Genomic DNA, 57,671 nt, shown 5'->3' with positions numbered 1-57,671 from the left:
CGCTAATGCTACCACTATCAGCGTAACGCCTTACTGATATGGCTCACGATGTTGGAAGTGGGGAAAGCCGAACGGGTTAACCACAACCTCCTGTTGGAAAAACCCGTTCAGACTTAACAACGATCAATCTATTGAAACAGCGTCCTTTTGCGTAGTGGCAAACGCCAGGCCTTCGTCCTCCCAGCCCTTAATACCACCAATCATTATTTTCACCGGTCGACCTAGCTGCGCCAACTTCAGCGCCGCGCGATCGGCCCCGTTACAGTGTGGGCCAGCGCAATAGACGACAAACAGTGTGTCCTGTGGCCATTTTTTCAAGGATTCCGTATTTATCAGTCGATGGGGAAGATGAATCGCGCCAGGGATATGACAACGGGAAAAACTCTCTGCACTCCCCACTACATGTAAAAGCACAAAATCTTTGTCGTCAGCAGCAATCGCGGAATGAACGTCAGAACAATCCGTCTCCATATTCAGATGTTGCTGGAAATGGGCGATAGCTTGTGCAGATGAAGCGGCTGGAATATCAGTTACGGTACTCATATTGTTGTTTTCTCTTGTGGTGAAATCAGCTGTTGTGTTACCTCTTATCTCATCAAAAAATTAACCTTGAAACACCCTCTGACCATGACAGATTCCGCCAGGATCATGACAACATCTTCTCGCCCGTTGGTCGTTGCACTCGCTTATGACGGGCTATGTACTTTCGAGTTTGGCGTCGCAGTGGAAGTTTTTGGGCTTCCGCGACCTGAACTGGGAGAGGGCTGGTATCGTTTTGCCGTGGCTTCGGTTGATCAAGGTGAATTAAGGGCAACTGGCGGGGTTCGTATCGTTGTGGACGGTGGATATGAATTGCTGCAAGAAGCAGACACTATTGTCATTCCTGGCTGGCGTGACGTGAGCTCACCGGTCCCGGAAGCATTATGCGATGCGCTTCGTGAAGCACATCAACGCGGTTGTCGAGTCATCTCTATCTGTTCTGGTGTATTTGTTCTGGCTGCGGCAGGTTTGCTGGATGAGCGTAAGGCGACGACGCACTGGCGTTACGTCAGTGAACTCCAGCGACGCTTTCCCGCCATCAACGTTGTGGAAGATGTCCTGTATGTCGGTGACCACGACGTGCTCACTTCGGCAGGTAGTGCGGCAGGGATTGATTTATGTTTGCATGTGGTGCGCACTGATTTTGGACTTGAGATTGCCAATAACGTGGCCCGTCGCCTGGTGCTGCAGCCCCACAGGGATGGCAGCCAGACTCAGCAGCAACTGCGTCCTGTTGCCCGCAGTCGGGAAAGCCAGCGTTTTGGTCTTTTGCTTGACTGGTTACATAACAATATCGCGCAGAAGCATACCCTTGACGCTCTGGCCAGCCAGGTCGGTATGAGTCCCCGAACGTTGATGCGGCGATTTCAGGAGTCAACGGGGCTTACTCCCGCACGTTGGCTGATGAATGAACGGCTAAACCGTGCGCAGCAGGCGCTCAATACATCCCATATCAGTATTGAGCAGATCGCGCAGCAAACCGGGTTCGGCAGCGCAAACTCTTTGCGTTACCACTTTCAAAAACGATTTGGTATCAGCCCGCAGGCATTACGTAATCAGATGCGATAGCACATTTTCACGCTCTGCTTTTTTATCCCCCGCAAGGTAGGGTATATTTCGCTGTCAAAGGAGAAATTATGCTGCCCGACTCATCCATCCGATTAAATAAATACATCAGTGAAAGCGGAATCTGCTCGCGCCGCGAGGCGGATCGCTTTATCGAACAAGGGAATGTTTTCCTGAATGGTAAACGCGCCACCATTGGCGATCAGGTGATGCCTGGCGACGTCGTAAAAGTGAATGGTCGGTTGATTGAGCCGCGTGAAGCGGAAGATCTGGTTTTTATCGCGCTGAACAAGCCGGTAGGGATTGTCAGCACCACTGAAGACAGCGAACGCGACAACATTGTTGATTTCGTTAACCACAGCAAGCGCGTGTTCCCAATCGGTCGTCTGGACAAAGATTCCCAGGGACTTATCTTTCTGACCAACCACGGCGACCTGGTGAATAAAATCCTGCGTGCCGGTAACGATCACGAAAAAGAGTATCTGGTGACGGTAGATAAGCCGGTCACTGATGACTTTATCCGTGGGATGAGTGCCGGTGTGCCAATCCTTGGCACCGTTACCAAGAAATGTAAGGTCAAGAAAGAAGCGCCGTTTGTGTTTCGCATCACGCTGATTCAGGGGCTGAACCGCCAGATCCGTCGTATGTGCGAGCACTTTGGCTATGAAGTTACTAAGCTTGAGCGTACACGTATCATGAACGTTGGTCTGTCCGGCCTGCCGCTGGGTGAATGGCGCGACCTGACGGATGACGAACTGATCGACCTGTTCAAGCTGATTGAGAACTCGTCCTCAGAAGCCAAACCGAAGGCGAAAGCGAAGCCAAAAACAGCAGGCATTAAGCGCCCGGTGGTGAAAATCGAAAAATCGGCTGAGAAAGAGAAATCGCGCCCGGCGGCAAACGGGAAGCGTTTTACCTCGCCGGGGCGTAAGAAGAAAGGGCGTTAACGTCTGCCGCGCGTTGGTGTATTCGCTGACCAGGAAAATGATGCTTCCGCATCCGGTTTATAAGCCTGCTTTTTCTTCAACTGGCGGGCTTTTTTAGCTTCTGCTTCGCGCAAGGCCATCAGTTTATCGATGTACTCTTTCTTGATGCTGTTGGTCTCAGCGTTGGTCAGCAGTCGACCATGCGCAATGCGCGCGCGGTCGAGCAGCGTTTTCAGTTCACGCTGTTCGCGCTCGGTCATCTCTTTTTGGGTAATGCGGGGGAGTGCCATAAGGGTGCCCTCTGTTAGCCGATATTCGCAGTGTACGGCAAAGTGCAGAGGCTGGGTAGGCCGGATAAGGTGTTAGCCGCTATCCGGCCTGCCGCCGCCAATTAGCGGCGTTCTTTTTCTTCAATCGGTTTACCGGACCAGTAACCTGCCAGCAGCGAACCGGAAAGGTTATGCCAGACGGAGAACAACGCGCCGGGCAGCGCCGCAAGCGGGCCAAAGTAGATTTTGCCCAGCGCAGCGGCAAGCCCTGAATTCTGCATGCCCACTTCAATAGCCAACGTACGACAGGTTGACTCGTCGAAACCAAACAGTTTTCCGCCCCAGTAGCCGCCGAGCAAGCCAATGGTGTTATGCAGGATCACGGCGATAATCACCACAAAGCCGACAGACGCAATGTGCGAGGCGGAACCCGCCACGACGGCGCTGATGATCGCCAGGATGCACACCATAGAAAACGCCGGCAGATACGGTTCCACGGCTTTTACGACGCGTGGGAACAGATGGTGAATGACCAGTCCCAAAGCAATCGGAATGACCACGATCTGCAGAATACTCAGCAGCATACCCATCACATCCACCTGGATATGCGCGTCGACATACAGCCGTGTCAGCAGCGGCGTGGCGACAACGCCGACCAGCGTTGAAACCGATGAAATAGTCACGGAGAGCGCCACATCACCTTTTGCCAGATAGATCATGACGTTCGATGCCGTTCCGCTGGCGACGCTACCGACCAGCACCATCCCTGCCGACAGTTCCGGCGGCATATTAAATGCCAGCGCCAAAATCCATGCGGCGAGCGGCATCACCAGATAGTGCAGGAAAATACCCGCTGCGACCGGTGCGGGGCGTGAAAGTACGCGTTTAAAGTCGTCCACCTTCAGGTGAACGCCCATGCCGAACATGATCAGCATCAGCAACGACGGCACGAATGGCCCGACAGGCGTAAAGGTGGAGGGGGTGTAATACGCAATAACAGAGAGCAGCAGCGCCCATAACGGGAACAGCCGCGTGAGAGTAGCGAGCATGTTATCTTCCTTGCGATTGAAATGTGTTGTGTTGTTATAAAAAAGCCGGGTTCGAGCCCGGCTATAGTTATTGTTTATCGCGTGATGAAATATTATTCAAACAAATTATGATGCAGCTTCTGTACCACCTGTTCGGCTTCGCTACCGGGCACCAGGAAGCACAGGTTATGGCTGGACGCGCCGTAGCAAATCATGCGGATGTTGAACGGCTCCAGTACACCAAACACCTCTTTACCCACGCCGCAGGCTTTGGACAGGTCGTTGCCAATCAACGCCACCAGCGCCAGGCCTTCTTCGACTTCAACCCGGCACAGGGCAGACAGTTCCATCAGCAGAGACTGCGTTAACAGCGTATCGCCGGTGGAGGTTGAACCGGTGGTATCCAGCGTCAGCGCTACGCTGACTTCAGATGTGGTAATTAAATCTACCGAGATATTGTGGCGTGCAAGGATGCCGAACACTTCTGCTAAAAAGCCGCGAGAGTGCAGCATATTCAGGCTATGCAGCGTCAGCAGCGTCTGCTTACGGCGTAGCGCCAGCGCACGGAACAGCGGTGGATTCGCGGTTTTATTGCAGACCAGCGTACCGCCTGCTTTTGGATCCTTGCTGGAGCCAACAAATACCGGGATATCGCTACGTACGGCCGGCAACAGGGTTGCCGGGTGCAGCACTTTCGCGCCAAAGGTCGCCATTTCCGCGGCCTCTTCAAAGGCGATTTCATCAATACGCTGCGCTGCAGGAACAACGCGCGGATCGGTAGTGTAAATGCCAGGAACATCGGTCCAGATATCGACGCGCGTTGCGTGCAGCGCTTCGGCCAGCAGGGCGGCTGTATAATCGCTACCGCCGCGCCCCAACGTGGTGGTGCGGCCTTTGCCTTCGCTGCCGATAAAACCCTGAGTGATTACCAGACCTTCGCTCAGACGCGGGGCCAACTGAAGCGTTGCCAGTTCAGCCAGCGCCGCGACGTCGGGTTCTGCGCGACCAAAACGATCGTTGGTGCGCATCACTTTACGCACGTCAAACCACTGTGCTTGCACGTTGCGTTCACGCAGGATTTCGACGAACAACAGGGTAGACATCAGTTCACCGTGGCTGACCAGTTCGTCGGTCAGGGCGGTTGAGGTCGCCAGTGACGCCGCTTCTGCCAGCGTGGTGATGTTTTCCAGCAGACGTTCAATCTCTTCACGAATTACGTTTGGATAACGCAGGCGTTCCAGAATATTGAACTGAATTTGACGAATGGCGTCGAGTTTTTCGAAGCGCTCGGTTGGCTCCAGCCCTTCAGCCAGTGCGACCAGCAGGTTGGTAATTCCAGCGGAAGCGGAAAGTACCACTACACGGACGTTAGCATCAGAAAGTACCACATCAGCGCTGCGATTCATGGCATCAAAATCCGCCACGCTGGTACCGCCAAACTTGGAGACAACTACATCAGTCATAACTACCTCGTGTCAGGGAATGAATAGAGCGACCATGGCACATAAGGCAGAACGAAAACCGGTGCAGGCGCAAATGCAAATACCGTATTTATAAATAAAATGTGTAGCTTGCACTGTCAACGCTGGGATTATGCGGATTTTTCATGCTGCGTTTCCGTTCAGTAACAGCGCTTATAACATCTATACTTTTTACCCCGGTTCGATGGATACAAGGGCGATGGCATTAAAACAATCACACTTTTCTGTGACTGGCGTTACAATCGATCTCAGTCACAATTCTCAAAATCAGAAGAGTATTGCTAATGAAAAACATCAATCCAACGCAGACCTCAGCCTGGCAGGCACTACAAAAACACTTTGAAGAGATGAAAGACGTTACTATCGCGGATCTGTTCGCGAAAGATGGCGATCGTTTCGCTAAATTTTCCGCGACGTTTGACGATCTGATGCTGGTGGATTTCTCCAAAAACCGCATCACTGAAGAGACGCTGGCTAAACTGCAGGATCTGGCGAAAGAGACCGATTTGGCAGGCGCCATCAAGTCCATGTTCTCCGGTGAGAAAATTAACCGCACTGAAGATCGTGCCGTGCTGCACGTGGCGCTGCGCAACCGTAGCAACACTCCAATCATCGTTGACGGCAAAGATGTGATGCCGGAAGTGAATGCGGTGCTGGAGAAGATGAAATCCTTCTCTGAAGCGATTATCTCCGGAAGCTGGAAAGGCTATACCGGTAAAGCCATTACTGATGTCGTGAACATCGGTATCGGCGGTTCTGACCTCGGCCCGTTCATGGTGACCGAAGCGCTGCGCCCGTACAAAAATCACCTGAACATGCACTTTGTGTCTAACGTCGATGGTACGCACATTGCCGAAGTGCTGAAGAAAGTGAATCCGGAGACTACGCTGTTCCTGGTCGCTTCCAAAACCTTCACCACTCAGGAAACCATGACTAACGCCCACAGCGCGCGCGACTGGTTCCTGGCGACCGCTGGCGACAACAAGCACGTTGCCAAACACTTCGCAGCGCTCTCCACTAACGGTAAAGCGGTTGGCGAGTTCGGTATTGATACCGCCAATATGTTCGAGTTCTGGGACTGGGTTGGCGGTCGTTACTCCCTGTGGTCTGCAATCGGTCTGTCCATCATCCTTTCTGTGGGCTTCGACAACTTTGTTGAGCTGCTTTCTGGCGCGCACGCCATGGACAAACACTTCTCCACCACTCCGGCGGAGAAAAACCTGCCGGTGCTGCTGGCGCTGATCGGTATCTGGTACAACAATTTCTTCGGTGCTGAAACCGAAGCGATTCTGCCGTACGACCAGTATATGCACCGTTTCGCGGCCTACTTCCAGCAGGGCAATATGGAATCCAACGGTAAATACGTTGACCGTAACGGCAATGCGGTGGATTACCAGACAGGCCCAATCATCTGGGGTGAGCCGGGTACTAACGGTCAGCATGCGTTCTACCAGCTGATTCACCAGGGTACCAAAATGGTGCCGTGCGATTTCATCGCTCCGGCAATCACCCACAACCCGCTGTCGGATCACCATCCGAAACTGCTGTCTAACTTCTTCGCCCAGACCGAAGCGCTGGCTTTTGGTAAATCTCGTGAAGTGGTTGAGCAGGAATACCGCGACCAGGGTAAAGATCCGGCAACGCTTGACCACGTTGTGCCGTTCAAAGTGTTCGAAGGTAACCGTCCAACTAACTCCATCCTGCTGCGCGAAATCACACCGTTCAGCCTGGGTGCGCTGATTGCGCTGTACGAGCACAAAATCTTCACTCAGGGCGCGATTCTGAATATCTTCACCTTTGACCAGTGGGGCGTTGAGCTGGGCAAACAGCTGGCGAATCGCATTCTGCCAGAGCTGAATGATGATAAAGAAATCACCAGCCATGATTGCTCAACTAACGGTTTGATTAACCGTTATAAGTCCTGGCGTTAATCTGCTTCTTCCTTCGAGCCGCAGCGGTGTTGGCTGCGTTCGTTAACCCCGGTAACATAGCTATCTATGCTCCCGGGGATTAACGATCTTGCCGCCTTGCTGCAATTCGAATGAATTTGCAGATTACTTATAAAAAAAGCCGATATTAATATCGGCTTTTTTTATAATCTGGCGCCCGAATATCTACGTTTTTGCTTTACACCTTTATTGAGCTTAATCCTAAAATAATTCATTCAACGTTATCGTGTTTCTGGTTTTTTCAGAATTACCGGATGTTGTGTTTTTGTTTTTATATTTTAACTTTTTGATTGTATTGATTTAATTATCTATCGTTAATCATTTTATTTCTTGCTATCTAATTATCCTAAATTCCCGCCTGGCGTAATTTGCACACTTTGGCTTGTGTATACTCGATCTCGCCCGAAATTCTTTTGGGTAAATCTCCATTCATACAATGAAGGGAATTTGTGATGAAAAAAGTTCTGTATGGCCTTTGGGCTATATCTGCGCTTGCGGCGACTTCTGTCTATGCTGCCCCCGTTCAGGTGGGTGAGGCTGCAGGGTCGGCTGCCGCGTCGGTTTCGGCAGGAAGTTCCTCCGCAACCAGCGCGAGCACCGTAAGTTCTGCGGTGGGGGTTGCCCTTGCGGCAACCGGTGGCGGCGATGGTTCTAACACCGGAACCACAACCACCACAACTACCAGTACCCAGTAATACCGGTACGTTTAATTCTAACCACACTTCGGTGTGGTTATTTTGCCGCTGCGGAGAAATGTCGTGAAGCGACCAGCGCTGATAATGGTTTGCCTGTTATTACAGGCGTGCTCAGCCACCACCGAAGGGCTGGGTCATTCGCTATGGGATAGCGTGTTTGGTACTCCCGGCGTACAGATGACGGACGATGAAATCAAAAACATGCCCTACGCCAGCCAGTACATGCAGCTCAACGGCGGCCCACAACTGTTTGTGGTACTCGCGTTCGCGGAAAACGGACAGCAGAAATGGGTGACTCAGGATCGGGCCATTCTCGTCACGCAGTCTGGGCGCATGGTGAAAACGCATCTCGGCGGGGATAACCTGATCGAGGTGAATAATCTCGCGGCAGATCCGCTCATCAAACCAAACCAGATAGTCGATGGGGCAACGTGGACCCGCACGATGGGCTGGACCGAACATCAGCAGGTGCGCTATGCCACCGCCCACTCGGTTTTCGAATGGGATGGCACTGACACCATTAAGGTTGGTAGCGAAGATACGCCAGTACGAATCCTTGACGAAGAAGTCACCACCGATCAAACGCGCTGGCATAACCGCTACTGGATCGACAGCGAAGGGCAGATTCGCCAATCGGAACAGTATCTTGGCGCACGTTACTTCCCGGTGAAAACCACGCTGATTAAGGCGGCAAAATCATGATGAAACGAGCCGTTGTGGCGCTGCTATTGAGCCTGAGCGCAGCGTCAGTTTTTGCTGCGGGTAGCGTTAAGGTCTTTACCTCCGCCAGCGAAGAGCCAAAGACGTTGACCGGGGCCGAACATCTGCTCGACCTGGTTGGGCAGCCGCGGTTGAGTAATAGCTGGTGGCCAGGAGCGGTTATCAGCGAAGAGCGGACAACGACGGAAGCAGAACGTCAGCAGCAGGCATTACTGGCTCGTCTGGCGATGCTCAGCGCTGAAGAAAGCGGTGACGATGCCGCGGCTATCAACGCATTGCGCCAGCAAATTCAGGCGCTGAAGGTGACCGGCAGACAGAAGATTAATCTCGACCCGGATGTTGTGCGCGTCAGTGAGCGAGGCAACCCGCCGTTGCAGGGCAATTACATGCTGTGGGTCGGACCGCAGCCAACGGATATAACGCTGTTTGGCCTGCTAAGTCATCCGGGTAAACAACCGTTTATGCCCGGGCGCGATATCGCCAGCTATCTCGATGGGCAACGTCGGCTCAGCGGCGCAGATCGTAGCTATGCCTGGGTCATCTATCCCGACGGACGCACGCAAAAAGTCCCGGTCGCCTACTGGAACAAACGTCACGTTGAGCCGATGCCCGGCAGCATCATTTTTGTCGGACTCTCTGATGCTGTCTGGCGCAGCACCCCGGATGAAATCAATGCCGACATTCTTCGCACCCTGACCCAGCGGATACCCGAATAATGAGAAAAACTTATCTGCTCAGCTTACTGGCGCTGGGCGTAAGCGTTGCCTGCCACGGTGAAACCTGGCCCGCGCCCATTGGACCTTCCCAGTCCGATTTTGGCGGCGTGGGACTGCTGCAAACCCCAACCGCACGCATGGCGCGTGAAGGCGAAATGAGCCTTAACTACCGCGATAACGATCAATACCGTTACTACTCTGCGTCGGTACAACTCTTCCCCTGGCTGGAAACCACCCTGCGCTATACCGATGTGCGTACCAAAAAATACAGCGGCGTGGAGTCGTTTTCTGGCGATCAGACTTATAAAGATAAGGCTTTTGATCTCAAACTTCGCCTGTGGGAAGAGAGCTACTGGATGCCGCAGGTGGCGGTTGGCGCGCGGGATATCGGTGGTACCGGCCTGTTTGATGCGGAGTATGTGGTGGCGAACAAAGCCTGGGGCCCGTTTGATTTCTCTCTCGGCCTTGGCTGGGGATATCTCGGGACCAGCGGCAACGTTAGCAATCCGTTTTGCTCATACAGTGATAAATTCTGCCATCGCGATAACAGCTACAAGCAGGCCGGTTCTATTGACGGTAGCCAGATGTTCCACGGCCCGGCGTCGCTGTTTGGCGGCGTAGAGTATCAGACTCCCTGGCAGCCGCTGCGCCTGAAACTGGAGTATGAAGGTAATAATTACCAGCAGGATTTTGCCGGCAAGTTGGATCAGAAGAGCAAGTTTAACGTCGGCGCTATTTATCGCGTCACCGATTGGGCCGACGTTAACCTCAGCTATGAGCGCGGGAACACCTTGATGTTTGGGGTCACGCTGCGGACTAACTTTAACGATCTGCGACCAAACTATAACGACAATACCCGCCCGAAATATCAACCACAGCCGCAGGATGCCATCCTGCAACATTCGGTGGTGGCGAATCAGTTAACGCTGCTGAAATATAATGCCGGGCTGGCGGATCCTAAAATTCAGGTGCAGGGCGATACGCTGTATGTGACGGGTGAACAGGTGAAATACCGTGATTCGCGCGAAGGGATCGAGCGTGCTAACCGGATCGTGATGAACGATCTTCCCGATGGGATCCGCACGATCCGCATTACGGAAAACCGCCTTAACTTGCCGCAGGTGACGACCGAAACGGAGGTTTCCAGCCTCAAGCGCCATCTGGAAGGCGAGCCGTTGGGCCATGAAACTCAACTGGCACAAAAACGCGTCGAGCCCGTGGTACCGAAAACGACCGAGCAGGGCTGGTATATTGATAAGTCACGCTTCAATTTCCATATCGATCCGGTGCTAAATCAGTCGGTGGGCGGCCCGGAAAACTTCTATATGTATCAGTTGGGCGTGATGGGAACGGCAGATTTGTGGGTTACCGATCATCTGCTGACCACCGGGAGTTTGTTCGCCAACCTCGCCAATAACTATGACAAGTTTAACTACACCAACCCGCCGCAGGATTCGCATTTACCACGCGTGCGTACCCATGTGCGTGAGTATGTGCAAAACGATGTCTACGTGAATAACCTGCAGGCCAACTACTTCCAGTCACTCGGAAACGGGTTCTACGGACAGGTTTACGGGGGCTATCTGGAAACTATGTACGGCGGAGCGGGGGCAGAAGTGCTGTATCGCCCGCTGGACAGCAACTGGGCGTTTGGTGTTGACGCCAACTACGTGAAACAGCGTGACTGGCGCAGCGCGCAGGACATGATGAAGTTCACCGACTACAGCGTGAAGACCGGGCATTTGACGGCTTACTGGAATCCTTCGTTCGCCCAGGATGTACTGGTGAAAGCCAGCGTGGGGCAATATCTGGCGGGGGATAAGGGCGGAACGCTGGAAGTGGCGAAACGCTTTGACAGCGGCGTAGTGGTGGGCGGCTATGCGACTATCACCGACGCCTCGCCGGATGAGTACGGAGAGGGTGATTTTACCAAAGGGGTGTACGTTTCTGTGCCGCTGGATCTGTTCTCGTCAGGCCCAACCCGCAGTCGTGCGGCGATTGGCTGGACGCCGTTAACACGCGATGGCGGCCAGCAGCTTGGACGTAAGTTTGGTCTGTACGACATGACCAGCGACAGGAGTGAAAACTTCCGCTGATAGATGGCCGGATGGGACCTGCGCTTATCCGGCTCTATAAACGACGTAATAATTGTGCCGGATTTCCCGCATACACGCCTTTCTCGGTGATCGATTTGGTCACCACGCTTCCCGCGCCGACGACCGCGCCATCGCAGATAGTGACCGCCAGAATGGTCGCTCCGCTGCCGATCGAGACATCGTCGCCAATCGTAATACGTCCCCAACTATTGCGGTCGGCATTGGGTTTTCCTTCGCGAAACATATCGTTGGCGAACATCACGCCGTGACCGATAAAACAGCGAGCGCCGAGGGTGACATATTCGCAGATGAAGGTGTGCGACTGAATTTTGCTGTCTGCGCCAATCTGCGTATTACCCTGGATTTCAACAAATGGTCCGACAAAAACGTTGTCCCCTAATGTGCAGTCGTAGAGATTTGCGGGTTCATAAATTACCACGTTCTCACCGCAGGTAACGTTGCGAACAGCGGATTGTCTGAGCTGCATAATTCATCCTGTGAAATGTGTCGTGACACTCATCATTCCCTGCTGACCTTTCTTGCACAAAATATAAACAAAAAATGTAGATCTCTGTCACATTTTTGCGTTATACAGGAACCTCGCCACTGAGTAAGAGGTGCTGTTATGACGTCGCTATCTCGTCCGCGCGTGGAGTTTATCTCCACTATTTTACAGACCGTGTTGAATCTGGGGTTGCTGAGTCTGGGCCTGATCCTGGTCGTATTCCTCGGGAAAGAAACGTTGCATCTGGCGGATGTGCTGTTCGCGCCGGAACAAACCAGCAAGTATGAACTGGTGGAAGGGCTGGTGGTTTACTTTCTCTACTTTGAATTTATCGCGCTGATTGTGAAGTACTTTCAGTCAGGTTTTCACTTTCCGCTGCGCTACTTTGTCTATATCGGGATCACTGCGATTGTGCGGCTGATCATTGTCGATCATAAAGCGCCGATGGATGTGCTGATCTATTCTGCGGCGATCCTGCTGCTGGTGATCACCCTGTGGCTGTGTAATTCCAAACGGCTGAAGCGAGAGTAAAAGACAACACGCCGCAATTGGGCTGCGGCGTGTTTTGGGTAAAAATTACTGCGCAGAGGCCGGCTGGGTTTTCTCCGCCGCGGGTTCCCACAGTTCTTCAAATTTATCCACCGTCATGATCGCCAATACGGTAAAGCTAAGGTTGATCACGCCGATGGCGATAACGCCTGCGCCAAACTAATTCTGTTTAATTTGTCGAGTTTCAGGCGAAAAATTGATTTGCAGTGATGGGGGGCACGAAAGGAAATAATCGTAAGCGTAATGCAAAATAACATAAAAAAAGGGCGCTCCGTAGAGCGCCGAATAACAGTCACAGGTTGGGATAACATAAGTTGAGGGTTGCAGTGGCATTGCCCGTTGCCGGGCAGTTACTTCGGTAAAACTTAACCTTTCACACCACCCGCCGTCAGTCCGTTGACCAGCCAGCGCTGTGCCAGCAGGAACACCAGAGTGATCGGAATGGCTGAAAGTACAGCTGCGGCGGCAAAGTCGCCCCACAAATAGTTCTGTGGATTGAGGTACTGCTGCATACCTACCGCAAGGGTATAGCTGTTCACATCACGCAGCAGCAGTGATGCGACCGGTACTTCGGTAATCGCGGCAATGAAAGACAGAATAAACACGACCGCCAGAATCGGAACGGAAAGCGGCAGCAACACCAGGCGGAATGCCTGCCACGGCGTTGCGCCATCCAGCGCGGCCGCTTCTTCCAGCGAACCGTCGATGGTTTCGAAATAGCCCTTAATCGTCCATACATGCAGCGCAATACCGCCGAGATAGGCGAAGATCACGCCACCGTGAGTGTTCAGACCAATAAACGGAATGTACTGGCCCAGGCGGTCAAACAAAGCATACAACGCGACCAGAGACAGCACCGCCGGGAACATCTGGAATATCAGCATCCCTTTCAGCAGGGTTGCTTTGCCCGGGAAACGCATACGGGCAAAGGCGTAAGCGCAGGTGGTGGAAAGCGTCACGATACCGATCGCGGTAATGGTGGCTACTTTCACCGAGTTCCACAGCCATAACAGCACCGGGAACGGCGGCGGCGTCACGCGGCCATCCACATGCTCAACGCTAAAGCCCAGCGCCAGTTTCCAGTGTTCCCAGGAGATGTTTTCCGGGATCAGGCTGCCGGTGGCAAAGTTACCTTCACGCAGCGAGATAGCGATAACCATCAGCAGCGGGAACATGATCGCTGCAATGAAAATCAGCAGCAGCAAGTGCGTTGTTAAGAGACGCAGTTTCTGAGATTTGGGTTGTACCATAGCCATGTTCGTTGTCTCCCTTAATCAAACTTCATACGCGTGGCTTTCAGGTTCACGATGGCCAGCGCACCGACCAGCAGGAAGATCAGCGTGGCAATCGCCGCCGCCAGACCGAAGTCCTGACCACCGCCGCCTTCGAAGGCGATACGGTAGGTGTAGCTCACGAGCAGGTCGGTATAGCCTGCTGGCGTGGTGGTACCAAGACGGTCTGGACCACCGTTGGTCAACAGTTGAATCAGCACGAAGTTGTTAAAGTTAAAGGCGAAGCTGGCGATCATCAGCGGCGTCAGCGGCTTAATCAGCAGTGGCAACGTAATCTTAAAGAAGTTCTGGAACGGACCTGCACCATCCATCGCCGACGCTTCATACAGGTCGTCAGGGATCGCTTTAAGCAGACCCATGCACAGGATCATCATGTACGGGTAACCAAGCCAGGTGTTGACGATAATAATCATCGAACGCGCGGTGGTTGGGTCGCTGAACCAGGCCGGTTTGATGCCAAACAGTGCGCTCAGCATCATGTTGATTTCACCGAAGCTCTGGTTGAACAGCCCTTTGAAAATCAGAATCGAAATAAACGACGGTACGGCATACGGCAGAATCAGCAGGACACGGTAAATCGCTTTGCCTTTGAGAGACTCCCACTGTACGAGACAGGCTAGTACCATCCCCACGGCCACGGTGAGGATCACGGTCAGAACGGAGAAGACCACCGTCCAGACAAAGATGGCGAAGAACGGTTTCTGAATGCCTTCGTCGGTAAATACGCGGGTGAAGTTGTCCCAACCGATGGCAACGGTATAGCCTGGGCTGAGTTTTTCGTTACCCCAGCTACCGTCAGCGTTAATTGCCTGATAATAACCAATATCGTTGTTGGCGCGGTATTTTACGCCGCTTTGGCTGTTGGTAAGCGTGCCGTCATCAGCGAGCGTATAGAGTGGCTGCGTGCCGGAAAACTGGCGCAGTGAACTCATAATCACTTTGCTTTCATCTGGCAGGATGGCGGTGAGTTGGGTTAACGCCTGGCGATTTTGCGTGATGATACGCAGCGTCGCACGTTCGCCCGCTGGCAGCGCCTCGGCTTCTTTCAACTGCAGTTTCTGTTCGCCGCCAAATTTAAAGGCGTCGGAGAGATAATTCTTGCCAGTTTCACCGTCGGTGAGGGCCAGTTGCCACTCCGTACCCGCCGGATACAGGCCGAAGTTGTAGGTTTTCCCCGCCTGATAAGAACGGTCCATCAGGACTTCCTGAGCACGTTCAAAGGTCAGTTGGTTGGTGCTGCTGTAGTTGGTAAAGGCAATTGCGATAGTACAAATCAGCGGAAACAGGACAAACAGCCCCATCCCGGCAACGCCTGGGTAAACATAGCGCCAGGCGTAGGCTTTACGGTTAGCAAAAATATACAGGCCAGCAGAGCTTAAAATCAGCGTCATGATGGCAAACAGGTACTCCCCCTGAGCATACATCAAAACAACAAGGTAACCGACCAGCAGCCCAAGCAGACCCATCACTGACCATTTCAGCCGGTCGCTTTGCCACCAGTGTTTCTTTTTAATGACATCCATGGGGATCAATCCTCTTTACGCTTTATCCTTCGCACTACCTCTTTGTTGGCTGCGGAAGCTCACCCCAGTCACTTACTTATGTAAGCTCCTGGGGATTTGCCTCCTTGCCGCCTCGATGTAGCGCGAATGATTTCGCGTAACAACGTATTCAATAAACCTGATTCCCTAAGAAATAAGGGAAACCGTATTACTTGGTGATACGACCTTGTGCATCTTTCAGCGCGGCATCGACGGTCTGACGGCCGCTGGCAGCGTTGATCACTGCGGTACGAACGGCATACCAGAATGCGGACATCTGCGGGATGTTCGGCATGATCTCGCCTTTCTGGGCGTTATCCATGGTGGCCGCGATACGCGGGTCTTTTGCTAACTGATCCTGGAAGGATTTCAGCGCAACCGCGCCCAGCGGTTTGTCCTTATTCACTTCATCCAGACCCTGATCGGTCAGCAGGTAGTTTTCGAGGAACTCTTTTGCCAGTTCTTTGTTCGGGCTGGCAGCGTTGATACCTGCGCTCAGAACGCCCACGAACGGTTTGGACGGTTTACCCTTGAAGGTTGGCAGCAGGGCAACGCCGTAATTCACCTTGCTCTTATCGATGTTGGACCACGCCCACGGACCGTTGATGGTCATCGCGGTGTCACCTTTGTTAAAGGCCGCTTCGGCGATGGAGTAATCGGTATCCGCGTTCATGTGTTTGTTCTTGATCAGATCAACCAGGAAGGTCAGACCCGCTTTTGCGCCCGCGTTGTCCACGCCCACGTCTTTCACGTCGTACTTGCCGTTTTCAAACTTGAACGCGTAACCGCCGTCGGCGGCAATCAGCGGCCAGGTGAAGTACGGTTCTTGCAGGTTGAACATCAGCGCGGATTTTCCTTTCGCCTTCAGCTCTTTATCCAGCGCAGGAATTTCTTCCCAGGTTTTTGGCGGGTTTGGAACGAGGTCTTTGTTATAAATCAACGACAGCGCTTCAACCGCAATCGGGTAGGCAATCAGTTTGCCGTTATAGCGTACGGCATCCCAGGTGAACGGATAGAGTTTGTCCTGGAACGCTTTATCTGGGGTGATTTCAGCCAGCAGGCCAGACTGAGCGTAGCCGCCAAAACGGTCATGTGCCCAGAAGATGATGTCAGGGCCGTCGCCAGTCGCAGCAACCTGTGGGAACTTCTCTTCCAGTTTGTCCGGGTGCTCAATGGTGACTTTGATACCGGTGTCTTTCTCGAATTTTTTGCCCACTTCAGCGAGGCCGTTATAGCCTTTGTCGCCGTTAATCCAGATAACCAGCTTACCTTCTTCAATCTTGGCGAGAGCCGAGGCGGAAAACATCATCGTCGTTAATGCAGACAATGCGAGGATGCGTGCGCCAGTTTTGATTTTCATAGTTCCCATCCTGTTTGGTGATTTTGCAGAGGTGGCTTAACGGTTACTAGTTTCTTTATACGACAACCTCTTTCCATCCTCCTTACCCCTACGCCCCACCCGCTCTTTATGTGATCTGTGTTACATAAATGTGAGTATTGCGTACTGGCGCACATAAAAACCCACTGATTTTTGCAGGCTGCATCACGAAATTCCTCCGCGGCGTACGGCCCGGGTCTCAGACGCTGTTCTCTCATCCTCCCGCCTCCTCCCCCATAAAAAAGCCGGGGGTGGAGGATTCACGCAGTCAAGGGATCACGCATAGTCAGCCCATCATGAATGTTGCTGTCGATGACAGGTTGTAACGAAGGGAGAAGGGCATGGCGAGCGTACAGCTGCGAAATGTAACGAAAGCCTGGGGTGACGTGGTGGTATCGAAAGATATCAATCTCGACATTCACGAAGGGGAATTCGTGGTGTTTGTCGGACCGTCAGGCTGCGGTAAGTCGACCTTGCTGCGTATGATCGCCGGACTTGAAACCATCACCAGTGGCGACCTGTTTATCGGGGAGACCCGGATGAACGACATTCCCCCCGCCGAACGCGGCGTGGGCATGGTCTTTCAGTCCTACGCGTTGTATCCCCATTTATCCGTCGCAGAAAACATGTCGTTTGGCCTCAAACTGGCTGGCGCAAAAAAAGAGGTGATGAATCAGCGCGTGAATCAGGTCGCGGAAGTTCTGCAACTGGCGCACCTGCTGGAGCGTAAACCGAAGGCGCTTTCCGGCGGACAACGTCAGCGTGTGGCGATTGGCCGAACGCTGGTTGCCGAGCCGCGCGTATTCCTGCTGGATGAACCGCTGTCGAACCTCGACGCCGCTCTGCGTGTGCAAATGCGTATTGAAATCTCCCGCCTGCATAAACGTCTTGGCCGCACGATGATTTACGTCACCCACGATCAGGTCGAAGCGATGACGCTGGCCGACAAAATTGTGGTGCTGGATGCTGGTCGCGTGGCGCAGGTCGGCAAACCGCTGGAGCTATACCACTATCCGGCTGACCGCTTTGTGGCGGGCTTTATTGGGTCGCCGAAGATGAACTTCCTGCCGGTGAAAGTCACCGGGACGGCCATCGATCAGGTGCAGGTTGAACTGCCCAACCGCCAGCAAATATGGCTACCAGTGGACAGCCATGCGGTACAGGTTGGTGCCAACATGTCTTTAGGTATCCGCCCGGAACATCTGCTGCCCAGCGATATCGCCGATGTCACCCTCGAAGGTGAAGTGCAGGTGGTCGAGCAGCTTGGTCACGAAACTCAAATTCATATCCAGATCCCCGCCATCCGTCAAAACCTGGTTTACCGCCAGAACGACGTGGTGTTGGTAGAAGAGGGTGCCACATTCGCTATCGGCCTGCCGCCAGAGCGTTGCCATCTGTTCCGTGAGGATGGCACTGCATGTCGTCGGTTGCATCAAGAGCCGGGCGTTTAAGGTCCCCATAAAAAACGAAACGCAAAGCCATTCGAAGCTACATCGAGGCGGCAAGTAAATGAATCCCCGGGAGTGTACAAAGAGTACGCGACTGGGGTGAAAGAACGCAGCCAACAAAGAGGCAGCCCGAAGGGGGACGCGTTTAAAGAAAAGCAATGATCTCAGGAGATAGAACGATGATTACTCTGCGCAAACTCCCTCTGGCGGTTGCTGTAGCGGCAGGCATTATGTCTGTTCAGGCAATGGCTGTAGATTTCCACGGTTACGCTCGTTCCGGTATTGGCTGGACAGGGAGTGGCGGTGAACAACAGTGTTTCCAGGCAACCGGTGCACAAAGTAAATACCGTCTCGGTAACGAATGTGAAACCTATGCGGAAATCAAATTAGGTCAGGAAGTGTGGAAAGAAGGCGATAAGAGCTTCTACTTCGACACCAACGTTGCTTACTCCGTCGCACAGCAGAATGACTGGGAAGGCACAGACCCGGCATTCCGTGAAGCAAACGTGCAGGGTAAAAACCTGATCGAATGGCTGCCAGGCTCCACTATCTGGGCCGGTAAGCGCTTCTACCAGCGTCATGACGTACACATGATCGACTTCTACTACTGGGATATTTCAGGTCCTGGCGCCGGTATTGAAAACATCGATCTGGGCTTCGGTAAACTGTCTTTGGCAGCGAGCCGTTCACAGGAAGCGGGTGGTTCATACGCTTTCAGCAGCCAGAATATCTATGATCGTACCAAAGACACCGCGAACGATGTATTTGACGTTCGTTTAGCGCAGTTGGCAACTAACCCGGATGGGATGTTGGAACTGGGCGTTGACTATGGTCGCGCGAATACCACCGATGATTACAGGCTGGCGGACGGCGCATCTAAAGATGGTTGGATGTTCACCGCTGAACATACCCAGAGCATGCTGAAGGGCTACAACAAGTTTGTCGTTCAGTACGCCACAGATTCCATGACCACCCAGGGCAAAGGCCTGAACCAGGGTTCTTATGGTTCTTCCACTACGACCATTGAAGATCCCGTTACTGGCGTTAAAACCAACTATGCCAACAACGTTGTGAATAACAACGGTAGCCTGTTCCGCGTGCTGGACCACGGTGCAATCTCCCTGGGCGACAAGTGGGACCTGATGTACGTCGGTATGTACCAGAACCTCGACATGGATAACGACCTGGGGACCGAATGGTACACCGTTGGTATTCGCCCGATGTATAAATGGACGCCAATCATGAGCACCCTGCTGGAAGTCGGTTACGACAACGTCAAATCTCAGCAGACCAGCGATCGCAACAGCCAGTACAAAATCACCCTGGCCCAACAATGGCAGGCGGGTGACAGCATCTGGTCTCGTCCGGCAATCCGCGTCTTCGCAACCTATGCAAAATGGGATGAAGAGTGGGGTTACATCAAAAATGGTAACGACGTAACCAAATTCGCAGCGGCAACGAACTCTGGCCTCAGCACAACCAGCCGTGGCGACAACGATGAGTGGTCCTTCGGTGCCCAGATGGAAATCTGGTGGTAATTCAGCACTAACCTGACGTAAAGACCGAAAGAGGGGCGCAAGCCCCTCTTGATTACGGTTTAGCGCGCTATTGCCTGGCTACCGCTGAACCCATGCTATCTGAGGTGATAACAATGAAAATGAAGAAAAGTCTCGTTGCCCTTTGTTTATCTGCAGGGTTATTTGCCAGCGCACCTGGCATCAGCCTGGCCGATGTGAATATTGTTCCGCAGAACACCACCGCGGCCCCATCTATTCCCACTGCGGCGCTGCAGCAGTTAACCTGGACGCCTGTTGATCAATCCAAAACCCAGTCTTCGCCGCTTGCGACAGCGGGTCAGCGTCTGGATGTCGCCGGTATTACTGGCCCGGTCGCTGCGTATAGCGTCCCGGCGAATATTGGCGAACTCACCCTGACGCTGTCCAGTGAAGTGAATAAACAAACCAGCGTATTTGCGCCAAACGTATTAATTCTTGACCAAAACATGACGCCATCTGCGTTCTTCCCCAGCAGCTATTTTACCTACCAGGAGCCCGGCGTGATGAGTGCCGATCGTCTGGAAGGAGTAATGCGTCTGACGCCAGCGCTGGGTCAGCAAAAACTCTATGTTTTGGTCTTTACCACTGATAAAGATCTCCAGCAGACCACAACCCTGCTTGACCCGGCAAAAGCCTATGCCAAGGGCGTAGGTAACGCTATTCCGGATATTCCAGACCCGATCGCCCGTCATACCACCGACGGTTTACTGAAACTGAAAGTCAAAACCAGCTCCTCCTCCAGTGTTCTGGTCGGGCCGCTGTTTGGCTCATCCGGCCCTGGTCCTGTCACGGTGGGCAATACCGCCGCGCCTGCGGTGACCTATGCGGCTCCGGCAGCAGCCGTTGCTGCTCCAGCGCCACAACCGGTGAAGAAAAGTGAGCCGATGCTGAACGACACGGAAAGTTATTTTAACCAGGGCATTAAGGATGCCGTTGCGAAAGGCGATGTCGATAAAGCGCTGAAGCTGCTTGATGAAGCTGAGCGTCTGGGATCCAAATCTGCCCGATCCACCTTTATCAGCAGTGTAAAAGGCAAGGGGTAAACATCGCCCCGCATTGTTGATTTTGCAACAACTGGTGCGTCTCCTGGCGCACCTTTTTTTATCCTTCGGTGCTAATTGTTACACTTATGTTGCTCTGGCGATCACTTAATTGTGTTTGCTCACCCCGTAATGCATTTTCTGCGATACAATGCCTTCAAGTTATAAATCGGAGAGTAAGGCATGCCACACCCTGCGTTAACGCAACTGCGTGCGCTGCGTTATTTTGATGCGATCCCGGCGCTGGACGCCCAACTGCTCGACTGGTTGTTACTGGAAGATTCCATGACTAAACGTTTTGAGCAGCAGGGAAAACAGGTCACCGTAACGTTGATTCGCGAAGCATTCGTTGGGCAAAATGAGGTGCCTGAAGAGCTGCCGCTGCTGCCTAAAGAGTCCCGTTATTGGTTACGTGAGATCCTGTTATGCGCGGATGGTGAACCCTGGCTTGCCGGGCGGACCGTGGTGCCTGAATCAACCTTGTGCGGCCCTGAGCTGGCCTTACAAAATCTGGGGAAAACCCCGCTCGGACGTTACCTGTTTACATCATCGACATTGACCCGAGATTTTATTGAGATTGGCCGCGATGCAGCGCTGTGGGGGCGCCGTTCCCGCCTGCGGCTGAGCGGTAAGCCGCTGATGCTTACCGAGCTTTTTCTACCTGCATCGCCGTTGTACTGAGAGGAAGATAAAGATGGAGTGGAGTCTGACGCAGAATAAGCTGCTGGCATTTCACCGCTTGATGCGTACGGATAAGCCAATCGGTGCCTTACTGCTGCTCTGGCCTACGCTGTGGGCATTGTGGGTGGCAACCCCAGGCATGCCACAATTGTGGATCCTGGCGGTTTTTGTCGCTGGCGTTTGGTTAATGCGCGCCGCCGGCTGCGTGGTGAATGATTATGCCGACAGGAAATTTGACGGACACGTTAAACGCACCGCAAATCGACCGCTGCCGAGCGGGGCCGTCACTGAAAAAGAGGCCCGAACGCTGTTCGTCGTATTGGTACTGCTGGCCTTCCTGCTGGTTTTGACGCTCAACACGATGACCATTTTGTTGTCCGTTGCGGCGTTAGCGCTGGCGTGGGTTTACCCGTTCATGAAACGCTATACGCACCTGCCGCAGGTGGTGCTGGGGGCGGCGTTTGGCTGGTCGATCCCGATGGCGTTCGCCGCCGTGAGCGAGTCCGTACCGCTGAGCTGCTGGCTGATGTTCCTCGCCAATATTCTCTGGGCGGTGGCCTACGACACCCAATATGCGATGGTTGACCGCGATGATGACCTGAAGATCGGCATTAAATCGACCGCGATTCTGTTCGGTCAAAACGACAAGCTGATCATTGGTATCCTGCAGGTGGGCGTACTGGTGCTGATGGCGCTGGTGGGTTGGCTAAACGGGCTGGGACTGGGTTATTACTGGTCTCTGCTGGTGGCTGGCGCGCTGTTTGTATATCAGCAGAAACTGATCGTCAATCGCGAGCGTGATGCCTGTTTTAAAGCGTTTATGAACAATAACTACGTCGGTCTGGTGCTGTTCTTAGGGCTGGCGATGAGCTACTGGCATTTTTGAGTTTGGCTTAGCCTGCAAAATAAAAAACCGGTCATTTCATTTCGACCGGTTTTTTTATGCTTACTCGCCTTGTGTGGCGCTCTCGATGGTCAGACGCACATCTGACGTGACCAGTTCGGCCAACATCTGATAGATCTTCATCGTCTCTTCCGGTTCGGCATCTCCGGTATCGCTGATGAATCCCTCGTCACGCAGCGTCAGCACCAGAGAGCTGAACACGGCTTTATCGAAGAATTCCGGCGCGTTAATGCCGTGCAGTACGGAGAGGCGTTGCGCTACGGTGCGGCTCTCTTTCTCCAGCGTGCCACGGTTGATAGACGGGTTCGCGCTCAGCAGCCAGAAGGTAATGGCGTAGCGTTGCAACGTCTCGCGAGCACCCGCCGCCAACAGCTGTAGCGTACGAGAGCGGGCCGGATTGATATGCAGTTCGTCATCGTTCAGGGCGATCAGTCCCTGGCGCTGCATTTCGCTGGCCAGTTCGTCAATCACTCCGGCGAGTTCATCACGCTCCCAACGTAAGAACAGCTCTGCTTTCAGCATCGGGTACAGCGCATCAATATGCTGCTGTAGCGCGGCGCGTGAAATACGACGATGCTGAGTCACAATGGCTGCCATTAACGAAGGCAGAACCAGCATATGCGCAATGTTGTTGCGGTAATACGTCATCAATACCGCCTGCTCGCGCGGCAGAATGATGATGTCACCGATGGTGTCTTTCTCGACCTCAAACTTATTCATCTGTAAGGCATGGTCGATCAATTCACTGGCGCTCTGCGCAGGAACCGTACAATCTGCCGCGTACGGCACGTTGCGCAGCAGACTCAGATAGCAGTCGAGCTGTTCAGTCAGTTGCTCACGGGTCAGAGATCGCTGGCGGGAGGCCAACAGCGCGGTACAGCACAGGTTCATGGCATTGGCCGCGCCTGCATTGTTAATGCGTACCATCAGATCGGCGGCAATGCTATTCACCGTCGGCGTCAGCCAGGCCGGGCGGATGGACTCGATAGGATCGATCGATTCACGCCACTCCGGTACATGCTGGTTGAGGTAAGTCATCAATGGCATCGGTTCGCCAAAGTTGACATAACCCTGGCCCAGATTACGCAGCTTGCTCAAGCCACGCAGCATTTGCGGCAGACTCTCTTTCTCTTTCGTCGCGCCACGCAGCTCTTTCGCGTACGTGCCTACTTCCATTACGTGCTCGTAGCCGATGTAGATGGGGACGAGGGTAATCGGACGCGTACCGCCGCGCAGCATCGCCTGAATGGTCATCGACAGCGTGCCGGTTTTCGGGTCGAGCAGACGCCCGGTACGTGAACGGCCTCCTTCGACAAAGTATTCAACCGAGTAGCCGCGGCTGAACAACTCGCCCAGGTATTCGCGGAAAACGGTGGAATAGAGCTTGTTGCCCTTGAAGGTACGACGAATAAAGAACGCGCCCAGACGACGGAAAATCGGACCTGCTGGCCAGAAGTTCAGGTTGATACCGGCAGCGATGTGCGGCGGAACCAGCCCCTGGTGGTACAGAACGTACGACAGCAGCATATAGTCCATATGGCTGCGGTGGCACGGAACATAGACGATTTCGTGCCCATCGTGCGCCAACTGACGTACACGCTCCGCATTGTGAACGTTAATCCCCTGATACAGACGGTTCCAGGTAAAGCCCAGAATACGGTCTGTCAGACGAATCATCTCGTAGGAGAAGTTGGCGGCAATCTCTTCCATCAGCGCAATGGCATTTTGCTGCGCTTTTTCATGGGAGATTTTTTTACTGCGCGCTTCATCTTCTACCGCGCGAGCGATAGCTTTTGAGGCCAGCAGCTTATTAAACAGGTCCTGGCGGGCAGGGAGGCGCGGGCCGACTGCGGCCAGACGCTGACGAGCAAAGTGCATGCGCGCCACGCGAGCCAGTTTCTGAGCGATGATTTTATCCGTACCGTGTTCGTCCGCCATGCGACGCAGGGAGACCGACGGGGAGAAGCGGACAAAACTGTCGCGACCCAGCCAGGACACAGCAAAGAATTTCTGTACGCCGTTTAGCATGCGCAGCGGCGGATTGACCTCGCCTTTTTCACGCCCAGGCGCACGGCCAAACATCACCGAAACCGGCACCATTTGCACATCCAGGTCTGGATTGCTGCGATGCAAGTCGAGATAGTTATGGAACAGCTTAATGGACTCTTCTTTCGGCGTGTAATAGGTGAACACGCGCGGGCCGCCGTGAATAAACACGTAGCGCGGCAGCAGAGTTCCGTCTATCTCCAGCGGTTCCAGGGGATCCGGGAGATCGTGCACCAGACATTGGGCACGCAGCGTCAGCAAGTCTGCTTTTGAATTGTACGGTAGGACGTACATAATGGGACGCGAAGTATCGAGCCCCAATTCCGGAGCAGGTTCTGCCGGAATAGACTTGCTTTTTACCAGGACGCTTAATGGTAAATTCAGTAATTTGTAGTAAATTCGTGGCCAGCCGGACATAAACGATGTAAAGCCTCTGGTTAATAATGCAAATGCGCTGCAAGGATATCAGAAAGTTTAGTGAATTTCTGGTGTATCCGGTCATACTTCGCGCTGCTTTGCCACACCCTGAAACAAACGGGGTAACGTTACAATGACATTGACGCTAATAATGTAAAAAGGTTCTTTTTGATGGCCAATAATACCACTGGATTCACCCGAATTATCAAAGCTGCAGGCTATTCCTGGAAAGGTTTTCGCGCCGCATGGATCAATGAGGCGGCATTCCGCCAGGAAAGCGTTGCCGTACTGTTGGGCGTAGCCATCGCCTGCTGGCTGGACGTCGATGCCATTACCCGCGTGCTGTTGATTGGTTCCGTGATGCTGGTGATGATCGTTGAAATCCTCAACAGTGCGATTGAGGCGGTGGTTGACCGTATTGGCTCTGAGTATCACGAACTTTCCGGTCGGGCGAAAGATATGGGCTCGGCGGCGGTATTGCTGTCTATTTTTGTCGCTCTGATCACCTGGGGCATCCTGTTGTGGTCGCATTTGCGATAAAGATTCCACAACTGCATAAATCTCCTGTTTTTTGTGCAGTTTGCGGTTCCAAAATCACCTTTAGCTGTATATACTCACAGCATAACTGTATATACACCCAGGGGGCGGAATGAAAGCGTTAACGGCCAGGCAGCAAGAGGTGTTTGATCTCATTAGGGATCACATCAGCCAGACAGGTATGCCACCGACGCGTGCGGAGATCGCGCAGCGTTTGGGGTTCCGTTCCCCAAACGCCGCTGAAGAACACCTGAAAGCGCTTGCGCGTAAAGGCGTACTTGAAATTGTATCCGGCGCATCGCGCGGTATTCGACTGCTGCAGGAAGAAGAAGAAGGGTTACCGCTTGTCGGACGCGTAGCGGCAGGCGAGCCACTGCTGGCGCAGCAGCACATCGAAGGTCACTATCAGGTCGATCCTTCACTGTTCAAACCGAACGCCGATTTTCTGCTGCGCGTCAGCGGTATGTCGATGAAAGACATCGGTATTATGGACGGTGATTTACTGGCTGTGCATAAAACTCAGGATGTGCGTAACGGTCAGGTTGTTGTTGCCCGTATCGACGACGAAGTCACCGTTAAGCGCCTGAAAAAGCAGGGCAACAAGGTTGAGCTCCTGCCAGAAAACAGCGAATTTAAACCTATTGTTGTCGACCTGCGCGAGCAAAACTTCACTATTGAAGGGTTGGCGGTAGGCGTCATTCGTAACGGTGAATGGCTGTAATTTTCTGTTGATTCCCTGTAGGCCGGATAAGACATTTACGTCGCTATCCGGCAACTTGCCCGGTGGCGCTACGCTTACCGGGCCTACACAGCATCTTTTTTCAGTACATCTAACTTCTTCTCAGGCTCTCCTGTATGCCTTTCTTTACCTCTTCTGATAAAGCACTCTGGCACCTCGCCTTACCGATGATCTTCTCCAATATCACCGTTCCCCTGTTGGGACTGGTGGATACCGCGGTGATTGGTCATCTGGATAGTCCGGTCTATCTTGGCGGCGTTGCTGTTGGCGCCACGGCGACCAGCTTTCTCTTTATGCTGCTGCTTTTTTTGCGCATGAGTACCACCGGCCTTACCGCGCAGGCATTTGGCGCGAAAAATCCGCAGGCGCTGGCGCGCGCGTTGGTGCAGCCGCTATTGCTGGCGCTGGGGGCTGGGCTGCTTATCGCACTGTTTCGTACGCCGATTATCGATCTGGCTCTGCACATTGTCGGCGGAAGTGAGGCGGTACTGGAGCAGGCCCGACGTTTCCTGGAAATCCGCTGGTTAAGCGCACCCGCATCGCTGGCGAATCTGGTGCTGCTCGGCTGGTTGCTTGGCGTTCAGTATGCGCGCGCGCCAGTTATCCTGTTGATTGTCGGCAATATTCTCAACATTGTGCTCGATTTATGGCTGGTAATGGGCCTGCATATGAACGTGCAGGGAGCGGCGTTAGCGACGGTGATTGCCGAATATGCCACGCTGCTGATTGGCCTGATGATGGTACGCAAAGTCCTGCATATGCGTGGAATTTCGCTGGCAATGTTGAAGCTGGCGTGGCGTGGCAACTTCCGTCGTTTGCTGGCGCTCAACCGCGACATCATGCTGCGTTCGCTGCTGCTACAGCTCTGCTTTGGGGCCATTACGGTTCTGGGCGCGCGTTTGGGAGGCGATATCATCGCGGTTAACGCCGTTCTGATGACTCTGCTGACGTTTACCGCCTACGCGCTGGATGGATTTGCCTATGCTGTGGAAGCGCATTCGGGTCAGGCCTATGGGGCGAGGGATGGCAGCCAGTTGCTTGATGTCTGGCGGGCGGCCTGTCGACAGTCCGGTATTGTGGCTATTCTGTTTTCGCTGGTTTATGCCCTGTTTGGCGAGCAGATTGTTGCGCTGCTGACCTCGCTGCCGCAAATCCAACTTTTGGCCGATCGCTATCTTTTCTGGCAGGTGGTTTTGCCGCTGGTGGGAGTGTGGTGTTATCTGCTCGACGGTATGTTTATTGGAGCGACACGAGCTGCAGAAATGCGCAACAGTATGGCCGTTGCCGCAGCAGGGTTCGCATTAACGCTACTGGCTTTACCGTTGCTGGGAAATCATGGTTTGTGGCTGGCGTTAACCGTTTTTCTCGCGCTGCGTGGGCTGTCCCTGGCCTTTATCTGGCGGCGTCACTGGCGTAATGGAACCTGGTTTGCCTGAGCGGATGGTTAAAAATTCCGAATAGTAAATAAAACCCAGAATCCCTGACTACACTTATTCTCACGTCCAGCAAAAACAGCATGTGTCTGGACATGGCACTCTCGCTATTCACAACCTAACGATGAGGACTTGATGATGAATAAAGACGAAGTCGGCGGCAACTGGAAGCAGTTTAAAGGTAAAGTGAAAGAGCAATGGGGCAAACTGACCGATGATGATATGACGGTCATTGAAGGTAAACGTGACCAACTGGTCGGTAAAGTCCAGGAGCGTTACGGTTACGCGAAAGATCAGGCGGAGAAAGAAGTGACCGATTGGGAAAAACGTAATGATTACCGCTGGTAATTAACCCTTCCCTCCTGAGAGTACAAGGATGTACGCTCTCCCACCCGCTTAACGCCCAACTTTCTTCTTCACCTGAATCGTATGGTCATGCTGGCATTCGCCAGGGTGACGACATGACTCAACCTCCACACAGGCCGGGCACAGTCCATGGGCTTCAATAACGTTATGTCGCAGGGCAAAACCCATTTTGGCTGCCAGCGTATGCATGATGTCTTCCACGCCTTCCGCGCACTCTTCTTTTACCACACCACAGCGGTCGCAAATGAACATTGCGGAACTGTGGGTTGGCTGATCGAACAGATGGCAAAGCACATAGCTGTTGGTGGATTCCACCTTGTGCACAAACCCTTGTTCCAGCAGAAAATCAAGCGCACGATACACGGTCGGCGGCTTGGCCTGCGGCTCGGTTTCCCGCAACAGGTCAAGTAGGTCGTAAGCGCTGATTGCGCCTTCCTGCAGGCTCATCAGGCGCAGCACTTCGAGGCGTTGTGGCGTAAGCCGTACGTTGCGTTGCGCACAGAGTTTTTCAGCTTGAGCCAATAACTCCTGCGTGGTGGTTTTGTCCATTTGGCGCCTCGATTTGCGTGCAAGGTTAATCCCTTACTTTAACATGTTCTGTTTAAAACACCGAGATCCACCGCGGTGTGCTATACCTGACCCATCGCAATACTGGAAAATAATCATGAAAAGACCCGATTGTATTCGTCACTGGCGTGAAGTTGAGGGGGCTGATGACTCCACCTATCCCGATAGCGATGAGCTGTTTTCCATAGGTGCGCCGCTTGCCCGCAAGCTGGGGTTAGGGCGACTCGGCATTCATCATGAGCGCCTGCCGCCGGGCCGACGCACCTCGTATCCGCACGCTGAAAGCGATGAGGAAGAGTTTATCTATGTGCTGGAAGGATATCCTGAGGCCTGGATTAACGGTTATTTATGGAAGCTGGAACCGGGCGACAGCGTCGGTTTCCCGGCGGGCACCGGCGTGTGTCACACCTTTATCAATAACACCAGTGAAGAGGTACGTCTGCTGGTCGTGGGTGAGGCGAACAAAAAATACAATCGTATTTATTATCCGCTTAATCCGGTTTATGCCGCCACGCGTGAGGACCGCTGGGTCGACCATCCGCCGCAGTTTTTTGGATCTCACGACGGAAAACCGGGGCGTAAATAGCGCTTGTCGGGGAGCAGGGAGGGGGAACTGCGAGGATGTGGCTCACTATCGTAACGGTCTATGCTATAGTAGCGCCCCTTTTTTAACCGGATGCTTGAATATTCGCCATGCTGCCTGAATCTCAGTCTACCGCTTTTCCCGCTCATCGTTTTTCTATCGCGCCGATGCTCGACTGGACGGACAGACATTGCCGCTACTTTTTGCGCTTACTGTCCAGCCAGACGCTGCTCTACACGGAGATGGTAACCACCGGCGCGATCATTCATGGTAAAGGCGATTATCTGGCGTATAGCGAAGAAGAACATCCAGTCGCTTTGCAACTGGGCGGGAGCGATCCGGCTGCGCTGGCGCAGTGCGCAAAGCTTGCTGAACAACGGGGCTATGACGAAATTAACCTCAACGTGGGTTGCCCTTCCGATCGTGTACAGAATGGAATGTTTGGTGCCTGTCTGATGGGAAATGCGCAATTGGTCGCTGATTGCGTCAAAGCGATGCGCGATGTGGTATCGATTCCGGTAACGGTGAAAACCCGTATCGGTATTGATGACCAGGACAGCTACGAATTCCTGTGCGATTTCATCAACACGGTCTCCGGTAACGGTGAATGTGAGATGTTTATCATCCACGCCCGCAAGGCCTGGCTGTCTGGGCTAAGCCCGAAAGAAAACCGCGAAATCCCACCGCTGGATTATGACCGTGTTTATCAGCTAAAGCGCGATTTTCCGCATCTGACAATGTCGATCAACGGTGGCATAAAATCGCTGGAAGAAGCGAAAATCCATCTGCAACATATGGATGGCGTGATGGTGGGGCGCGAAGCTTATCAAAACCCAGGCATTCTGGCGTCCGTTGACCGCGAGATTTTTGCTGTCACCAGCGAAGATGCCGATCCGGTCGCCGTAGTGCGTGCGATGTATCCGTATATTGAGCGTGAACTGAGTAAAGGAACCTATTTGGGGCATGTCACGCGCCATATGCTGGGACTGTTTCAGGGGATTCCAGGGGCACGGCAGTGGCGTCGCTATCTGAGCGAAAATGCGCATAAAGCCGGGGCAGATATTGAGGTTCTGGAACATGCGCTGAAGCTGGTGGCAGACAAACGTTAAGTTTTCGCCAAAAGTTAGTGAATTTCACCACGCCCTGCGCTTCGTCGCGGGGCGTTTGCTTTATAAATCAATATATTAATTTTGGCATGTTTCTTGTAAAGCTGTGGAGAGTATTTCATTTCGGGAGAGAGCCATGCTGGAACTACTTTTTGTGATTGGATTTTTTATCATGCTGATGGTCACCGGCGTATCTTTGCTGGGAGTGCTGGCCGCATTGGTGGTAGCCACTGTGGTGATGTTTTTGGGCGGACTATTTGCGTTGATGATTAAACTGTTGCCCTGGCTGTTATTGGCCGTTGCCGTGGTGTGGGTTATCAAGGCGATAAAAGCGCCAAAAGTCCCACAGTATCAGCGCAATAACCGCCGATTTTACTAAGGTATTGAGCGGTGTGTCACAACCTGCAACATTGCCTTTAGAAGCAAATAGGAATTGATTATCAAATCTGTCACTATTGCCAGGTTAACGAATTCATCGAGCTGTACCCTACATACAGCCGAACTAAAAAAAGAAAGGGCTTCCTACGGGAAGCCCTAATTCTTTCTTCCTCCTTCATAATTCAAACCGCAGGTTTGTTGGCGGCTTGAATTATTTAACGGAAATGAGGGCGTTACGGGATCAACAAACTCGACCCCTGTGTGGCCCGGCTTTCCAGCACTTCATGAGCACGCTGCGCGTCGTGCAGTGCGAACGTCTGGCCCGGTGCGACATCCACTTTGATCACTCCGCTGGCAATCAGCGAGAAAAGCTCATTGCTGGCTTCGGTTAATTCATGGTGGTTGGTGATGTAACCCTGGAGTGAAGGGCGAGTCACGTACAGCGAACCTTTCTGATTCAGAATGCCTAAGTTAACGCCAGTCACCGGTCCGGAAGCATTACCAAAGCTGACCATGAGCCCCCGGCGCTGCAGGCAATCCAGTGAGGCTTCCCAGGTATCTTTCCCCACCGAGTCATACACCACCCGCACTTTTTTACCGCCAGTGATCTCTTTTACACGTTCTACAATGCTCTCTTCACGATAGTTAATGACCTGCCATGCGCCGGCCTGCAGCGCAATTTGCGCTTTTTGCGCATTACCGACGGTGCCAATCAGCTTCGCACCCAATGCTTTTGCCCACTGGCAGGCAATCATACCGACGCCGCCTGCTGCCGCATGGAACAAAAATGGTTCATCGGGCTGAATTTCATAGGTCTTACGCAACAGATAAAAAACGGTGAGCCCTTTAAGAAATGAGGCTGCAGCTTGTTCAAACGAGATAGCGTTGGGCAAAATAGCGGTTTTATCAGCCGGGACGTTATGCACTGAGCTGTAGGCGCCCAGGGGAGACTGAGCGTAAACCACGCGATCGCCGGCTTTAATGTGCGTCACTTTGCTACCGACTTTACTGACCACGCCTGCGGCTTCGGTACCCAGGCCGCTGGGCAGAGAAGGCGGTGGATAAAGACCACTGCGGATATAGGTGTCGATATAGTTGATCCCAATCGCTTTGTTCTCGACCTGGATTTCATTTTCCGCCGGGTCTACAGGCGTAAACTCCACTGCCTTGAGTACATCAGGGCCACCATGCTTGTGAAATTCAATACGTGTTGCCATGCTTCCTCCAAAAGAAATGTGGTAATCTTTCGACCCAATCATTATCTCGGTAACTCCATTCACTATGGCAGGAAATAAACCCTTCAACAAACAACAGACTGATGCTCGTGAGCGCGATCCCCAGGTCGCCGGGCTGAAAGTACCGCCGCACTCGATTGAAGCGGAACAGTCGGTGTTGGGCGGTTTAATGCTGGATAACGAACGCTGGGACGATGTGGCCGAGCGTGTGGTGGCGGAAGATTTTTATACCCGACCGCACCGGCACATCTTCACCGAAATGCATCGCCTGCAGGAGATGGGAAAACCCATCGATCTGATCACGCTTGCAGAATCGCTGGAAGTTCAGGGGCAACTGGACAGCGTCGGCGGTTTTGCTTACCTGGCTGAGTTATCTAAAAATACGCCAAGTGCAGCGAACATTAGTGCCTATGCGGATATTGTCCGCGAACGTGCCGTTGTTCGTGACATGATTTCGGTGGCGAACGAGATCGCGGAAGCTGGGTTTGATCCGCAAGGCCGTTCCAGTGAAGATCTGCTGGACCTCGCGGAATCCCGCGTCTTTAAAATTGCTGAAAGTCGCGCCAATAAAGACGAAGGTCCGAAAAATATTACCGATGTGCTCGACGCTACCGTCGCGCGTATCGAACAGCTGTTCCAGCAGCCCCACGATGGTGTCACCGGGGTCAACACCGGTTATGACGACCTCAATAAAAAGACTGCTGGTTTGCAGCCGTCAGACTTAATTATCGTCGCCGCGCGTCCGTCGATGGGTAAAACGACATTTGCAATGAACCTCGTCGAAAATGCGGCGATGTTGCAAGATAAGCCGGTTCTTATCTTCAGTCTTGAAATGCCCTCAGAACAGATCATGATGCGTTCCCTGGCCTCACTCTCACGTGTAGACCAAACCAAAATCCGTACCGGTCAACTGGATGATGAAGACTGGGCGCGAATTTCCGGAACAATGGGTATTTTGCTGGAGAAACGAAACATCTATATTGATGACTCCTCCGGCCTGACGCCAACGGAAGTGCGCTCACGTGCCCGTCGTATCGCCCGCGAACACGGTGGTATCGGACTTATCATGATCGACTACCTGCAGCTGATGCGCGTGCCGTCGCTCTCCGACAACCGTACGCTGGAAATTGCTGAAATTTCCCGCTCGCTGAAAGCGTTAGCGAAAGAACTGCATGTGCCGGTGGTGGCGCTGTCGCAGCTTAACCGCTCTCTGGAACAACGCGCCGATAAGCGTCCGGTCAACTCGGATCTGCGTGAGTCCGGCTCCATCGAGCAGGATGCCGACTTAATCATGTTTATCTATCGTGATGAGGTTTATCACGAAAACAGCGACTTGAAAGGCATCGCCGAGATCATTATCGGTAAACAGCGTAACGGCCCGATCGGTACGGTGCGCCTGACGTTTAACGGTCAGTGGTCGCGCTTCGATAACTATGCTGGCCCGCAGTACGACGACGAATAACAACACTGAATCAGGTTACTCAAGCAAATACTTATCAAGGAATACAAATGCAAGCGGCAACTGTAGTCATTAACCGCCGCGCTCTGCGACACAACCTGCAACGTCTGCGTGAACTGGCTCCAGCCAGTAAACTGGTTGCGGTCGTGAAAGCGAACGCTTACGGCCATGGTCTGTTAGAGACCGCGCGAACGCTCCCCGATGCGGACGCTTTTGGTGTCGCTCGTCTTGAAGAAGCCCTGCGGTTGCGAGCGGGAGGGATCACGCAGCCCATCCTGCTGCTGGAAGGATTTTTTGATGCTTCCGATCTGCCGACTATCTCCGCGCAGCGTCTGCATACTGCCGTCCACAACCAGGAGCAGCTTGAAGCTCTGGAAGCCGCGGTACTGGCTGAACCGGTCACCGTCTGGATGAAGCTCGACACGGGAATGCACCGCCTGGGCGTGCGTCCGGAGCAGGCCGAGGCGTTTTATCAGCGCTTGACGCAATGCGAAAACGTGCGCCAGCCGGTCAATATCGTCAGCCACTTTGCGCGCGCGGACGAGCCTGAGTGTGGTGCGACCGAAAAGCAGCTCGATATCTTCAATAGCTTTTGCGCAGGTAAACCGGGTCAGCGTTCGATCGCCGCGTCGGGAGGTATTCTGCTGTGGCCGCAGTCTCACTTCGACTGGGCGCGTCCGGGGCTGATTCTGTATGGCGTATCGCCGTTGGAAAACCACTCTATCGGTGCCGATTTTGGCTGCCAGCCGGTGATGTCGCTCACTTCCAGCCTGATTGCGGTGCGTGAACACAAAGCGGGCGAGCCGGTTGGCTATGGTGGAACCTGGCTGAGCGAGCGTGACACGCGTCTTGGCGTAGTGGCGATGGGCTATGGCGATGGTTATCCGCGCGCAGCGCCGTCTGGGACACCGGTACTGGTCAATGGCCGTGAAGTGCCGATCGTCGGTCGCGTCGCGATGGATATGATTTGCGTCGATTTAGGTCCCGAGGCGCAGGATAAAGCCGGCGATTCGGTTATCCTGTGGGGTGAAGGCCTGCCCGTTGAACGCATTGCTGAAATGACGAAAGTAAGTGCTTACGAACTTATCACGCGCCTGACCTCAAGGGTGGCAATGAAGTACATCGATTAAGTTCATGATGTGCCGGACAAGGCGGTTACGCCGCCATCCGGCAATATTCCTCTCAACATCCTCTCGATCTTCTCCCGCTTCCGGTTTATTGTGTTCTTAACCCCTGCCTGTAAACCTGGAGAACCACACGTGTTTCAAAAAGTTGACGCCTACGCCGGCGACCCGATTTTATCGCTCATGGAGCGTTTCAAAGACGATTCACGTAGCGACAAAGTGAACCTCAGCATCGGTCTGTACTACAACGAAGACGGCATTATTCCTCAGCTTAAAGCGGTGGCAGAAGCGGAAGCCCGACTAAATGCTAAACCGCATGGCGCTTCGCTGTATCTGCCGATGGAAGGTCTGAACACTTATCGCCATACTATTGCGCCGCTGCTGTTTGGCGCAGAGCATCCGGTTCTCCAGCAGCAGCGCGTCGCAACGATTCAGACGCTGGGCGGCTCCGGTGCGCTAAAGGTTGGCGCAGACTTCCTGAAACGCTATTTCCCTGATTCTGGCGTGTGGGTCAGCGATCCGACCTGGGAAAACCACATCGCGATTTTTGAAGGTGCTGGGTTCGAAGTAAGTACTTACCCCTGGTATGACGACACCACCAATGGCGTGCGTTTCAACGACCTGCTGGCCACGCTGAACACCTTACCGGCGCGCAGCATCGTACTGCTGCATCCGTGCTGCCATAACCCGACGGGTGCGGATTTAACCCCCGCGCAATGGGATGGTGTCATTGAGATCCTGAAAGCTCGCGATCTGATCCCGTTCCTGGATATTGCTTACCAGGGTTTCGGCGGTGGAATGGAAGACGATGCCTATGCGATCCGCGCCATTGCCAGCGCCGGATTGCCTGCACTGGTCAGCAACTCATTCTCGAAGATTTTCTCTTTGTACGGCGAGCGTGTCGGCGGACTTTCAGTGGTCTGTGAAGACGCTGATGCCGCCAGCCGCGTTCTGGGGCAGCTAAAAGCGACGGTGCGTCGTAACTATTCCAGCCCGCCAAACTTTGGTGCGCAGGTCGTGGCCGCAGTGTTGGGTGATGACGCGCTGAAAGCCAGCTGGCTGGCGGAAGTCGAAGAGATGCGTACCCGTATTCTGGCGATGCGCCAGGCGCTGGTTAACGTATTGAATGCGGAGATCCCTGGTCGTAACTTTGATTACCTGCTGCAACAGCGCGGGATGTTCAGCTATACCGGGCTCAGCGCTGCTCAGGTCGATCGCCTGCGCGATGAGTTCGGTGTGTACCTGATAGCCAGCGGTCGTATGTGCGTGGCCGGGTTGAATCACGGTAACGTGCAGCGGGTGGCGAAGGCATTTGCCGCCGTCATGTAACCGGGTTTTTAGGCCTGATAAGCGTCGCGCCATCAGGCATTGTATTGCCGGATAGAGGTGTAATCACCTTATCCGGCCTACTTTCTTTCACCGTGCTATTGGTCTGTTTTCCAATGTGATCATGCTCTTTTTCCAGGACAAAACCAGAGAAAATCCTTCCTTTCCCTCCCCCTAAGGGGTAAGGTCAGATAGTTTTTTGACCAGTTGTTAATAAAAAAATGATAACTAACTGACTACTTAGGGAAAAATATGCGCAAGTTTACGTTGGCACTGAGTGCCGTTTGTTTATTGTTCACGCTAAATCAGCCGGCCCAGGCGTTAGTTTCCTCTCCCTCTCAGCTTAATCCAGGCACCAACGTTGCAAAACTCGCTGAGCAGGCACCCATTCACTGGGTCTCCGTGGCACAAATTGAAAACAGCCTGACCGGACGCCCGCCGATGGCCGTCGGGTTTGATATCGATGACACCGTCCTCTTTTCCAGCCCAGGCTTCTGGCGCGGAAAAAAAACGTATTCTCCGGACAGTGAGGATTACCTGAAAAACCCGGCCTTCTGGGAAAAAATGAACAATGGCTGGGACGAATTCAGCATTCCGAAAGAAGTGGCGCGTCAGTTGATTGATATGCATGTGCGTCGCGGCGACAGCATCTTTTTCGTAACCGGGCGTAGCCAGACGAAGACCGAAACGGTGTCGAAAACGCTGTCCGATAACTTTCACATCCCGGCCGGCAATATGAACCCGGTCATTTTTGCCGGTGATAAGCCGGGCCAGAATACGAAAACGCAGTGGCTGCAGGATAAAAATATCCGCATGTTCTACGGCGACTCTGATAATGACATTACCGCCGCCCGAGATGTGGGTATTCGCGGTATTCGTATTTTACGCGCTTCTAACTCCACTTATAAACCGTTACCACAGGCCGGCGCGTTTGGTGAAGAGGTGATCGTCAACTCGGAGTATTGAGGATGTTGCTTGCGGTTGTTGTTTTTTTAAACAAATTTGCGTTACCTGCTTTTACCTTTTGCGGACTTGCTGCACACTGAATAAAAGATGTTCTCATTAGGCAATATGCTGGTAAGGGGAATTAAGATGACAAATTCGGAGTTGCTGCAATACTGCATGGCAAAAATGGGCGCCGAGCAGAGCGTACACAGTGACTGGAAGGCCACACAAATCAAAGTCGAAGATGTGCTTTTTGCCATGGTAAAAGAGGTGGAAGAACGCCCGGCGGTGTCACTGAAAACCAGCCCGGAACTGGCAGAGTTGTTACGTCAGCAGCATAGCGATGTACGGCCAAGCCGGCATCTCAATAAGGCGCACTGGAGTACGGTGTATCTGGACGGCTCGCTGCCGGATTCGCAAATCTACTACCTGGTAGACGCCTCTTATCAGCAGGCCGTAAACACGCTGCCGGAAGATAAACGCCGGATACTGGCGCAGTCCTGATCTGTTTTCCGCAATGAGGCGCCAGCGCCTTATCCGGCCTACAAGCAATTATGCATATTTTGTAGGCCTGATAAGCGTAGCGCCATCGGCATGATTACAACAGTGGTTTGAGGAAACGGGCCGTGTGTGAGGCTTCACACTCAGCGACCGTTTCTGGTGTGCCTGAAACCAGAATTTCCCCGCCGCCGCTGCCGCCTTCCGGACCGAGATCGACAATCCAGTCAGCGGTTTTTATCACGTCCAGATTGTGCTCAATCACTACGATGGTGTTGCCCTGATCCCGGAGTTGATGCAGCACGTCCAGCAGTTGCTGAATATCCGCAAAATGCAGACCGGTGGTCGGTTCGTCGAGAATATACAGCGTTTGACCGGTACCGCGTTTGGACAGTTCACGCGCCAGCTTCACGCGCTGCGCTTCACCGCCCGAGAGCGTGGTGGCGGACTGACCCAGTCGAATGTACGTCAGACCCACGTCCATCAGCGTTTGCAGCTTACGCGCCAGCGCCGGAACGGCATCGAAGAACTCACGCGCTTCTTCAATCGTCATATCCAGCACTTCGTGGATAGTCTTGCCCTTGTACTTAATCTCCAGTGTTTCGCGGTTATAGCGCTTGCCTTTACACTGATCGCACGGCACGTAGATATCCGGCAGGAAGTGCATTTCGACTTTGATCACGCCGTCGCCCTGACAAGCTTCACAGCGTCCGCCGCGGACGTTAAAGCTGAAACGACCCGGAGTATAACCGCGCGCACGCGACTCCGGCACGCCGGCAAACAGTTCGCGCACTGGCGTAAACACGCCGGTGTAGGTTGCCGGGTTAGAGCGCGGCGTACGGCCAATCGGGCTTTGGTCAATGTCGATCACTTTGTCGAAATGTTCCAGGCCCTGAACATCACGATATGGCGCGGGTTCAGCCAGCGTGGCGCCGTTCAGCGCCGTCTGTGCAATCGGGAACAGCGTGTCGTTAATCAGCGTCGATTTACCCGAACCGGAAACACCGGTAATGCAGGTAAATAAACCAACCGGCAGCGTCAGGGTGACATCTTTCAGGTTGTTACCGCGCGCGCCGGTCAGCTTCAACACTTTTTCCGGGTCTGCCGCCACGCGCTGTTTCGGCACTTCAATCTTGCGCTTACCGCTCATGTACTGGCCGGTCAGCGACTCAGGCACGGCCATGATATCTTTTAGCGTACCTTCGGCAACCACCTGGCCGCCGTGAACGCCCGCGCCAGGGCCAATGTCGATAACGTGGTCAGCGGCGCGAATCGCGTCTTCATCGTGCTCAACCACAATGACGGTATTGCCCAGATTACGCAGGTGGATAAGCGTACCCAACAGACGCTCGTTATCGCGCTGATGCAGACCGATAGACGGTTCATCCAGCACGTACATTACGCCGACCAGACCTGCGCCGATCTGGCTTGCCAGACGAATACGCTGGGCTTCGCCGCCGGAGAGCGTTTCTGCTGAACGCGACAGCGTCAGATAGTTGAGGCCGACGTTGACCAGGAACTTCAGACGATCGCCAATCTCTTTGAGAATTTTCTCTGCAATCTTCGCTCGCTGACCCGCAAGCTTCAGGTTGTTGAAGAAATCCATGGCGTGACCGATGCTCATGTCGGAAATCGCGGGCAGCGGCGTATTTTCGACAAATACGTGGCGGGCTTCCCGGCGTAAACGCGTCCCCTCACAGCTGGCGCACGGTCGGTTGCTAATGAACTTGGCTAATTCTTCACGTACCGCGCTGGATTCCGTCTCTTTATAACGGCGCTCCATATTGTGCAATACGCCTTCGAACGGATGGCGGCGTACGGACGTATCGCCGCGATCGTTCATGTATTTAAATTCGATATTCTCTTTACCGGAACCGTACAGCACCACTTTATGCACGGCAGGGTTCAGGCTGGCCCATGGGGCTTCGACGTCGAATTTATAGTGTTCCGCCAGTGACTTAAGCATCTGGAAGTAATAGAAGTTACGGCGATCCCAGCCGCGGATAGCACCACCGGCCAGCGACAGTTCCGGATTTTGGATCACCCGGTCAGGATCGAAATACTGCTGCACGCCGAGACCGTCACAGGTCGGGCATGCACCCGCTGGGTTATTGAACGAGAACAGACGTGGTTCCAGCTCGCGCATGCTGTAGCCGCAGATCGGACAGGCGAAGTTGGCGGAGAACAGCAACTCTTCCGCTTTCGGATCGTCCATATCGGCGACCACCGCCGTACCACCGGACAGTTCCAGCGCGGTTTCAAAGGATTCAGCCAGTCGCTGGGTGAGATCGTCGCGTACTTTAAAGCGGTCAATCACCACTTCAATAGTGTGTTTCTTTTGCAGTTCAAGCTTGGGCGGATCGGAAAGGTCGCACACTTCACCGTCGATACGGGCGCGGATATAACCCTGGCCTGCCAGGTTTTCCAGCGTTTTAGTATGCTCGCCTTTACGCTCTTTAATCACCGGCGCCAGCAGCATCAGACGTTTGCCTTCCGGCTGCGACAGAACGTTGTCCACCATCTGGCTAACGGTCTGGGCCGCCAGGGGAACATCGTGATCCGGGCAGCGCGGTTCGCCAACGCGGGCAAACAGCAGACGCAGATAGTCGTGAATTTCGGTAATCGTACCTACCGTGGATCGCGGGTTGTGGGATGTCGATTTTTGTTCAATTGAGATGGCGGGAGACAGCCCCTCAATGTGGTCGACATCCGGCTTTTCCATCAGCGACAGAAACTGACGCGCGTACGCGGAAAGGGATTCAACGTAACGACGCTGCCCTTCGGCATACAAGGTGTCGAAAGCGAGCGAAGATTTGCCTGAGCCCGAAAGCCCGGTGACGACAATCAGCTTGTCGCGCGGGATGACGAGGTTGATGTTTTTGAGATTATGGGTGCGGGCGCCCCGAACTTCGATCTTATCCATTCATCTTTCCCGGATTAAACGCTTTTTTGCCTGGCTGCATGGTGCTACCGGCGATCACAAACGGTTAATTATGACACAACCTGACCTGAATGGATATACAGTATTGGAATGCAAAACGCAGATGCCTGTGCAACAATGTCTGTCTGGGGTTGTTTACTGGAATCGATCTCGCAACGTAGTAAAAGCGCTATTGGAAATGCTACAATCCCGCGCTTACACTTATTCAGTAACGTTTTTCAGGAGACACAATCATGGCCAGCAGAGGCGTAAACAAGGTGATTCTCGTCGGTAATCTGGGCCAGGACCCGGAAGTACGCTATATGCCGAATGGTGGCGCAGTTGCCAACATTACGCTGGCTACTTCCGAATCCTGGCGTGATAAAGCGACCGGCGAAATGAAAGAGCAGACTGAATGGCACCGTGTGGTGCTGTTCGGCAAACTGGCGGAAGTTGCCAGCGAATATCTGCGTAAAGGTTCCCAGGTCTATATCGAAGGTCAGCTGCGTACCCGTAAATGGACCGATCAATCCGGCGTAGAAAAGTACACCACTGAAGTTGTGGTTAACGTTGGCGGCACCATGCAAATGCTGGGCGGTCGTCAGGGTGGTGGGGCTCCGGCAGGTGGCGGCCAGCAGCAGGGTGGTTGGGGTCAGCCTCAGCAGCCGCAAGGTGGCAATCAGTTCAGCGGCGGCGCGCAGTCTCGCCCGCAGCAGCAGTCGGCTCCGGCAGCGCCGTCTAATGAGCCGCCGATGGATTTCGACGACGATATTCCGTTCTAATCCTTCTGCTTTTCGCTGAAAATTATGGCTACCTCAGGACTGGGGTAGCCATATGCAATTCTGTTATCAGTTCAACACCATCGGCCAGTCTGGCGGTGTATGACTCATCACTTCAACCATTACGGTTTCAATGTTCTTCCAGATTGCGGACATATCCACCAGGGTTATGCCGAGTAATCCGGTCGCAAACCAGCAGGCAAAAACCAGCCCTAAACCGCTGCTAATGACGGCCAGGCCAATATAATCTGATTTACGAAAACGGATATTAAGCGTACTGGCTAAAAACATCAGCACTGCACTGAGTAATTGCCACCGCAGAAGAACCACGCCAGTTGTTATCGTTGCCATGAAAAACGTCCTCAGAAAGTCTGGATGCCCAGGACAGCGCGGGGGTGTTCACCGAGGGTGTAGTACTCTGGCTATCGACGGGCAATAACATGAATGAAACATCGTTTCTGTTACATTATTTTTGTGAACTATATCACACTTGCTCGTTTGTTCACCAGTGTTGGGCGTATTTTTTGCAGGATGATAACCATGTTAAATATGTGGTTATATTCAAGGAAGCAATGATACTAAATAATCAATCTTAAAGATGCATTTTTGTTACCTGTTTTATTTATCCTAAATTCATCGTTAAAAAAATCTAATGAATTTCTTAAATAAAGCCAGGATAGTGCTTATAAAAAATTACTCCTTGGGGATAATAACGTTATGAAATAAGCATAACTTTAAGTTTGCCTTACGGAAAAATAATATCATCATCAACTATTATCAGACTTTTACATAGAGAAGTCTGTTGCTAATACTGATAGATTCATGCAACTTAATCAGTCGGTGTTTATAGCATCTTGCCTTAATGGGTTCTGGCATATACGAAACAGGGAAACAGGGCTGACATGAATCACAGTGCGCGACGCAAGATACTGAAGTTCCTCGGAACATTCATGGTGGTATTGCTCCCCGTGGTGCTGGCGTTATGGTTTGCTCAAATCCGGGCAATGTCCGAAACCCGTAATCAACTTCGCTCTTTTGCGCAACTGGTGTTAAATAAAACTGAATTGGTGATCCAACAAGCCGATTTAGCGCGAGATATGGCCCTGTTGTATCAAGGTAAGATGTGTACCCCGGCACATCAGAAAAATATGCTAGATATTATTCGTGGTCGTTTATATATCAGCGAGCTAATTTATGCGCAGGGCGATCATTTTTTGTGCTCTACGTCGATGGCGCCGCCAGTCGCCTATATTATGCCGACCGCCGACTATAAACGTACGCCGGACATCTCCATTTATTACTATCGCGATACCCCCTTTTTCGCTGGCTACAGAATGACGTATATGCAACGTGGAAACTACGTTGTCGTCATCAACCCATTATCTTACAGCGAAGTTATGTCAGATGACCCGGACCTGTCCTGGGGCGTGTATGACACGGTAACGGGTACTTTTTTCTCTGCCAGCGAAGGGGCGCATATTGCGCAGTTATTGCCGTTGGTGCACGGTGAAGCCTCAACCTTCCAGTTGGACGATCGCTTCTACACCAAAGTGCATTCAGAAAAACGCCCGATTGCGATTATTGTGTCGACCTCGGATAAACGCATACATTCGATTTTCTATCATGAGGCTGCGTTAACGATTCCTTTCGGGATTATCTGCAGCATCCTGATGCTGTTAATGTGGTGGCGCACGCGTCAGGAATACTTATCTCCCCGCCGCTTGTTAAAACGCGCAATCAAAAAACGTCAACTGTGTCTGCACTACCAGCCGATCATTGATATCGAAAACGGTCAGTGCGTAGGGGCTGAGGCTCTGCTGCGCTGGCCGGGCTGTGATGGTGAAGTAATGAGCCCAACCGAGTTTATTCCGCTGGCTGAAAAAGAGGGAATGATTGAGCGGATCACGGATTACGTGATTGAAGAGGTATTCAACGATTTAGGATATTTTCTTTCGGCGCATCCTCAGCTTTATATCTCGATAAACCTCTCTGCTTCTGACTTTCATTCATCCCGACTTATTGCCCTGATTACCGACAAAAACCGTGAGTACTCTGTGGCGGCCCAGCAAATTAAAGTCGAGGTGACGGAACGCGGGTTTATTGATGTAGATAAAATGACCGCGGTAATCCAGGCGTTTCGTCAGGCGGGTTATGAAGTGGCGTTTGATGATTTTGGGACGGGATATTCCAATCTACACAATTTATCCGCGTTGAATATCGATATCCTGAAGATCGACAAATCATTTATTAGTACGTTGTCCACCAACAGCACCAGTCACCTGATTGCCGAACATATCATCGAAATGGCGCAAAGCTTACACCTGAAGATGATTGCGGAAGGGGTAGAGACGGTTGAGCAAATCGAGTGGCTGCGCGAACGTGGCGTACAGTATTGTCAGGGCTGGTATTTTGCGAAGGCGCTGCCGCCACAGGAGTTCATGCACTGGATACAACGGTCGCCCGCCATACTGACGCAGAGCGGGCAATAATCTTACAGGCGGTGGCGGTAATCGCTGGGGGTACGATCAAACTCGCGGCGAAACACGCGTGAGAAGGTTTGTTGTGATACGTAACCAAGATCCATCGCGATATCGAAAATAGGTCGCTCGGTCGTCCGCAGTTCAACAGCAGCCAGCAGGAGTCGACGCTGGCGGATATAGTCACCCAACGTCTGGCGCATCACCGTGCGGAACATTCTCTGTAAATACCACTTCGAGTAACCTGATTTTTTCGCCACCGCCTCAATGTTCAGCGGCTGATCGATATGGTCGTCAATCCATTCAATAAGGGTCTGAATAATCTGCTGATGGGACATAGGGCTGCCTCTTTTTCAGTATTCGATTCGTCGTTTTGTCTGTGGGCGAGTATAATTCCTCAAGTTAACTTGAGGTAAAGCGATTTATGGAAAAGAAATTACCCCGAATAAAAGCGCTGCTCACGCCAGGTGAAGTCGCAAAGCGTAGCGGCGTAGCGGTATCAACCCTGCATTTCTATGAAAGCAAAGGGTTAATCAGCAGTATGCGCAACAGCGGCAATCAGCGCCGATACAGACGTGATGTGTTGCGTTATGTGGCGATTATCAAGATTGCTCAACGCATCGGGATCCCGTTGGCAACGATCGGTGATGCGCTCGGCGTATTACCTGAAGGACATTCGCTCAGTGCTAAAGAGTGGAAGCAGCTCTCTTCGCAATGGCGTGAAGAGCTGGATCGACGCATTCATACTTTAGTGGCGCTACGCGATGAACTGGATGGGTGTATTGGTTGCGGTTGTTTGTCGCGCAGCGATTGCCCGTTGCGTAACCCAGGCGATCAGCTTGGCGAGAAGGGGACCGGGGCGCGTCTGCTGGAAGATGATTGATGTGAAATATCTGATGGATTGACGGATACAAAACTAAAGCGCCACAGAGGGCGCTTTAGTTTGGTTCCGGTCTTTGTCTTTCACTCTATCCCGCTGGTTCACGGGAGGGTTTCCCCCGACATCAACACCCCTCAGTCGAGCACATTAGGTGAGGTTCCGGTCTGTGTTGATAATGTAATTGTAAGCCACCTCTCTCCATTTACCAGTGAAATGGTGATTTTTTAGCCAAAAAATTTTCCGCATCTTCACCGGTTTTCTTGCGCAAGTTTGCGTGAAAAAGCCACACCGATGTTGTAATAACTCCGCAAAATTTGTTGCGAGACTGCGCATTGACGATAACGTTTGCGCATCGACTGATTATTTATTGCGCGTTATAAGAAGAAATGAGTAAAAAGCGGCAAAGTTCAGTTGAAAACCAGCGTATGATCGCTGGATAATCGTTTGCTTTTTTTACCACCCGTTTTTTATGCGCGGAGCTAAACGTTTGCTTTTTTGCGACACCCCTATTGACGCAAACCTGGCACATGGAGAAAACGTTTAGCAGGCAGTGGATTGTCCAGCACGCATAATGACGAAAAAATAAACTCTCAGGGGATGTTTTCTATGTCTACGCCTTCAGCGCGTACCGGCGGTTCACTCGACGCCTGGTTTAAAATTTCGCTCCGCGGCAGTACCGTTCGTCAGGAAGTCGTTGCCGGATTAACGACGTTCCTGGCCATGGTCTACTCCGTTATCGTGGTTCCGGGGATGCTGGGTAAAGCCGGATTCCCGCCTGCCGCTGTATTTGTGGCAACCTGTCTGGTCGCGGGCGTCGGTTCTATTGTGATGGGCCTGTGGGCAAACCTGCCGCTGGCGATTGGCTGCGCCATTTCTTTGACGGCGTTTACCGCGTTCAGCCTGGTACTGGGACAACATATCAGCGTGCCTGTTGCGTTGGGTGCGGTGTTCCTGATGGGTGTCCTGTTTACCATCATTTCCGCGACCGGTATTCGTAGCTGGATCCTGCGCAATCTACCGCAGGGTGTTGCGCACGGTACGGGGATTGGAATCGGCCTGTTCCTGCTGCTGATTGCGGCAAACGGCGTGGGTCTGGTTATTAAAAACCCGCTGGACGGCCTGCCGGTTGCGCTGGGCGATTTCGATACCTTCCCGGTGATTATGTCGCTGGTAGGTCTGGCGGTGATTATTGGCCTCGAAAAACTGAAAGTACCTGGCGGTATCCTGCTGACTATTATCGGTATTTCCGTAGTGGGTTTGATTTTCGACCCGGCCGTACATTTCTCCGGTATTTTTGCCATGCCGTCTCTGAGCGACGAAAACGGTAACTCGCTGATCGGTAGCCTGGATATTATGGGCGCACTAAACCCGATCGTACTGCCGAGCGTGCTGGCGCTGGTCATGACCGCTGTCTTCGATGCGACCGGAACCATCCGTGCGGTAGCCGGACAGGCGAATCTGCTGGATAAAGACGGACAGATTATTGACGGCGGCAAAGCGCTGACCACCGACTCCCTGAGCAGCGTGTTCTCTGGCCTGGTGGGCGCTGCACCGGCGGCGGTTTATATTGAATCCGCAGCGGGTACGGCGGCAGGCGGCAAAACCGGCCTGACGGCGATCACCGTTGGCGTACTGTTCCTGCTGATCCTGTTCCTCTCTCCGCTCTCTTATCTTGTACCAGTATATGCAACGGCACCTGCGCTGATGTATGTGGGCCTGCTGATGTTGAGCAACGTAGCGAAAATCGACTTTGCTGACTTTGTCGACGCTATGGCGGGGCTGGTAACGGCCGTATTTATCGTGCTGACCTGTAACATCGTGACCGGCATTATGATTGGCTTTGCTACCCTGGTGATTGGCCGTATCGTCTCTGGCGAATGGCGCAAACTGAACATCGGCACAGTGGTCATCGCCATCGCGCTGGTGGCCTTCTACGCTGGTGGTTGGGCTATCTAATCCTCATTTGATGAAGATTCTGAAAACGGGTGGCTTTGGCCGCCCGTTTTTATTTTCACAACACTCTCGTTGTCTTTTGCGTTACTCTCAAGTAGATAGAATTGAGGCACGACGCCTCTCATCACTGATCATAAGAAACATCGCAAACAGGGAACGCATGGAAATCTTTTTCACCATACTCATCATGACCCTTGTGGTCTCGCTGTCGGGGGTTTTTACTCGCGTATTGCCATTCCAACTCCCTTTACCCCTTATGCAGATCGCCATCGGCGCCTTGCTGGCGTGGCCGACGTTTGGTTTGCATGTGGAATTCGATCCTGAGCTTTTTCTGGTTCTGTTCATCCCGCCGCTGCTTTTCGCCGATGGCTGGAAGACGCCAACCCGTGAGTTTCTGGAGCACGGGCGAGAGATCTTCGGCCTTGCGCTGGCGCTGGTTCTGGTCACGGTGGTCGGGATTGGCTTTATGATTTACTGGCTGGTGCCGGGGATCCCTCTCATCCCAGCCTTTGCGTTGGCCGCTGTCCTGTCGCCAACCGATGCCGTGGCCCTTTCCGGCATAGTGGGGGAGGGACGCATACCGAAGAAAATCATGGGTATCCTGCAGGGCGAAGCGTTGATGAACGACGCCTCCGGTCTGGTATCACTGAAATTTGCCGTCGCCGTGGCGATGGGCACGATGGTGTTTACGGTTGGTGGCGCAACGCTTGAGTTCTTCAAGGTAGCGATTGGCGGTATCCTGGCCGGTTTTGTCGTCAGTTGGCTGTACGGGCGCTCCCTGCGTTTTCTCAGCCGCTGGGGGGGTGATGAACCGGCAACGCAAATCGTTCTGCTGTTCCTGCTGCCGTTTGCGTCTTACCTGATTGCGGAACACATCGGTGTTTCCGGCATCCTCGCGGCGGTCGCAGCCGGGATGACGATTACCCGTTCCGGGGTAATGCGCCGGGCACCGCTGGCGATGCGTTTACGTGCTAACAGCACCTGGGCAATGCTGGAGTTTGTGTTTAACGGCATGGTTTTCTTGCTGTTAGGACTGCAGTTGCCGGGGATTCTGGAGTCTTCTTTGGCGGCGGCAGAAGCCGACCCGAATGTTGAAATCTGGATGCTGTTTACCGATATCGTGCTGATTTACGTGGCGCTGATGCTGGTACGTTTTGGCTGGCTGTGGACGATGAAGAAGTTTAGCCTGCGCTTTCTGAAGAAAAAGCCGATGGAGTTTGGTTCCTGGACGACGCGTGAAATCATGATCGCCTCCTTTGCGGGCGTGCGTGGGGCCATTACTCTCGCCGGTGTGCTCTCTATTCCGCTGCTGTTACCGGATGGTAGCGGCTTCCCGGCGCGATATGAGCTGATCTTCCTTGCCGCGGGCGTGATTCTGTTCTCGCTGTTTGTTGGCGTGGTGATGCTGCCGCTTCTGCTGCAACACCTGGAAGTGGCAGACCACTCGCAGCAGCAGAAAGAGGAACGAATTGCCCGCGCTGCCACGGCGGAAGTGGCGATTGTCGCCATCCAGAAAATGGAGGAGCGTCTGGCCGCAGACACCGAAGAGAACATCGACAATCAGTTGCTCACCGAGGTAAGTTCACGCGTCATCGGTAATCTGCGTCGACGCGCCGACGGACGCAACGACGTAGAAAGCTCGATGCAGGAAGAAAACCTCGAGCGGCGTTTCCGTCTGGCGGCCCTGCGTTCCGAGCGCGCGGAACTTTATCACCTGCGCGCCACGCGGGAAATCAGCAATGAGACGCTGCAAAAACTGCTGCACGATCTGGATTTGCTGGAAGCGCTGTTGATCGAGAACGAATAAACGGTTGTGCCTGATGGCGCTACGCTTATCAGGCCTACGGAATCCAATTGTAGGTCTGATAAGCGTTAAGCCGCATCCGGCATGTTACGACTCTTGCGTTAGCCAGAACCCTTCACAGCATTTGAGCCACGCCTGGGCGCTGTGCGACAGATACACCCCTTCGCGCCAAATCATGCCCAACTGCCAGCGTAAATCACTCTCCAAAGGGATCCAGCGCAGCGTCTGCTTATCCAATCGCTGGCAAATCGGCTCCGGTAAAATGGCGATCCCGACTCCGGCTTGCACCATCGCCGCCAGAAAATCCCACTGCCCACTGCGTACCGCGATGCGGGGTTTGACGTTGTGCTGGTTAAACAGCTCAAGCAACTGACGGCTCAACGCGAAATCTTCGTTATAGATAAGCAGGGGATGCACCGCTAACGCCTCGGGGGAAATGGATTCACACGTTGTCCACTGACCGGAGCGGGGGACCAGCACACAGAGCGGATGGCTAAAAAGCGGTAAGGTCGCCAGGCCGCTCTCTTCTTCAACCGGCAGCGCGGTCATCGCGACATCCAGATCGCCATTCATCACCGCCTGCTGGACGGTTAAGCCTCCAAATTCAGACACCTTCAGCTCCACGCCGGGATAGCGCTGGCGAAACAGGCTGATAGGCCCGGCCATCAACATACCGACCATGGGCGGGATGCCGAGGCGCAGCACTCCCTTGTTGAGGTGATTAATGTCGCTGAGTTCTGCTTCGAGCTGGCGAAACTCGGCGAGGATCGCCAGGCCGCGTTCGAAAACAACCTGTCCGGTGTCGGTTAACAGCAGTCGCCGACCGTCGCGGATTAACAGCGTGCAGTTAAGCTCGTCTTCAAGGTTTTTCAACATCTTGCTGATGGTGGGCTGGGTGACAAAAAGCTTCTCCGCTGCGCGGGTAAAGCTCTGCTGACGAACCACCTCAACAAAATAGCGCAGCGTTCTGATATCCATGATTATTCCTTAAGACTATGCCTGCAATGAGTTTAATTCATTTCAGTCCTGGACGGGGGCTCTCTATACTGGCGCTCTCTATTTTTTAAGGACATACCCTCATGGCTGTGGCGATAAGCCGCGTGACGCCTGCCGTTATTCATCGACTCCAGATCCCCGTTCAGGTTCTGTTGTACGCAGGTCTATTTGTATTTGCTCAATATCTTGTCTCCTGGCTGCATCTGCCGCTTCCTGCCAACCTGGTTGGGATGGTGCTGATGTTGGCGCTGATTGTCTGCCGGGTTATCCCGCTGAACTGGATTCGCGCAGGCGCTCGCTGGTTACTGGCTGAAATGTTGCTGTTTTTTGTTCCGGCGGTGGTGGCTGTCGTCAACTATACGCAGCTGTTGTTGGTCGATGGTTGGCGCATATTTGCCGTCATTGCGCTAAGTACGTTGATGGTGCTTGGCGCAACGGCGTGGGTCGTGGATAAAGTGTATCGCTATGAAATGAGCAGGCTAAACCGTGAGTAATTTCCAGCTAAGCGTGCTGTGTCTGGTGATTACGCTGGGCATCTATTTTGCCAACAAGCGCCTGTATCGCCGTTTTCGTAAATTACCGCTGATGCCGTTAGTGTTCACTCCGGCGCTGCTGGTCCTGATGCTGGTCTTCGGGCATATCTCCTGGCAAAACTATATTGGTGAATCGCACTGGTTGCTGTGGCTGTTAGGCCCTGCGACCATCGCTTTTGCCGTTCCGGTTTATGACAACCTTGCCGTGATTAAGCGGCACTGGATGTCACTGACGGCGGGCGTGGTGACGGCAACGCTGGTGGCCGTTACCAGTTCCGTGTGGCTGGCGCGTCTGTGTATGTTGCCTGATGAAATCCAGCGTAGCCTGGCGGTGCGCTCCGTCACCACGCCGTTTGCGCTGGCAGCAGCAGAGCCGTTGGGTGGGCAACCAGACCTGGTGGCATTGTTCGTGGTAGTGACCGGTGTATTTGGTATGGCGGTTGGCGATGTACTGTTTTTACGGCTTTCTATTCGGGAAGGGATGGCGAAAGGCGCAGGATTTGGCGCAGCCTCGCATGGTGCGGGCACGGCGCGCTCTTATGAGCTCGGCCAGCAGGAGGGCGTGGTCGCCAGCCTGGTGATGATGCTTTCCGGCGTGGTGATGGTGCTGGTGGCACCGCTGGTCGCGATGGTGATGTTCTGAAAAAATGCCCCGGTCGTTCAGACCGGGGATGAGTAGGTGTGGTTAGTGCGCGCGACCTTGTTCTACGCCGTACCCGGTCTGGGAACGGATGAACTGAGCACGGAACTGCTCGCGTTCGCGATTACCTTCTTCTGAGTTATCGGTAGCAGAGAAGAACCAGATCCCGAGGAACGCTACGCTGATGGAGAACAGCGCCGGATATTCATACGGGAAAATGGCTTTTTCGTGACCAAGGATCTGGACCCAAATCGTCGGGCCAAGCACCATCAGCACCACCGCCGTCAGCAGACCTAACCAGCCGCCCAACATCGCGCCACGCGTGGTCAGTCTTGACCAGTACATGGAGAGCAGAATGATCGGGAAGTTGCAGCTGGCTGCGATAGCAAACGCCAGACCTACCATGAAGGCGATATTCTGGTTCTCAAACAGCACGCCGAGCAGGATGGCAATCACGCCCAGCACCAGTACGGTGATTTTCGACACCTTCAGCTCTTCACGTTCGGTTGCGCCTTTACGGAACACGTTGGCATACAGGTCGTGAGAAACGGCCGATGCGCCCGCCAGCGTCAGGCCTGCAACCACCGCCAGGATGGTGGCAAACGCCACGGCTGAGATGAAGCCCAGGAACAGGTTGCCGCCCACTGCATTCGCCAGGTGAACCGCCGCCATGTTGTTACCGCCGATCAGCGCGCCAGCAGCGTCTTTATACGCCGGGTTAGCGCCCACCAGCATGATCGCGCCAAAGCCGATGATAAAGGTCAGGATGTAGAAATAACCCATAAAACCTGTGGCATAGAACACGCTCTTACGCGCTTCGCGGGCATCGCTGACCGTGAAGAAGCGCATCAGGATGTGCGGCAAGCCTGCCGTACCAAACATCAGGCCGAGACCTAACGACAGGGCGGAGATCGGATCTTTTACCAGTCCGCCCGGGCTCATAATGGCTGAACCTTTCGGGTGTACCGCCATTGCTTCGGTGAACAGGTTGTTGAAGCTAAAGCCGACGTGCTTCATCACCATAAAGGCCATAAAGCTGGCACCGAACAGCAGCAGAACGGCTTTGATGATTTGTACCCAGGTGGTCGCCAGCATGCCGCCAAACAGGACGTACATCATCATCAGCACGCCAACCAGTACGACGGCGATGTGATAGTTCAGACCAAACAGCAGCTCAATCAGCTTACCTGCGCCGACCATCTGGGCGATCAGATACAGCGCGACCACCACCAAAGAACCACAGGCCGACAGAATACGGATTGGTCCTTGCTTCAGACGATAAGAAGCAACATCTGCAAAGGTGTAACGACCCAGGTTACGCAGACGCTCCGCAATCAGGAACAGGATAATTGGCCAGCCGACCAGGAAGCCGAGTGAATAGATCAGCCCGTCATAACCGGAGGTAAACACCAGCGCGGAAATCCCGAGAAACGATGCCGCCGACATATAGTCGCCCGCAATCGCCAGCCCGTTCTGGAAACCAGTGATGTTACCGCCGGCGGTGTAGTAGTCATTACGCGAACGTACGCGCTTAGACGCCCAGTAAGTAATACCGAGCGTAAAGATGACGAAAATCAGGAACATGACAATCGCCTGCCAGTTGGTTGGCTGGCGTTGGACTGCACCGCTAATAGCATCCGCCGCGTTTGCGGCGAAGGGCAGCGTGGCGGCAAGCGCCGTCAGGACTCTCTTCATGATGCTTTAACCTCGTGCAGAACCGCATTGTTCAGGCGGTCGAATTCACCGTTTGCCCGCCAGATATAGATCCCGGTCAGGATGAAGGAGATGAGGATCACACCGACCCCAATCGGAATACCCCGGGTGACGCTGGTTCCCGCGTGTAGCGGCGTACCCAGCCAGCCAGGCGCAAAGGCAATCAGTAAAATAAAGCTGATGTAAACTGCCAGCATGATGATGGACAGAATGGTGGCAAACCGTTGCCTTTTTTCAACTAACTCCCTGAAACGCGCACTGTCTTCTATCCGCTGATAAATAGAGTCATTCATCACAGAGTTCTCCAGAGGCCCCCTTCGTCTTTCACGTTGCAAGTGTGTTGGCCGCACTCGCCCACCTCAGTCACATAGTGAACTATGCTCCTGGGGATGCGCTCGCTTGCCGCCTTCCTGCAACGCGAAATCCTTTGGGGTGGGTTATTATATTTTCCCTCCCGGTCAGGGGAGGGGTAGGGGTAGGATTTGTAGGCCCGATAAGCCGCGCACCATCGGGCATTTCACGGTTGTGGTTATGATGGCATCGCGATGGCCTGCTTCTCTTCGAGCAGTTTCTCTACCACGCCAGGATCGGCGAGGGTCGAGGTATCGCCCAGATTGCTGGTATCGCCCGCCGCGATTTTACGCAGAATACGGCGCATGATTTTGCCGGAGCGGGTTTTCGGCAGTGAGTCGGTCCAGTGCAGCACGTCTGGCGTTGCCAGCGGACCAATTTCTTTACGTACCCAGTTGCGCACCTCGGCGTACAGCTCAGGTGATGGCTCTTCGCCGTGATTCAGCGTGACGTAGGCGTAGATCGCCTGGCCTTTAATATTATGCGGAATACCCACCACCGCGGCCTCGGCAATCTTCGGATGCGACACCAGCGCCGATTCGATTTCTGCCGTTCCCAGACGGTGGCCAGAGACGTTCAGCACATCGTCCACACGACCGGTGATCCAGTAATAGTCATCTTCGTCACGACGCGCGCCGTCGCCGCTGAAGTACATATTCTTGAAGGTAGAAAAGTAGGTCTGCTCAAAGCGTTCGTGATCGCCAAACAGCGTTCTCGCCTGGCCCGGCCACGAGTCGGTAATCACCAGGTTGCCTTCGGTCGCGCCTTCCAGCGGATTACCCTCGTTATCGACAATCGCAGGCTGTACGCCAAAGAACGGACGGGTTGCGGAACCCGCTTTCAACTCGGTGGCGCCCGGCAGCGGGGTGATCATGAATCCACCGGTTTCGGTCTGCCACCAGGTATCGACGACCGGGCATTTTTCGTTGCCGATCTTCTTCCAGTACCACTCCCATGCTTCCGGGTTAATCGGCTCGCCAACGGAACCCAGGATACGCAGCGAGGAGCGGTCAGTGCCTTCAATCGCTTTATCACCTTCTGCCATCAGGGCGCGGATGGCGGTCGGCGCGGTATACAGAATATTGACCTGGTGCTTGTCCACAACCTGCGACATACGCGCCGGGGTTGGCCAGTTTGGCACGCCTTCGAACATCAGCGTGGTTGCGCCGCAGGCCAACGGACCATACAGCAGGTAGCTGTGCCCGGTTACCCAACCCACGTCAGCGGTACACCAATAAATATCGCCCTGATGGTAGTCAAACACGTACTTAAAGGTGGTTGCGGCGTAGACCAGATATCCGCCGGTGGTATGCAGTACGCCTTTTGGCTTGCCGGTTGAACCGGAGGTATAGAGGATAAACAGCGGATCTTCCGCGTTCATTTCTTCTGGCTGATGTTCTGGGCTGGCTTTCTCGATAAGATCGGACCACCACAGGTCACGGCCTTCCTGCCATTCCGTTTTTCCACCGGTACGTTTGAGGACGACCACATGTTCCACTGTTTTCACGTTCGGGTTTTTCAGCGCATCATCGACGTTCTTTTTCAGCGGGATAGCGCGGCCGGCGCGCACGCCTTCGTCGGCGGTGATCACCAGACGTGAATTGGAGTCGATGATACGTCCGGCGACCGCCTCTGGTGAAAAACCACCGAAGATGACCGAATGCACCGCGCCAATGCGGGCGCAAGCCAGCATAGCAACCGCCGCTTCCGGCACCATCGGCATATAAATGGCCACTACGTCGCCTTTTTTAATGCCTAAATCCAGTAGCGTATTGGCGAAACGGCAAACATCGCGATGCAGTTCGCGATAAGTAATGTTTTTGCTTTGGGTGGCGTCATCGCCTTCCCAGATGATGGCGGTGCGATCGCCATTTGCCTGTAAATGACGGTCAAGGCAGTTTGCGGCCAGGTTCAGGGTGCCGTCTTCGTACCATTTAATCGACACGTTGCCCGGTGCGAAGGAGGTGTTCTTCACCTGGCTGTACGGCTTGATCCAATCAAGTATCTTTCCCTGCTCGCCCCAAAATGTGTCGGGTTCGTTAACGGATTGCTGGTATTTCTCTTCGTACTGCTCCGGGTTTATCAGGCAACGATCCGCAATGTTTGCGGGAATAGCGTGTTTATGTATTTGGCTCATGGCTTTTGTTCTCCTTGTAGGATGTTAATAATATGTCTCATAAACGTTAAATGTAGGGGCTTTGAGAGTTTTGTTTAGTATTTGCGCGGCAGATCACGCAATAAACGAATTGTGCAAATTAGCGGCAAACTTAATTTTGAAGGGAACTAGCAAAAATTGATTAAATCTCGCGATAACATGTAGTTATCTAAAGGATTATTGAAAAGGTGATCTATCTCTGAATTAGACAAAAGAGTGAGGAGTTAGAGGGGGTTTATAACTCTAAAGTGGTATTTTACATACACTTACAATTGATTAAAGACAACATTTTCAGTGTGGTTTCTTGTTACAAATAGGGTGGAGCAATGTCATGACAGTATTCGTGTGGTTGCTGTTATGGAAAACAATAAAAGAACCGCCATTGCAGATAATGGCGTCATCTGGATGAGACCCCTATGGCAAGGATAAAATCACGCGTACGCCGTTTCTTCAGCCTGTTATTACCTTTATTATTTATTTCTGCTGTTCACGCTGAACAAACTCCTGTACCCGCAAAAACCGTCACCGTTGAAGCGAAGAATGAAACCTTCGCTCCTCAGCATCCCGATCAATATCTCTCATGGAAAGCCACGTCTGAGCAATCAGCCCGTGAAGATGCGCTGGCAGAAGATCCGCGTCTGGTGATCCTGTGGGCGGGATATCCATTCTCGCGCGATTACAACAAACCGCGTGGACACGCCTATGCCGTGACCGATGTACGTGAAACCTTACGTACCGGCGCCCCAAAAACGGCTGAAGACGGCCCGCTGCCGATGGCCTGCTGGAGCTGTAAAAGCCCGGACGTAGCACGTCTGATCCAGAAAGACGGTGAAGATGGCTACTTCCACGGTAAATGGGCGCGCGGCGGTCCGGAAATTGTTAACAACCTCGGCTGTGCAGATTGCCATAACACTGCGTCACCAGACTTCGCCAAAGGCAAGCCAGAGCTGACGCTGTCGCGTCCTTATGCAGAACGCGCGATGGAAGCAATCGGCAAACCGTTTGAGAAAGCCGGTCGCTTTGATCAGCAATCCATGGTCTGCGGTCAGTGCCACGTGGAATACTACTTCGACGGTAAAAACAAAGCCGTTAAGTTCCCGTGGGACGAGGGCATGAAAGTCGAGAACATGGAGAAATACTACGACACCATCGCCTTCTCTGACTGGACCAACTCCCTGTCGAAAACGCCGATGCTGAAAGCGCAGCACCCGGAATATGAAACCTGGAGCGCGGGCATTCACGGCAAGAACAACGTGACCTGTATCGACTGTCACATGCCGAAAGTGCAAAACGCGGAAGGCAAGATCTACACCGACCATAAGATTGGTAACCCGTTCGATAACTTTGCTCAGACCTGTGCGAACTGTCACACCCAGGATAAAGCGTCCCTGCAAAAAGTGGTCGCCGAGCGTAAACAGGCTATTCATGACCTGAAAATCAAGGTCGAAGATCAGCTGGTTCATGCGCACTTCGAAGCGAAAGCTGCATGGGATGCGGGCGCGACTGAAGCGGAAATGAAGCCGATTCTGGAAGATATCCGTCACGCACAATGGCGCTGGGACCTGTCTATCGCCTCACACGGTATTCACATGCACGCTCCGGAAGAGGGTCTGCGGATGCTGGGTAGTGCGATGGATAAAGCCGCCGATGCGCGTACCAAACTGGTCCGTCTGCTGGCGACTAAAGGCATCACCCATGAAATCCCGTTACCGGATATCTCTACCAAAGAGAAAGCCCAGGCGGCGATTGGTCTGAACATGCAGCAAATCAATGCTGAGAAGCAGGACTTCATCAAAACGGTGATTCCGCAGTGGGAAGATCAGGCGCGTAAAAACGGTCTGTTAAGCCAATAACCCCATTTCGCCCCGTCAGGGGCGGATAACTCAACGGAGTGAATATGAGCGTATTACGTTCGTTATTAACTGCTGGGGTGCTGGCGTCAGGCTTGTTCTGGAGCCTGAGTGGAATCACTGCCACGCCAACGCCGCAGGAGTCGGATCAACGCTGGACGGTTACCCAACAGCGTAATCCGGATGCCGCCTGTCTGGATTGTCACAAGCCAGATACCGAAGGCATGCATGGTAAGCATGCAGAAGTCATCAACCCGAATAACAAACTGCCGGTCACCTGCACCAACTGTCACGGCCAGCCGTCACCGAACCACCGTGAAGGGGTGAAGGATGTGATGCGCTTTAATGAGCCGATGTACAACGTTGAACAGCAGAACAGCGTCTGTATGTCCTGCCACCTGCCTGAGCAGCTACAAAAAGCGTTCTGGCCACACGATGTCCACGTAACCAAAGTGGCGTGTGCCAGCTGTCACTCACTGCATCCGAAGCAAGACACGATGCAGACGCTAAGTGATAAAGGACGGATCAAGATTTGCGTCGATTGCCACAGCGATCAGCGTAACAATCCGAACTTTAACCCGGCGTCGGTTCCGTTGCTTAAGGAGCATCCATGAGTTGCTCTCGTCGCCAGTTTATCACCCGCGTCGGCGCGCTGGTGGCAGTGAGCGGGACGGCGGGACGCGTTGTGGCGAAGACGCTGAACATCAACGGCGTACGTTACGGTATGGTACATGATGAGTCACTATGCATCGGCTGTACGGCCTGCATGGATGCTTGTCGGGAAGTAAACAACGTGCCGGAAGGGGTATCGCGTCTGACGATTATTCGCAGCGAGCCGCAGGGGACGTTTCCTGATGTGAAGTATCGTTTTTTCCGTCATTCGTGCCAGCATTGCGACCATGCCCCCTGCGTTGACGTCTGCCCGACGGGGGCATCGTATCGCGATGCCGCCAGCGGTATTGTGGATGTGAACCCGGACCTGTGCGTTGGCTGCCAGTACTGTATCGCCGCGTGTCCTTATCGCGTGCGCTTTATCCATCCGGTTAGCAAAACGGCGGATAAATGCGATTTCTGTCGGAAAACCAATCTGAAAGCGGGCAAGCAGCCCGCCTGCGTTGAGTCATGTCCGACGAAGGCGCTGACGTTTGGTAATCTGGACGATCCCAACAGCGATATCTCCCGCTTGTTGCTGCAGAAAACCACCTACCGTTACAAGCTGGCGTTGGGCACAAAACCGAAGGTCTACCGCGTTCCCTTTAAATTTGGGGAGGTGAGCCAATGACATCCGCTTCTGCATTTCATTTTGAATCACTGGTGTGGGACTGGCCCATTGCCATTTATCTGTTCCTGATTGGCATCTCCGCCGGACTGGTCACGCTGGCGATTCTGCTGCGTCGTTTCCATCCGGAGGCGGGCGGTTCTGACAGCACGCTGCTACGCACTACGCTGGTGTTAGGGCCGGGGGCGATTATCTTCGGTCTG

General features: G+C 53.3%; 54 protein-coding genes (1 of these 54 only partly in view). 36 read left to right on the top strand and 18 right to left on the bottom strand.

Going from position 1 to position 57,671, the window contains the following annotated elements; translation table 11 throughout:
- Positions 1-123: 123 nt before the first annotated feature.
- Positions 124-543 (bottom strand): rhodanese-like domain-containing protein, encoded by a 420-nt coding sequence (locus tag OGV93_RS01190; RefSeq protein ID WP_213239552.1) that lies wholly within the window; start codon positions 541-543, stop codon positions 124-126.
- Between the two features lie 84 nt (positions 544-627).
- Between OGV93_RS01190 and ftrA the strand changes: the two genes are divergently transcribed.
- Positions 628-1,608: a transcriptional regulator FtrA gene (gene ftrA / locus OGV93_RS01185; RefSeq protein WP_080860369.1), complete on the top strand. Its 981-nt coding sequence runs from the start codon at positions 628-630 to the stop codon at positions 1,606-1,608.
- A gap of 68 nt (positions 1,609-1,676) precedes the next feature.
- Positions 1,677-2,552, top strand: coding sequence for a 23S rRNA pseudouridine(2604) synthase RluF (rluF, locus tag OGV93_RS01180; RefSeq protein WP_016155331.1), 876 nt, complete (start codon positions 1,677-1,679; stop codon positions 2,550-2,552).
- Here rluF and OGV93_RS01175 read toward each other — a convergent pair.
- The 3 genes from OGV93_RS01175 to lysC form a co-directional block, all read right to left on the bottom strand.
- Positions 2,549-2,821, bottom strand: a complete 273-nt coding sequence (locus OGV93_RS01175) for a YjbD family protein (protein ID WP_003826541.1) — start codon at positions 2,819-2,821, stop codon at positions 2,549-2,551. The two genes, rluF and OGV93_RS01175, sit on opposite strands and share 4 nt — an antisense overlap.
- A 101-nt stretch (positions 2,822-2,922) precedes the next feature.
- Positions 2,923-3,849, bottom strand: a complete 927-nt coding sequence (gene panS / locus OGV93_RS01170) for a ketopantoate/pantoate/pantothenate transporter PanS (protein ID WP_019077880.1) — start codon at positions 3,847-3,849, stop codon at positions 2,923-2,925.
- 92 nt (positions 3,850-3,941) lie between these two features.
- Positions 3,942-5,291, bottom strand: a complete 1,350-nt coding sequence (gene lysC / locus OGV93_RS01165; protein ID WP_016155333.1) for a lysine-sensitive aspartokinase 3 — start codon at positions 5,289-5,291, stop codon at positions 3,942-3,944.
- 302 nt (positions 5,292-5,593) lie between these two features.
- On the opposite strand from lysC, the gene pgi reads away from it, so the two are divergent.
- The 5 genes from pgi to OGV93_RS01140 all read left to right on the top strand — a co-directional run bounded on the left by pgi (position 5,594) and on the right by OGV93_RS01140 (position 11,485).
- Positions 5,594-7,240 (top strand): glucose-6-phosphate isomerase, encoded by a 1,647-nt coding sequence (pgi, locus tag OGV93_RS01160; protein WP_065554816.1) that lies wholly within the window; start codon positions 5,594-5,596, stop codon positions 7,238-7,240.
- A 470-nt stretch (positions 7,241-7,710) separates the two neighbouring features.
- A complete protein-coding gene (yjbE, locus tag OGV93_RS01155; protein ID WP_016155435.1) occupies positions 7,711-7,953 on the top strand; it encodes an exopolysaccharide production protein YjbE in 243 nt (80 codons plus the stop codon).
- A gap of 63 nt (positions 7,954-8,016) precedes the next feature.
- Positions 8,017-8,655, top strand: coding sequence for a YjbF family lipoprotein (locus tag OGV93_RS01150; protein ID WP_115191106.1), 639 nt, complete (start codon positions 8,017-8,019; stop codon positions 8,653-8,655).
- Positions 8,652-9,389 (top strand): capsule biosynthesis GfcC family protein, encoded by a 738-nt coding sequence (locus OGV93_RS01145; protein ID WP_287109307.1) that lies wholly within the window; start codon positions 8,652-8,654, stop codon positions 9,387-9,389. Before OGV93_RS01150 ends, OGV93_RS01145 begins: the two co-directional genes overlap by 4 nt.
- The gene (locus tag OGV93_RS01140) at positions 9,389-11,485 is read left to right on the top strand and encodes a YjbH domain-containing protein (RefSeq protein ID WP_019077875.1); all 2,097 of its coding nucleotides are present in this window, start codon (positions 9,389-9,391) and stop codon (positions 11,483-11,485) included. Before OGV93_RS01145 ends, OGV93_RS01140 begins: the two co-directional genes overlap by 1 nt.
- A gap of 34 nt (positions 11,486-11,519) precedes the next feature.
- On the opposite strand, the gene OGV93_RS01135 is transcribed toward OGV93_RS01140, so the two are convergent.
- The gene (locus OGV93_RS01135) at positions 11,520-11,972 is read right to left on the bottom strand and encodes an acyltransferase (protein ID WP_019077874.1); all 453 of its coding nucleotides are present in this window, start codon (positions 11,970-11,972) and stop codon (positions 11,520-11,522) included.
- Positions 11,973-12,110: 138 nt separating this feature from the next.
- Here OGV93_RS01135 and psiE point away from each other — a divergent pair, with 138 nt between their 5' ends.
- On the top strand, positions 12,111-12,521 hold the full coding sequence (gene psiE, locus OGV93_RS01130; RefSeq protein WP_003031674.1) for a phosphate-starvation-inducible protein PsiE: 411 nt from the start codon (positions 12,111-12,113) through the stop codon (positions 12,519-12,521).
- A gap of 383 nt (positions 12,522-12,904) precedes the next feature.
- Here the strand turns inward: psiE and malG are convergent, their stop codons facing one another.
- The 3 genes from malG to malE all read right to left on the bottom strand — a co-directional run bounded on the left by malG (position 12,905) and on the right by malE (position 16,732).
- Positions 12,905-13,795: a maltose ABC transporter permease MalG gene (malG, locus tag OGV93_RS01125; protein WP_101700862.1), complete on the bottom strand. Its 891-nt coding sequence runs from the start codon at positions 13,793-13,795 to the stop codon at positions 12,905-12,907.
- A gap of 14 nt (positions 13,796-13,809) precedes the next feature.
- Complete coding sequence (gene malF / locus OGV93_RS01120; RefSeq protein WP_181546824.1) at positions 13,810-15,354, bottom strand: maltose ABC transporter permease MalF; 1,545 nt, start codon at positions 15,352-15,354, stop codon at positions 13,810-13,812.
- A gap of 187 nt (positions 15,355-15,541) precedes the next feature.
- Entirely contained in the window at positions 15,542-16,732 is a 1,191-nt protein-coding gene (gene malE, locus OGV93_RS01115; RefSeq protein WP_016155342.1) for a maltose/maltodextrin ABC transporter substrate-binding protein MalE, read from the bottom strand.
- A gap of 359 nt (positions 16,733-17,091) precedes the next feature.
- Here malE and malK point away from each other — a divergent pair, with 359 nt between their 5' ends.
- From malK to ubiA, 5 genes are all read left to right on the top strand, one after another.
- Positions 17,092-18,201, top strand: a complete 1,110-nt coding sequence (malK, locus tag OGV93_RS01110; protein ID WP_016155343.1) for a maltose/maltodextrin ABC transporter ATP-binding protein MalK — start codon at positions 17,092-17,094, stop codon at positions 18,199-18,201.
- A 176-nt stretch (positions 18,202-18,377) separates the two neighbouring features.
- Positions 18,378-19,736 carry a maltoporin gene (locus OGV93_RS01105; protein WP_016155344.1) on the top strand — a complete coding sequence of 453 codons (1,359 nt, stop codon included), beginning with the start codon at positions 18,378-18,380 and terminating at the stop codon, positions 19,734-19,736.
- Positions 19,737-19,849: 113 nt separating this feature from the next.
- On the top strand, positions 19,850-20,797 hold the full coding sequence (gene malM / locus OGV93_RS01100; RefSeq protein WP_016155345.1) for a maltose operon protein MalM: 948 nt from the start codon (positions 19,850-19,852) through the stop codon (positions 20,795-20,797).
- A gap of 180 nt (positions 20,798-20,977) precedes the next feature.
- Entirely contained in the window at positions 20,978-21,475 is a 498-nt protein-coding gene (gene ubiC / locus OGV93_RS01095) for a chorismate lyase (protein ID WP_016155346.1), read from the top strand.
- A 13-nt stretch (positions 21,476-21,488) separates the two neighbouring features.
- A complete protein-coding gene (gene ubiA / locus OGV93_RS01090; RefSeq protein WP_003826589.1) occupies positions 21,489-22,361 on the top strand; it encodes a 4-hydroxybenzoate octaprenyltransferase in 873 nt (290 codons plus the stop codon).
- A gap of 60 nt (positions 22,362-22,421) precedes the next feature.
- On the opposite strand, the gene plsB is transcribed toward ubiA, so the two are convergent.
- The gene (gene plsB, locus OGV93_RS01085) at positions 22,422-24,842 is read right to left on the bottom strand and encodes a glycerol-3-phosphate 1-O-acyltransferase PlsB (protein ID WP_016155442.1); all 2,421 of its coding nucleotides are present in this window, start codon (positions 24,840-24,842) and stop codon (positions 22,422-22,424) included.
- A 171-nt stretch (positions 24,843-25,013) separates the two neighbouring features.
- On the opposite strand from plsB, the gene OGV93_RS01080 reads away from it, so the two are divergent.
- The 4 genes from OGV93_RS01080 (at position 25,014) to OGV93_RS01065 (ending at position 27,899) form a co-directional block, all read left to right on the top strand.
- On the top strand, positions 25,014-25,382 hold the full coding sequence (locus OGV93_RS01080; protein WP_003826594.1) for a diacylglycerol kinase: 369 nt from the start codon (positions 25,014-25,016) through the stop codon (positions 25,380-25,382).
- A 109-nt stretch (positions 25,383-25,491) separates the two neighbouring features.
- The gene (gene lexA, locus OGV93_RS01075; RefSeq protein ID WP_003826596.1) at positions 25,492-26,100 is read left to right on the top strand and encodes a transcriptional repressor LexA; all 609 of its coding nucleotides are present in this window, start codon (positions 25,492-25,494) and stop codon (positions 26,098-26,100) included.
- A gap of 134 nt (positions 26,101-26,234) precedes the next feature.
- Positions 26,235-27,554 carry an MATE family efflux transporter DinF gene (gene dinF, locus OGV93_RS01070; RefSeq protein WP_049041229.1) on the top strand — a complete coding sequence of 440 codons (1,320 nt, stop codon included), beginning with the start codon at positions 26,235-26,237 and terminating at the stop codon, positions 27,552-27,554.
- Between the two features lie 135 nt (positions 27,555-27,689).
- A complete protein-coding gene (locus OGV93_RS01065) occupies positions 27,690-27,899 on the top strand; it encodes a CsbD family protein (protein WP_019077869.1) in 210 nt (69 codons plus the stop codon).
- A gap of 48 nt (positions 27,900-27,947) precedes the next feature.
- On the opposite strand, the gene zur is transcribed toward OGV93_RS01065, so the two are convergent.
- The gene (gene zur, locus OGV93_RS01060) at positions 27,948-28,466 is read right to left on the bottom strand and encodes a zinc uptake transcriptional repressor Zur (protein WP_003031709.1); all 519 of its coding nucleotides are present in this window, start codon (positions 28,464-28,466) and stop codon (positions 27,948-27,950) included.
- Between the two features lie 115 nt (positions 28,467-28,581).
- On the opposite strand from zur, the gene OGV93_RS01055 reads away from it, so the two are divergent.
- From OGV93_RS01055 to pspG, 3 genes are all read left to right on the top strand, one after another.
- A complete protein-coding gene (locus tag OGV93_RS01055) occupies positions 28,582-29,070 on the top strand; it encodes a cupin domain-containing protein (RefSeq protein WP_016155350.1) in 489 nt (162 codons plus the stop codon).
- 107 nt (positions 29,071-29,177) lie between these two features.
- Positions 29,178-30,176, top strand: coding sequence for a tRNA dihydrouridine(20/20a) synthase DusA (gene dusA, locus OGV93_RS01050; RefSeq protein ID WP_016155444.1), 999 nt, complete (start codon positions 29,178-29,180; stop codon positions 30,174-30,176).
- 133 nt (positions 30,177-30,309) lie between these two features.
- Positions 30,310-30,552, top strand: a complete 243-nt coding sequence (gene pspG, locus OGV93_RS01045) for an envelope stress response protein PspG (RefSeq protein WP_016155352.1) — start codon at positions 30,310-30,312, stop codon at positions 30,550-30,552.
- A gap of 232 nt (positions 30,553-30,784) precedes the next feature.
- Here pspG and OGV93_RS01040 read toward each other — a convergent pair whose 3' ends face one another.
- Positions 30,785-31,768 (bottom strand): quinone oxidoreductase, encoded by a 984-nt coding sequence (locus tag OGV93_RS01040; protein ID WP_016155445.1) that lies wholly within the window; start codon positions 31,766-31,768, stop codon positions 30,785-30,787.
- 64 nt (positions 31,769-31,832) lie between these two features.
- On the opposite strand from OGV93_RS01040, the gene dnaB reads away from it, so the two are divergent.
- From dnaB to OGV93_RS01015, 5 genes are all read left to right on the top strand, one after another.
- Entirely contained in the window at positions 31,833-33,248 is a 1,416-nt protein-coding gene (dnaB, locus tag OGV93_RS01035) for a replicative DNA helicase (RefSeq protein WP_003826610.1), read from the top strand.
- 47 nt (positions 33,249-33,295) lie between these two features.
- Complete coding sequence (gene alr, locus OGV93_RS01030; RefSeq protein ID WP_016155354.1) at positions 33,296-34,375, top strand: alanine racemase; 1,080 nt, start codon at positions 33,296-33,298, stop codon at positions 34,373-34,375.
- A gap of 129 nt (positions 34,376-34,504) precedes the next feature.
- Complete coding sequence (gene tyrB / locus OGV93_RS01025; protein ID WP_181633015.1) at positions 34,505-35,698, top strand: aromatic amino acid transaminase; 1,194 nt, start codon at positions 34,505-34,507, stop codon at positions 35,696-35,698.
- 249 nt (positions 35,699-35,947) lie between these two features.
- The gene (gene aphA / locus OGV93_RS01020; protein WP_003826615.1) at positions 35,948-36,661 is read left to right on the top strand and encodes an acid phosphatase AphA; all 714 of its coding nucleotides are present in this window, start codon (positions 35,948-35,950) and stop codon (positions 36,659-36,661) included.
- Between the two features lie 126 nt (positions 36,662-36,787).
- Positions 36,788-37,144 (top strand): MmcQ/YjbR family DNA-binding protein, encoded by a 357-nt coding sequence (locus OGV93_RS01015; RefSeq protein ID WP_016155357.1) that lies wholly within the window; start codon positions 36,788-36,790, stop codon positions 37,142-37,144.
- Between the two features lie 94 nt (positions 37,145-37,238).
- Here the strand turns inward: OGV93_RS01015 and uvrA are convergent, their stop codons facing one another.
- A complete protein-coding gene (gene uvrA / locus OGV93_RS01010) occupies positions 37,239-40,061 on the bottom strand; it encodes an excinuclease ABC subunit UvrA (RefSeq protein WP_016155358.1) in 2,823 nt (940 codons plus the stop codon).
- Between the two features lie 251 nt (positions 40,062-40,312).
- On the opposite strand from uvrA, the gene ssb1 reads away from it, so the two are divergent.
- Complete coding sequence (ssb1, locus tag OGV93_RS01005) at positions 40,313-40,840, top strand: single-stranded DNA-binding protein SSB1 (RefSeq protein ID WP_016155359.1); 528 nt, start codon at positions 40,313-40,315, stop codon at positions 40,838-40,840.
- Between the two features lie 66 nt (positions 40,841-40,906).
- Here ssb1 and OGV93_RS01000 read toward each other — a convergent pair whose 3' ends face one another.
- Positions 40,907-41,188, bottom strand: coding sequence for a YjcB family protein (locus OGV93_RS01000; RefSeq protein WP_016155360.1), 282 nt, complete (start codon positions 41,186-41,188; stop codon positions 40,907-40,909).
- A 551-nt stretch (positions 41,189-41,739) separates the two neighbouring features.
- Between OGV93_RS01000 and pdeC the strand changes: the two genes are divergently transcribed.
- The gene (gene pdeC, locus OGV93_RS00995; RefSeq protein ID WP_016155361.1) at positions 41,740-43,326 is read left to right on the top strand and encodes a cyclic di-3',5'-guanosine monophosphate phosphodiesterase PdeC; all 1,587 of its coding nucleotides are present in this window, start codon (positions 41,740-41,742) and stop codon (positions 43,324-43,326) included.
- Positions 43,327-43,328: 2 nt separating this feature from the next.
- Here pdeC and soxS read toward each other — a convergent pair whose 3' ends face one another.
- Positions 43,329-43,652 (bottom strand): superoxide response transcriptional regulator SoxS, encoded by a 324-nt coding sequence (gene soxS / locus OGV93_RS00990; RefSeq protein WP_016155362.1) that lies wholly within the window; start codon positions 43,650-43,652, stop codon positions 43,329-43,331.
- Positions 43,653-43,738: 86 nt separating this feature from the next.
- Here soxS and soxR point away from each other — a divergent pair, with 86 nt between their 5' ends.
- The 3 genes from soxR (at position 43,739) to OGV93_RS00975 (ending at position 47,954) form a co-directional block, all read left to right on the top strand.
- Positions 43,739-44,197 (top strand): redox-sensitive transcriptional activator SoxR, encoded by a 459-nt coding sequence (gene soxR, locus OGV93_RS00985; RefSeq protein ID WP_016155363.1) that lies wholly within the window; start codon positions 43,739-43,741, stop codon positions 44,195-44,197.
- A gap of 603 nt (positions 44,198-44,800) precedes the next feature.
- On the top strand, positions 44,801-46,150 hold the full coding sequence (gene ghxP / locus OGV93_RS00980; protein ID WP_016155449.1) for a guanine/hypoxanthine transporter GhxP: 1,350 nt from the start codon (positions 44,801-44,803) through the stop codon (positions 46,148-46,150).
- Positions 46,151-46,307: 157 nt separating this feature from the next.
- Positions 46,308-47,954: a Na+/H+ antiporter gene (locus tag OGV93_RS00975; RefSeq protein WP_016155450.1), complete on the top strand. Its 1,647-nt coding sequence runs from the start codon at positions 46,308-46,310 to the stop codon at positions 47,952-47,954.
- A gap of 84 nt (positions 47,955-48,038) precedes the next feature.
- Here OGV93_RS00975 and OGV93_RS00970 read toward each other — a convergent pair whose 3' ends face one another.
- The gene (locus OGV93_RS00970) at positions 48,039-48,929 is read right to left on the bottom strand and encodes a LysR family transcriptional regulator (protein ID WP_287100591.1); all 891 of its coding nucleotides are present in this window, start codon (positions 48,927-48,929) and stop codon (positions 48,039-48,041) included.
- Between the two features lie 101 nt (positions 48,930-49,030).
- On the opposite strand from OGV93_RS00970, the gene OGV93_RS00965 reads away from it, so the two are divergent.
- Positions 49,031-49,441 (top strand): CidA/LrgA family protein, encoded by a 411-nt coding sequence (locus OGV93_RS00965; protein ID WP_016155367.1) that lies wholly within the window; start codon positions 49,031-49,033, stop codon positions 49,439-49,441.
- Complete coding sequence (locus tag OGV93_RS00960) at positions 49,434-50,123, top strand: LrgB family protein (protein WP_287109306.1); 690 nt, start codon at positions 49,434-49,436, stop codon at positions 50,121-50,123. Before OGV93_RS00965 ends, OGV93_RS00960 begins: the two co-directional genes overlap by 8 nt.
- Before the next feature lie 42 nt (positions 50,124-50,165).
- On the opposite strand, the gene actP is transcribed toward OGV93_RS00960, so the two are convergent.
- From actP to acs, 3 genes are all read right to left on the bottom strand, one after another.
- A complete protein-coding gene (actP, locus tag OGV93_RS00955; RefSeq protein WP_016155369.1) occupies positions 50,166-51,815 on the bottom strand; it encodes a cation/acetate symporter ActP in 1,650 nt (549 codons plus the stop codon).
- Positions 51,812-52,126 (bottom strand): DUF485 domain-containing protein, encoded by a 315-nt coding sequence (locus OGV93_RS00950; protein ID WP_016155370.1) that lies wholly within the window; start codon positions 52,124-52,126, stop codon positions 51,812-51,814. The genes actP and OGV93_RS00950 overlap by 4 nt, the downstream gene beginning before the upstream one ends.
- 236 nt (positions 52,127-52,362) lie before the next feature.
- On the bottom strand, positions 52,363-54,321 hold the full coding sequence (gene acs / locus OGV93_RS00945) for an acetate--CoA ligase (protein WP_155554062.1): 1,959 nt from the start codon (positions 54,319-54,321) through the stop codon (positions 52,363-52,365).
- A 434-nt stretch (positions 54,322-54,755) separates the two neighbouring features.
- Between acs and nrfA the strand changes: the two genes are divergently transcribed.
- The 4 genes in view from nrfA to nrfD are tightly spaced (at most 44 nt apart) and all read left to right on the top strand, a layout consistent with a single transcriptional unit that may run on beyond the window.
- On the top strand, positions 54,756-56,192 hold the full coding sequence (nrfA, locus tag OGV93_RS00940; RefSeq protein WP_016155372.1) for an ammonia-forming nitrite reductase cytochrome c552 subunit: 1,437 nt from the start codon (positions 54,756-54,758) through the stop codon (positions 56,190-56,192).
- 44 nt (positions 56,193-56,236) lie between these two features.
- Positions 56,237-56,803, top strand: coding sequence for a cytochrome c nitrite reductase pentaheme subunit (nrfB, locus tag OGV93_RS00935; RefSeq protein ID WP_005132587.1), 567 nt, complete (start codon positions 56,237-56,239; stop codon positions 56,801-56,803).
- Entirely contained in the window at positions 56,800-57,471 is a 672-nt protein-coding gene (nrfC, locus tag OGV93_RS00930) for a cytochrome c nitrite reductase Fe-S protein (protein ID WP_016155373.1), read from the top strand. Before nrfB ends, nrfC begins: the two co-directional genes overlap by 4 nt.
- Positions 57,468-57,671: the start of a cytochrome c nitrite reductase subunit NrfD gene (gene nrfD, locus OGV93_RS00925; protein ID WP_016155452.1), read on the top strand. It continues 753 nt past the right edge of the window; the window shows 204 of its 957 coding nt (coding positions 1-204); it begins with the start codon at positions 57,468-57,470; its stop codon lies off the right edge, out of view. Before nrfC ends, nrfD begins: the two co-directional genes overlap by 4 nt.

The organism is Citrobacter sp. Cb031, from assembly GCF_030336725.1.
GTDB lineage: Bacteria > Pseudomonadota > Gammaproteobacteria > Enterobacterales > Enterobacteriaceae > Citrobacter > Citrobacter braakii.
The sequence above is the reverse complement of the archived record's forward strand: the minus strand, read 5'-3'. Positions and strand labels throughout refer to the sequence as shown.

Bases quoted from the DNA above. Each gene is read 5' to 3' on its own strand.
- OGV93_RS01190 (WP_213239552.1), bottom strand. From the start codon at position 543: ATGAGTACCGTAACTGATATTCCAGCCGCTTCATCTGCACAAGCTATC.
- ftrA (WP_080860369.1), top strand. From the start codon at position 628: ATGACAGATTCCGCCAGGATCATGACAACATCTTCTCGCCCGTTGGTC.
- rluF (WP_016155331.1), top strand. From the start codon at position 1,677: ATGCTGCCCGACTCATCCATCCGATTAAATAAATACATCAGTGAAAGC.
- OGV93_RS01175 (WP_003826541.1), bottom strand. From the start codon at position 2,821: ATGGCACTCCCCCGCATTACCCAAAAAGAGATGACCGAGCGCGAACAG.
- panS (WP_019077880.1), bottom strand. From the start codon at position 3,849: ATGCTCGCTACTCTCACGCGGCTGTTCCCGTTATGGGCGCTGCTGCTC.
- lysC (WP_016155333.1), bottom strand. From the start codon at position 5,291: ATGACTGATGTAGTTGTCTCCAAGTTTGGCGGTACCAGCGTGGCGGAT.
- pgi (WP_065554816.1), top strand. From the start codon at position 5,594: ATGAAAAACATCAATCCAACGCAGACCTCAGCCTGGCAGGCACTACAA.
- yjbE (WP_016155435.1), top strand. From the start codon at position 7,711: ATGAAAAAAGTTCTGTATGGCCTTTGGGCTATATCTGCGCTTGCGGCG.
- OGV93_RS01145 (WP_287109307.1), top strand. From the start codon at position 8,652: ATGATGAAACGAGCCGTTGTGGCGCTGCTATTGAGCCTGAGCGCAGCG.
- OGV93_RS01140 (WP_019077875.1), top strand. From the start codon at position 9,389: ATGAGAAAAACTTATCTGCTCAGCTTACTGGCGCTGGGCGTAAGCGTT.
- OGV93_RS01135 (WP_019077874.1), bottom strand. From the start codon at position 11,972: ATGCAGCTCAGACAATCCGCTGTTCGCAACGTTACCTGCGGTGAGAAC.
- psiE (WP_003031674.1), top strand. From the start codon at position 12,111: ATGACGTCGCTATCTCGTCCGCGCGTGGAGTTTATCTCCACTATTTTA.
- malG (WP_101700862.1), bottom strand. From the start codon at position 13,795: ATGGCTATGGTACAACCCAAATCTCAGAAACTGCGTCTCTTAACAACG.
- malF (WP_181546824.1), bottom strand. From the start codon at position 15,354: ATGGATGTCATTAAAAAGAAACACTGGTGGCAAAGCGACCGGCTGAAA.
- malE (WP_016155342.1), bottom strand. From the start codon at position 16,732: ATGAAAATCAAAACTGGCGCACGCATCCTCGCATTGTCTGCATTAACG.
- malK (WP_016155343.1), top strand. From the start codon at position 17,092: ATGGCGAGCGTACAGCTGCGAAATGTAACGAAAGCCTGGGGTGACGTG.
- OGV93_RS01105 (WP_016155344.1), top strand. From the start codon at position 18,378: ATGATTACTCTGCGCAAACTCCCTCTGGCGGTTGCTGTAGCGGCAGGC.
- malM (WP_016155345.1), top strand. From the start codon at position 19,850: ATGAAAATGAAGAAAAGTCTCGTTGCCCTTTGTTTATCTGCAGGGTTA.
- ubiC (WP_016155346.1), top strand. From the start codon at position 20,978: ATGCCACACCCTGCGTTAACGCAACTGCGTGCGCTGCGTTATTTTGAT.
- ubiA (WP_003826589.1), top strand. From the start codon at position 21,489: ATGGAGTGGAGTCTGACGCAGAATAAGCTGCTGGCATTTCACCGCTTG.
- plsB (WP_016155442.1), bottom strand. From the start codon at position 24,842: ATGTCCGGCTGGCCACGAATTTACTACAAATTACTGAATTTACCATTA.
- OGV93_RS01080 (WP_003826594.1), top strand. From the start codon at position 25,014: ATGGCCAATAATACCACTGGATTCACCCGAATTATCAAAGCTGCAGGC.
- lexA (WP_003826596.1), top strand. From the start codon at position 25,492: ATGAAAGCGTTAACGGCCAGGCAGCAAGAGGTGTTTGATCTCATTAGG.
- dinF (WP_049041229.1), top strand. From the start codon at position 26,235: ATGCCTTTCTTTACCTCTTCTGATAAAGCACTCTGGCACCTCGCCTTA.
- OGV93_RS01065 (WP_019077869.1), top strand. From the start codon at position 27,690: ATGAATAAAGACGAAGTCGGCGGCAACTGGAAGCAGTTTAAAGGTAAA.
- zur (WP_003031709.1), bottom strand. From the start codon at position 28,466: ATGGACAAAACCACCACGCAGGAGTTATTGGCTCAAGCTGAAAAACTC.
- OGV93_RS01055 (WP_016155350.1), top strand. From the start codon at position 28,582: ATGAAAAGACCCGATTGTATTCGTCACTGGCGTGAAGTTGAGGGGGCT.
- dusA (WP_016155444.1), top strand. From the start codon at position 29,178: ATGCTGCCTGAATCTCAGTCTACCGCTTTTCCCGCTCATCGTTTTTCT.
- pspG (WP_016155352.1), top strand. From the start codon at position 30,310: ATGCTGGAACTACTTTTTGTGATTGGATTTTTTATCATGCTGATGGTC.
- OGV93_RS01040 (WP_016155445.1), bottom strand. From the start codon at position 31,768: ATGGCAACACGTATTGAATTTCACAAGCATGGTGGCCCTGATGTACTC.
- dnaB (WP_003826610.1), top strand. From the start codon at position 31,833: ATGGCAGGAAATAAACCCTTCAACAAACAACAGACTGATGCTCGTGAG.
- alr (WP_016155354.1), top strand. From the start codon at position 33,296: ATGCAAGCGGCAACTGTAGTCATTAACCGCCGCGCTCTGCGACACAAC.
- aphA (WP_003826615.1), top strand. From the start codon at position 35,948: ATGCGCAAGTTTACGTTGGCACTGAGTGCCGTTTGTTTATTGTTCACG.
- OGV93_RS01015 (WP_016155357.1), top strand. From the start codon at position 36,788: ATGACAAATTCGGAGTTGCTGCAATACTGCATGGCAAAAATGGGCGCC.
- uvrA (WP_016155358.1), bottom strand. From the start codon at position 40,061: ATGGATAAGATCGAAGTTCGGGGCGCCCGCACCCATAATCTCAAAAAC.
- ssb1 (WP_016155359.1), top strand. From the start codon at position 40,313: ATGGCCAGCAGAGGCGTAAACAAGGTGATTCTCGTCGGTAATCTGGGC.
- OGV93_RS01000 (WP_016155360.1), bottom strand. From the start codon at position 41,188: ATGGCAACGATAACAACTGGCGTGGTTCTTCTGCGGTGGCAATTACTC.
- pdeC (WP_016155361.1), top strand. From the start codon at position 41,740: ATGAATCACAGTGCGCGACGCAAGATACTGAAGTTCCTCGGAACATTC.
- soxS (WP_016155362.1), bottom strand. From the start codon at position 43,652: ATGTCCCATCAGCAGATTATTCAGACCCTTATTGAATGGATTGACGAC.
- soxR (WP_016155363.1), top strand. From the start codon at position 43,739: ATGGAAAAGAAATTACCCCGAATAAAAGCGCTGCTCACGCCAGGTGAA.
- ghxP (WP_016155449.1), top strand. From the start codon at position 44,801: ATGTCTACGCCTTCAGCGCGTACCGGCGGTTCACTCGACGCCTGGTTT.
- OGV93_RS00975 (WP_016155450.1), top strand. From the start codon at position 46,308: ATGGAAATCTTTTTCACCATACTCATCATGACCCTTGTGGTCTCGCTG.
- OGV93_RS00970 (WP_287100591.1), bottom strand. From the start codon at position 48,929: ATGGATATCAGAACGCTGCGCTATTTTGTTGAGGTGGTTCGTCAGCAG.
- OGV93_RS00965 (WP_016155367.1), top strand. From the start codon at position 49,031: ATGGCTGTGGCGATAAGCCGCGTGACGCCTGCCGTTATTCATCGACTC.
- actP (WP_016155369.1), bottom strand. From the start codon at position 51,815: ATGAAGAGAGTCCTGACGGCGCTTGCCGCCACGCTGCCCTTCGCCGCA.
- OGV93_RS00950 (WP_016155370.1), bottom strand. From the start codon at position 52,126: ATGAATGACTCTATTTATCAGCGGATAGAAGACAGTGCGCGTTTCAGG.
- acs (WP_155554062.1), bottom strand. From the start codon at position 54,321: ATGAGCCAAATACATAAACACGCTATTCCCGCAAACATTGCGGATCGT.
- nrfA (WP_016155372.1), top strand. From the start codon at position 54,756: ATGGCAAGGATAAAATCACGCGTACGCCGTTTCTTCAGCCTGTTATTA.
- nrfB (WP_005132587.1), top strand. From the start codon at position 56,237: ATGAGCGTATTACGTTCGTTATTAACTGCTGGGGTGCTGGCGTCAGGC.
- nrfC (WP_016155373.1), top strand. From the start codon at position 56,800: ATGAGTTGCTCTCGTCGCCAGTTTATCACCCGCGTCGGCGCGCTGGTG.